50 protein-coding genes and 1 tRNA gene (1 of these 51 only partly in view) are annotated in these 57671 nt (G+C 33.2%); 36 read left to right on the top strand and 15 right to left on the bottom strand.

Annotation, left to right across the window (positions count from 1 at the left end; translation table 11 throughout):
* The first annotated feature begins 27 nt into the window (after positions 1-27).
* The 8 genes from Q1A01_RS02590 (at position 28) to Q1A01_RS02555 (ending at position 6981) form a co-directional block, all read left to right on the top strand.
* Positions 28-1170, top strand: coding sequence for a PAS domain-containing sensor histidine kinase (locus Q1A01_RS02590; protein ID WP_299675505.1), 1143 nt, complete (start codon positions 28-30; stop codon positions 1168-1170).
* A gap of 60 nt (positions 1171-1230) precedes the next feature.
* Positions 1231-1626 (top strand): response regulator, encoded by a 396-nt coding sequence (locus tag Q1A01_RS02585; protein WP_299675501.1) that lies wholly within the window; start codon positions 1231-1233, stop codon positions 1624-1626.
* Positions 1627-1815: 189 nt separating this feature from the next.
* Positions 1816-2292: a hypothetical protein gene (locus tag Q1A01_RS02580; RefSeq protein ID WP_299675498.1), complete on the top strand. Its 477-nt coding sequence runs from the start codon at positions 1816-1818 to the stop codon at positions 2290-2292.
* A 42-nt stretch (positions 2293-2334) separates the two neighbouring features.
* Complete coding sequence (gene rnpA / locus Q1A01_RS02575) at positions 2335-2724, top strand: ribonuclease P protein component (protein WP_299675496.1); 390 nt, start codon at positions 2335-2337, stop codon at positions 2722-2724.
* Positions 2696-3550, top strand: coding sequence for a DUF4349 domain-containing protein (locus tag Q1A01_RS02570; protein WP_299675493.1), 855 nt, complete (start codon positions 2696-2698; stop codon positions 3548-3550). Before rnpA ends, Q1A01_RS02570 begins: the two co-directional genes overlap by 29 nt.
* Positions 3551-3659: 109 nt before the next feature.
* Complete coding sequence (locus tag Q1A01_RS02565; protein WP_299675491.1) at positions 3660-5282, top strand: S41 family peptidase; 1623 nt, start codon at positions 3660-3662, stop codon at positions 5280-5282.
* A gap of 46 nt (positions 5283-5328) precedes the next feature.
* The gene (locus Q1A01_RS02560; RefSeq protein ID WP_299675488.1) at positions 5329-6162 is read left to right on the top strand and encodes an OmpA family protein; all 834 of its coding nucleotides are present in this window, start codon (positions 5329-5331) and stop codon (positions 6160-6162) included.
* Complete coding sequence (locus Q1A01_RS02555) at positions 6163-6981, top strand: sterol desaturase family protein (protein WP_299675485.1); 819 nt, start codon at positions 6163-6165, stop codon at positions 6979-6981. It abuts the gene before it with no gap.
* Between the two features lie 61 nt (positions 6982-7042).
* Here Q1A01_RS02555 and Q1A01_RS02550 read toward each other — a convergent pair whose 3' ends face one another.
* From Q1A01_RS02550 to Q1A01_RS02540, 3 genes are all read right to left on the bottom strand, one after another.
* Positions 7043-7501 carry a GNAT family N-acetyltransferase gene (locus tag Q1A01_RS02550; protein ID WP_299675483.1) on the bottom strand — a complete coding sequence of 153 codons (459 nt, stop codon included), beginning with the start codon at positions 7499-7501 and terminating at the stop codon, positions 7043-7045.
* A gap of 30 nt (positions 7502-7531) precedes the next feature.
* A complete protein-coding gene (gene rpiB / locus Q1A01_RS02545) occupies positions 7532-7963 on the bottom strand; it encodes a ribose 5-phosphate isomerase B (protein ID WP_299675481.1) in 432 nt (143 codons plus the stop codon).
* Positions 7964-8563: 600 nt separating this feature from the next.
* A complete protein-coding gene (locus Q1A01_RS02540) occupies positions 8564-8722 on the bottom strand; it encodes a hypothetical protein (RefSeq protein WP_299675478.1) in 159 nt (52 codons plus the stop codon).
* A 184-nt stretch (positions 8723-8906) separates the two neighbouring features.
* On the opposite strand from Q1A01_RS02540, the gene Q1A01_RS02535 reads away from it, so the two are divergent.
* From Q1A01_RS02535 to Q1A01_RS02515, 5 genes are all read left to right on the top strand, one after another.
* Entirely contained in the window at positions 8907-10373 is a 1467-nt protein-coding gene (locus tag Q1A01_RS02535) for a T9SS type A sorting domain-containing protein (protein WP_299675475.1), read from the top strand.
* Positions 10374-10464: 91 nt separating this feature from the next.
* Positions 10465-10926, top strand: a complete 462-nt coding sequence (locus Q1A01_RS02530) for a T9SS type A sorting domain-containing protein (RefSeq protein WP_299675471.1) — start codon at positions 10465-10467, stop codon at positions 10924-10926.
* Between the two features lie 350 nt (positions 10927-11276).
* Entirely contained in the window at positions 11277-13469 is a 2193-nt protein-coding gene (gene rnr, locus Q1A01_RS02525; protein ID WP_299675468.1) for a ribonuclease R, read from the top strand.
* Between the two features lie 118 nt (positions 13470-13587).
* A complete protein-coding gene (locus Q1A01_RS02520) occupies positions 13588-15039 on the top strand; it encodes a T9SS type A sorting domain-containing protein (RefSeq protein ID WP_299675465.1) in 1452 nt (483 codons plus the stop codon).
* 148 nt (positions 15040-15187) lie between these two features.
* Positions 15188-15490, top strand: coding sequence for a hypothetical protein (locus Q1A01_RS02515; RefSeq protein WP_299675462.1), 303 nt, complete (start codon positions 15188-15190; stop codon positions 15488-15490).
* Between the two features lie 99 nt (positions 15491-15589).
* Here Q1A01_RS02515 and Q1A01_RS02510 read toward each other — a convergent pair whose 3' ends face one another.
* Positions 15590-16444, bottom strand: coding sequence for a heme-binding protein (locus Q1A01_RS02510; protein ID WP_299675459.1), 855 nt, complete (start codon positions 16442-16444; stop codon positions 15590-15592).
* A 754-nt stretch (positions 16445-17198) separates the two neighbouring features.
* Here Q1A01_RS02510 and Q1A01_RS02505 point away from each other — a divergent pair.
* From Q1A01_RS02505 to Q1A01_RS02495, 3 genes are all read left to right on the top strand, one after another.
* On the top strand, positions 17199-19760 hold the full coding sequence (locus Q1A01_RS02505) for a M1 family aminopeptidase (RefSeq protein WP_299675456.1): 2562 nt from the start codon (positions 17199-17201) through the stop codon (positions 19758-19760).
* A 141-nt stretch (positions 19761-19901) separates the two neighbouring features.
* Positions 19902-20576, top strand: coding sequence for a head GIN domain-containing protein (locus Q1A01_RS02500; protein ID WP_299675453.1), 675 nt, complete (start codon positions 19902-19904; stop codon positions 20574-20576).
* Between the two features lie 322 nt (positions 20577-20898).
* Positions 20899-21579 carry a LysE family transporter gene (locus Q1A01_RS02495; RefSeq protein ID WP_299675450.1) on the top strand — a complete coding sequence of 227 codons (681 nt, stop codon included), beginning with the start codon at positions 20899-20901 and terminating at the stop codon, positions 21577-21579.
* An 8-nt stretch (positions 21580-21587) separates the two neighbouring features.
* On the opposite strand, the gene Q1A01_RS02490 is transcribed toward Q1A01_RS02495, so the two are convergent.
* The 4 genes from Q1A01_RS02490 to Q1A01_RS02475 form a co-directional block, all read right to left on the bottom strand.
* The gene (locus tag Q1A01_RS02490) at positions 21588-21986 is read right to left on the bottom strand and encodes a hypothetical protein (protein ID WP_299675448.1); all 399 of its coding nucleotides are present in this window, start codon (positions 21984-21986) and stop codon (positions 21588-21590) included.
* Positions 21987-22098: 112 nt separating this feature from the next.
* Positions 22099-22169 (bottom strand) — tRNA-Cys (locus Q1A01_RS02485).
* An 85-nt stretch (positions 22170-22254) separates the two neighbouring features.
* Positions 22255-22614: a dihydroneopterin aldolase gene (gene folB / locus Q1A01_RS02480; protein ID WP_299675446.1), complete on the bottom strand. Its 360-nt coding sequence runs from the start codon at positions 22612-22614 to the stop codon at positions 22255-22257.
* Position 22615: 1 nt separating this feature from the next.
* Complete coding sequence (locus tag Q1A01_RS02475) at positions 22616-23446, bottom strand: zinc-ribbon domain-containing protein (protein ID WP_299675444.1); 831 nt, start codon at positions 23444-23446, stop codon at positions 22616-22618.
* Positions 23447-23577: 131 nt separating this feature from the next.
* Between Q1A01_RS02475 and Q1A01_RS02470 the strand changes: the two genes are divergently transcribed.
* Positions 23578-25611, top strand: coding sequence for a glutamine--tRNA ligase/YqeY domain fusion protein (locus Q1A01_RS02470; RefSeq protein WP_299675441.1), 2034 nt, complete (start codon positions 23578-23580; stop codon positions 25609-25611).
* Between the two features lie 313 nt (positions 25612-25924).
* On the opposite strand, the gene Q1A01_RS02465 is transcribed toward Q1A01_RS02470, so the two are convergent.
* Positions 25925-26881 (bottom strand): SPFH domain-containing protein, encoded by a 957-nt coding sequence (locus Q1A01_RS02465; protein ID WP_299675438.1) that lies wholly within the window; start codon positions 26879-26881, stop codon positions 25925-25927.
* A 159-nt stretch (positions 26882-27040) separates the two neighbouring features.
* Between Q1A01_RS02465 and Q1A01_RS02460 the strand changes: the two genes are divergently transcribed.
* Entirely contained in the window at positions 27041-27715 is a 675-nt protein-coding gene (locus Q1A01_RS02460) for a hypothetical protein (protein WP_299675435.1), read from the top strand.
* Between the two features lie 79 nt (positions 27716-27794).
* On the opposite strand, the gene gltX is transcribed toward Q1A01_RS02460, so the two are convergent.
* Positions 27795-29312 carry a glutamate--tRNA ligase gene (gene gltX / locus Q1A01_RS02455; protein WP_299675432.1) on the bottom strand — a complete coding sequence of 506 codons (1518 nt, stop codon included), beginning with the start codon at positions 29310-29312 and terminating at the stop codon, positions 27795-27797.
* A gap of 264 nt (positions 29313-29576) precedes the next feature.
* Positions 29577-30629 carry an alkane 1-monooxygenase gene (locus tag Q1A01_RS02450; RefSeq protein WP_299675429.1) on the bottom strand — a complete coding sequence of 351 codons (1053 nt, stop codon included), beginning with the start codon at positions 30627-30629 and terminating at the stop codon, positions 29577-29579.
* 96 nt (positions 30630-30725) lie between these two features.
* On the opposite strand from Q1A01_RS02450, the gene Q1A01_RS02445 reads away from it, so the two are divergent.
* The 5 genes from Q1A01_RS02445 (at position 30726) to Q1A01_RS02425 (ending at position 38629) form a co-directional block, all read left to right on the top strand.
* Positions 30726-31832: an energy transducer TonB gene (locus tag Q1A01_RS02445; RefSeq protein ID WP_299675426.1), complete on the top strand. Its 1107-nt coding sequence runs from the start codon at positions 30726-30728 to the stop codon at positions 31830-31832.
* Positions 31829-35323 (top strand): hypothetical protein, encoded by a 3495-nt coding sequence (locus Q1A01_RS02440; RefSeq protein ID WP_299675423.1) that lies wholly within the window; start codon positions 31829-31831, stop codon positions 35321-35323. Before Q1A01_RS02445 ends, Q1A01_RS02440 begins: the two co-directional genes overlap by 4 nt.
* Complete coding sequence (gene ybeY / locus Q1A01_RS02435; protein ID WP_299675420.1) at positions 35316-35723, top strand: rRNA maturation RNase YbeY; 408 nt, start codon at positions 35316-35318, stop codon at positions 35721-35723. The genes Q1A01_RS02440 and ybeY overlap by 8 nt, the downstream gene beginning before the upstream one ends.
* Positions 35724-35863: 140 nt before the next feature.
* A complete protein-coding gene (gene mnmG, locus Q1A01_RS02430; protein WP_299675417.1) occupies positions 35864-37741 on the top strand; it encodes a tRNA uridine-5-carboxymethylaminomethyl(34) synthesis enzyme MnmG in 1878 nt (625 codons plus the stop codon).
* Between the two features lie 48 nt (positions 37742-37789).
* Positions 37790-38629 (top strand): class I SAM-dependent methyltransferase, encoded by an 840-nt coding sequence (locus Q1A01_RS02425; RefSeq protein ID WP_299675414.1) that lies wholly within the window; start codon positions 37790-37792, stop codon positions 38627-38629.
* Positions 38630-38684: 55 nt separating this feature from the next.
* Here the strand turns inward: Q1A01_RS02425 and Q1A01_RS02420 are convergent, their stop codons facing one another.
* Positions 38685-39146: a lipocalin family protein gene (locus tag Q1A01_RS02420; RefSeq protein ID WP_299675601.1), complete on the bottom strand. Its 462-nt coding sequence runs from the start codon at positions 39144-39146 to the stop codon at positions 38685-38687.
* Between the two features lie 424 nt (positions 39147-39570).
* Between Q1A01_RS02420 and Q1A01_RS02415 the strand changes: the two genes are divergently transcribed.
* On the top strand, positions 39571-40089 hold the full coding sequence (locus Q1A01_RS02415) for an OmpH family outer membrane protein (RefSeq protein ID WP_299675411.1): 519 nt from the start codon (positions 39571-39573) through the stop codon (positions 40087-40089).
* A 217-nt stretch (positions 40090-40306) separates the two neighbouring features.
* Here the strand turns inward: Q1A01_RS02415 and Q1A01_RS02410 are convergent, their stop codons facing one another.
* Together Q1A01_RS02410 and Q1A01_RS02405 are read right to left on the bottom strand one after the other, a co-directional pair.
* A complete protein-coding gene (locus Q1A01_RS02410) occupies positions 40307-40708 on the bottom strand; it encodes a DoxX family protein (protein ID WP_299675408.1) in 402 nt (133 codons plus the stop codon).
* Positions 40709-40776: 68 nt separating this feature from the next.
* A complete protein-coding gene (locus tag Q1A01_RS02405) occupies positions 40777-41925 on the bottom strand; it encodes a DNA polymerase III subunit delta' (protein WP_299675405.1) in 1149 nt (382 codons plus the stop codon).
* Positions 41926-42093: 168 nt separating this feature from the next.
* On the opposite strand from Q1A01_RS02405, the gene Q1A01_RS02400 reads away from it, so the two are divergent.
* The 3 genes from Q1A01_RS02400 (at position 42094) to Q1A01_RS02390 (ending at position 46042) form a co-directional block, all read left to right on the top strand.
* Positions 42094-43281 carry a phosphoglycerate kinase gene (locus tag Q1A01_RS02400; RefSeq protein ID WP_299675403.1) on the top strand — a complete coding sequence of 396 codons (1188 nt, stop codon included), beginning with the start codon at positions 42094-42096 and terminating at the stop codon, positions 43279-43281.
* A 162-nt stretch (positions 43282-43443) separates the two neighbouring features.
* Positions 43444-45039 carry a lytic transglycosylase domain-containing protein gene (locus Q1A01_RS02395; protein WP_299675400.1) on the top strand — a complete coding sequence of 532 codons (1596 nt, stop codon included), beginning with the start codon at positions 43444-43446 and terminating at the stop codon, positions 45037-45039.
* 25 nt (positions 45040-45064) lie between these two features.
* Positions 45065-46042: a DUF4837 family protein gene (locus tag Q1A01_RS02390; RefSeq protein WP_299675397.1), complete on the top strand. Its 978-nt coding sequence runs from the start codon at positions 45065-45067 to the stop codon at positions 46040-46042.
* Positions 46043-46115: 73 nt separating this feature from the next.
* Here the strand turns inward: Q1A01_RS02390 and tatA are convergent, their stop codons facing one another.
* Positions 46116-46307: a twin-arginine translocase TatA/TatE family subunit gene (gene tatA / locus Q1A01_RS02385; RefSeq protein ID WP_299675394.1), complete on the bottom strand. Its 192-nt coding sequence runs from the start codon at positions 46305-46307 to the stop codon at positions 46116-46118.
* A gap of 254 nt (positions 46308-46561) precedes the next feature.
* Between tatA and Q1A01_RS02380 the strand changes: the two genes are divergently transcribed.
* From Q1A01_RS02380 to wzy, 9 genes are all read left to right on the top strand, one after another.
* Positions 46562-47431 carry a M23 family metallopeptidase gene (locus Q1A01_RS02380; protein WP_299675392.1) on the top strand — a complete coding sequence of 290 codons (870 nt, stop codon included), beginning with the start codon at positions 46562-46564 and terminating at the stop codon, positions 47429-47431.
* Position 47432: 1 nt separating this feature from the next.
* On the top strand, positions 47433-48920 hold the full coding sequence (locus tag Q1A01_RS02375; protein ID WP_299675389.1) for a GH3 auxin-responsive promoter family protein: 1488 nt from the start codon (positions 47433-47435) through the stop codon (positions 48918-48920).
* Between the two features lie 18 nt (positions 48921-48938).
* Positions 48939-50627: a hypothetical protein gene (locus Q1A01_RS02370; protein ID WP_299675386.1), complete on the top strand. Its 1689-nt coding sequence runs from the start codon at positions 48939-48941 to the stop codon at positions 50625-50627.
* A 20-nt stretch (positions 50628-50647) separates the two neighbouring features.
* Positions 50648-51658, top strand: coding sequence for a hypothetical protein (locus tag Q1A01_RS02365; RefSeq protein ID WP_299675383.1), 1011 nt, complete (start codon positions 50648-50650; stop codon positions 51656-51658).
* A 26-nt stretch (positions 51659-51684) separates the two neighbouring features.
* Positions 51685-52800, top strand: coding sequence for a GDP-mannose 4,6-dehydratase (gene gmd, locus Q1A01_RS02360; protein WP_299675380.1), 1116 nt, complete (start codon positions 51685-51687; stop codon positions 52798-52800).
* 3 nt (positions 52801-52803) lie between these two features.
* A complete protein-coding gene (locus Q1A01_RS02355) occupies positions 52804-53847 on the top strand; it encodes a GDP-L-fucose synthase (RefSeq protein WP_299675377.1) in 1044 nt (347 codons plus the stop codon).
* A complete protein-coding gene (locus tag Q1A01_RS02350; protein WP_299675374.1) occupies positions 53848-55170 on the top strand; it encodes a flippase in 1323 nt (440 codons plus the stop codon). It abuts the gene before it with no gap.
* Entirely contained in the window at positions 55152-56576 is a 1425-nt protein-coding gene (locus Q1A01_RS02345; RefSeq protein WP_299675371.1) for a hypothetical protein, read from the top strand. Before Q1A01_RS02350 ends, Q1A01_RS02345 begins: the two co-directional genes overlap by 19 nt.
* Positions 56577-56652: 76 nt before the next feature.
* Positions 56653-57671, top strand: partial view of an O-antigen polysaccharide polymerase Wzy gene (gene wzy / locus Q1A01_RS02340; protein ID WP_299675368.1) — the 5' portion only. 427 nt of this gene lie beyond the right edge of the window; the window shows 1019 of its 1446 coding nt (coding positions 1-1019); the start codon lies at positions 56653-56655; its stop codon lies off the right edge, out of view.

The raw sequence follows: 57671 nt of genomic DNA, 5'->3' as shown, positions 1-57671 counted from the left end.
CCTTACCACATTGAACATTCAATTGTTATGGAGTTAAAATCTATAAAAAAACATTTACGCCCTTCCCTAAAACGCGTACCAGAAGAGAAAGAAAACTTTTTTGCTATGGATGATTTCTATTATGAAGAAATCTCTAATCTTACACAGGCCGGTGGTTGGAGTGTAGATTTTGTAAACAAAAAAAGTTATTTCGATAAGCAAGCGAGGAGAATACTTAAAGTTCCTGATACTTATATACCTACTTTAAATCAATCGTATTTATTTTACGCCGAAGAACACATGCAAAAAGCAACTAATTTGTTTTTTGCATGTGCACAAGGAGAATCTTTTTCGGCTGAAGTTAAAATGGTAACATATACCAAAGAAGTTTTTTGGGCAAAAGCACATGGAAAACCTTTAAAAAATGAAGACGGAGAAATTATAGGTATACGAGGTGTTTTTCAAAGTATAGACGATGAAAAGAAAAAAGAACTACAAATAGAAGCTTCTTTAGATATTATTGAAGGACACAATAAACGACTGTATAATTTTGCTCATATCGTCTCACATAATCTAAGATCTCATGTGAGTAACTTACAATTAACCACTGCTCTTTTTGATACTAAAAACCTAGATAAGGACCAAACAGAACTCTTTGATAATTTCTCTAAGATAGCCACTAACTTAGATGTTACTCTGAAACATCTTAACGAAATTGTCACACTACAAACCAATGTCAATAAAGAAAAAGAGACTGTAAACGTAGAAGAAGTATATAAAAGAGTTATAAGTTCTATACGGCAAATAAGTATTCAAAACAGAGTTGTTTATTATACTGAATTTTCTGAGGTAGAAGAGTTTCCATACGTATCTGCCTATTTAGAAAGTATATTGCATAACCTTATAACAAATGCCATTAAATACAAGCATCCAGATAGAGATCCAGAAATAAATATTTTTACATACGAAGAAGATAAAAAGAACTATCTTGTCGTAAAAGATAATGGATTAGGGATAGATCTTGAAAAATATGGAAGTCAGCTTTTTCAGATGTATAAAACTTTCCATAATCATGAAGATGCAACAGGATTAGGTTTATTTTTAACAAAAAGTCAAATAGAATCCTTAGGAGGAAAAATCACTGTAGAAAGTACCGTTGGAAAAGGTTCTAAATTTACAGTTCAATTATAAGAAAACAACTAACTAAACTATAAATTTCATTACCCCCTTACAATGAAATATCCAATTGAAATGGCATGCATTATTGATGATGATGACATGTATGTTAACCTCATCACCAAGGTATTAGATATGAAAAACCTTGTAAAAAACCTTCTCATTTTTAAAAATGGAAAAGAAGCTTTAGACTATTTTGTAGGTGCATTAAAAAAACTGGAAGAGCGTAAAATCCCTCAAGTTATTCTTTTAGATTTAAATATGCCAGTAATGAATGGTTGGCAATTCCTAAATAATTTAAGTGAATACGATTTTCCAGAATTGAAAAACTCTACGCTATATATTGTTAGCTCTTCTATTAATCCAGTAGATATTGAACGTTCAAAAACAATTAATTTAGTTACAGATTTTTTAATTAAACCCGTAACTATGGATCAATTATCAGAAATCTTTATGGATCAATCAGCATAATTCAGTTTAAGAATTATTTTTCGTTTATATCAAAACTTACTTATTTTTATGATCTTAGGTTATTAATCGTACGGATATAGTATATTAATTTTGTGTGGATATATAATTTCTATTAGCTTTATAAAGTTGAATACGCGATCTTCTTTATGGCATTACTATTGAATGTTATTAAGAGCAAAAACAAAACTTATGAAACTATTTATAGCGCCATTCATTATCATTACAATCATTGTGTCTAGTTGCGGAGGTCATAAAAATACTTCATTTGAAAAACAAGGTACACTCATCTTTAAAGAAGCAAGCTATTCAAAATGGGTAGCTGGTATTCGAGGTGGTGGTGCTGGATATAATATTAAATTAATACTTGACCCTTCTCATAATTCTATTACGTTAGATAGTATCTACTTTAAAGAATTTAGCGCCTCACTTATTAGTAATGAAGCTGGATTATATAATAGTTATATTGATAATGGACAGAATAAAGAAGTGCTAACTCCTGTTTATGGAGAGCGTCCAAAAGTAACAGAGACTTCAAGTCAAAAAAACCTACAAACACTATTTGAACTAACAGGAGACGAGGCTGTTGTTTCATATACACAGGAAGGTACTATAAAATATTATAAGCTAACTCTTACGCCTAATAGATCTATTAACTTACCTAGATAGTGTAACCGATAGAATGCATACTTTTGTACGCTAGATTTTAAAATGACACAACCGTACACATTTCCAAAAGAAGAAAAGCTAAAATCCAAAAAACTTATTGATGCCCTTTTTATAGAAGGTGCTTCTGTAAAAGCATTTCCATTGCGTATTGTTTTTTTGGAAACACCACTACCCTATCCTGATATAGTAATGCAAACAGGTGTTTCTGTATCTAAACGAAATCATAAACTCGCTGTCACTCGTAATCGTATTAAACGACTCATGAGAGAAGCCTATCGCACTCATAAGCATCTAGTAGATACAAAAGGCACAACTTTTGCATTGCTGATTATATACACTGGCCGTGATATAGCAACATATTCTGAAATGGAACGTGCTATGATCAAGGTATTAAAACGATTTAATGATGCGATTACTACTACTCATTCTTAGCTTTTTTGTTCTTTTATCTTGTGAAAGTACAGAATACGATAATGTTAAATATGCCGAAGGAACTACTTCCTTTGGTTATTCTGCACCTATTGGAAATCAAAATCTTGATTTAAATATTGAACCTGTAGAGGTCGCTTCTTTAAAAAGACCTCCTTCTCCTTCTCAAACCACATCTCAAAAAATTATCAAAACAGGAAATCTCCGTTTTGAAACACAAGACCTTGCAAAAACACACCAAAAAATACTAGATGCTGTACGTAATGCAAAAGGATATGTACAACGAGATAATACTGGAAAAAACTACAATTCTCATTATCAAAATTTAACCATACGAATTCCTTCCGAAAGTTTTGATACTGTAATTCAAACCATTTCTGATGGAGTTACTTATTTTGAAGAAAAAACAATTTCCCAACGTGATGTTACCGAAGAATTTGTAGATCTCAATGCGCGTCTTAAAGCAAAAAGGACGTTAGAAAAACGATATTTAGAACTACTGTCTAAGGCTAAAGATGTAAAAGAAATGCTAGAGATAGAACGCGAACTCTCAAAAATACGCGAAGAGATAGAAGCTCGTGAAGGCAGACTACAATACCTCCAAAATCAAGTTTCAGAAAGTACAATTACTATTTACTTTTATAAAACAACTTCAGAAAGAGGCGTTACGATTTCTTATGGAAGTAAAATGGTAAATGCACTTAAAAATGGATGGAATGGTATTTCAGAATTCTTCCTTGGGTTGCTACACGTCTGGCCTTTTATTATCTTAGTGGTCTTAGGTGTTTTTATGATTCGTCGTTGGATGAAGAAAAGAAAAAAGAAATAGTACGCTTTCGCGAAAGCGTAAACAATATAAATACCGATGTTGGGTTTTACATATACACTAGGTATAGTATGTTCTAAAACCCTAGTCATATCGAAGATAGTATGAGTTTATGAAAAAGAAAATTATCATTCCCGTTATTGCTGTTGTTATCCTTTTTACAACCGTAAGTTTTAAAAGCGATTTTTTTGAGATTGCAAAACAAATAGAAATTTTTACAACTCTTTTTAAAGAGTTAAACATGAATTATGTAGATGAAACTAATCCTGCAGAACTCATGGATGCAGCTATTGAGGGTATGCTAGATGATCTTGATCCATATACAAAGTATTGGACAGAGCAAGAGGTAGAAGATGCAAAAATCAATAGGAGTGGGGAATACTCTGGTATTGGATCTACCGTTCGTACTAAGGATAAAGTAATGACTATTATAGAACCTCGTAAAGGCTATCCGGCAGATAAAGCTGGTCTTAAGGCTGGAGATCAAATTATAAAAATAGGTGATATCACTGTAACTGACTTTGAGGGGGACGCGGGCGACTTATTAAAAGGAGCTCCTGGAAGTGATCTTAATATAACCTACTTACGACAAGGTAAAACGGCACAAACAACTATAAAAAGAGCAGAGGTAGATGTAGATGCTGTTCCTTTCTATAAACTTATCAATGATAATACAGGATATATTGTTTTAACGAAGTTTAATAAAAAAGCATCTGCTCAAGTAAAAGAAGCACTTATTAGTTTAAAAAATGATGGGGCAGAAAAAATCATACTTGACCTTAGAGGAAATGGAGGTGGATTACTTGTAGAGGCAATTCGTATTTGTAATTTATTTTTACCTAAAGGAGAAGTTATCACTACTACCAAATCTGTTGTAAAAAAATACAATAAGACCTATAAGACAAAAGAAGATCCAGTAGATACAGAGATTCCTTTAGCTATATTAATTAATGGCCGTAGTGCTTCGGCTAGTGAAATTGTAACAGGAGGATTACAAGATTACGATCGCGCTGTAGTAATAGGTGCTCGTAGCTTTGGAAAAGGTCTTGTACAACGTCCTAAGCCACTTACCTATGGTACACAACTTAAAGTAACGATCTCTCGTTATTTTACTCCTAGTGGTCGTTGTATACAAGCATTAGATTATTGGAATAGAGATGAAAAAGGAAATGCAGTACGTACAGATGCTCAAGATTATAAAGAATTTAAAACAAGAAACGGTCGTAAAGTATTTGACGGTGGTGGTGTTTTTCCAGATATAGAAATTACGTCTGCAAAAATGAGTCCTATCACAAAAGCATTAAGTAAAGACAATGCCATATTTGAATATGCAACAGAATACTATTACAAACATCAGTATGCAAATTTAGATGAGTTCAATTTTACAGATGCCGATTATGAAGAATTCAAAAAGTTCTTAAAAAAGACAAATTTTAAATATGAAACTGAGACTGAGATAGCTTTCGCGAAAGCGTTAGAACAAGCAGAAAAAGATGGTTTAAAAAAGGATGTTTCTTCTATATACAATCAATTAGAAAATAGTATAGAGCAAGCAAAAAATAAAGAACTTGATGATCGTCAGGAAGAAATTCAAAATTTACTTGTTGATGAAATTGTAAAACGTTATTTCTATCGTGATGGGTTATATGAGTATCAACTACTAAATAATAAAGAAATAGCAGAAGCAGTTAGTATTCTTAATGATACTGAACGTTATGAGAACACTTTAAAATAAACCTATTAAGCACTTTTATATACATATTGCCTTTTTACTATATACGGTGATCTCTGTTGCGCAAATAGATAGATCTCACGAGACTTTTTTTGATACAGATCAATATGATATAACTAAAATAGAAATTGCTAAACTTAATCGTTTTATAGCAAGCCTTCCTAAGGATAAAATAGAAGATATTTCTATCTATGGATATTGTGATGATCGAGGAAGTGATGCTTACAATAAAAAGCTTTCTCAACAACGAGCAGATGCGATCAAAGCTATTTTTTCTGCACAAGGTATTTCTGATACAATTATCAAAAACTCTGATGGAAAAGGAGAATTATTACTCACCCGACTTGATGATATTACTAATGAAATACAACGTAAACTCAATCGTAAAGTAGAAATTATTGTTTCTATTAAACAACCAAAAGTTGTAACTCCTGAAGAGAAAGAAACAGAAAAAGAAATCGTAAAAGCTGTTGAGGAAAAACGTTATAAATCTTTTACAGACACTATCGTAAAAGGAGATCGTATTTTATTAGACAATATCCTTTTTAAAATTAACTATAGTTATATTAAAGGAAGTTCTTATAAGAACTTAAGAACCCTTGCTAAATTTCTTAAAGAAAATGATAATATCATTTTTAAAATACAAGGTCATGTATGTTGTGTAGGGAAAGGCCGTGATGCGATTGATTTAAAAACAGGTAAACGAAACCTCTCGGTTTCTCGTGCAAAATTTGTGTATGATTATTTAGCTAAAAATGGTGTTTCAAAAAAACGAATGCGTTACGAAGGTTTTGGAAGTAAATATCCTTTGGGAGGAGACACCACATTAGATAGACGTGTTGAGATTCTTGTAACATACGTGAAAAAGAAGAAAAAGAAGTAAATGGAAGCATTTCTGTATTTTTTTGAAACTATGCCTATTTGGCAAAAATTGATTTGGCTTATTGCTGTTATCACTCTTTTTTGGGTATTGGAAGGTTATTATCCTTTTCGAAAAAATAGCTATAAAAAATGGAAACACGCTCGTACCAACCTCACACTTCTTTCTTTTACAATGATAATTAATACCATTTTTGGTATTGCCACAGCAGGTATTTTTTTATGGGGACAAGAAGCACAATTTGGACTATTACATTGGTTTGAAGCTCCTGTTTGGGTAGAACTTATTATATCATTATTGTTATTAGATCTTATTGCGCAATACGGAGTACATTACTTTTTGCATAAAAATAAATGGCTTTGGCATTTACATACGGTACATCATAGTGACACACATTTAGATGTTACTTCTGGAACTAGACATCATCCTGTAGATTTTATAATGAGAGAAGTGGCAGCACTGTTTGCAGTTCTTATTACTGGTATGCCTATTTCATTTTACCTGTTATATCGTATCATTACTATCTTTTTTACGTATTGGACGCATACACGTTTTGCAGTACCTGAAAAATTTGATAGAGCATTAAGTCTTATTATTGTAACACCAGGAATGCATCGTTTTCATCATCATAGAGAAATGCCGTGGACAGATACCAACTACGGAAATATTCTATCTATTTGGGATCGTTTATTTGGAACATTTTTATATGATGATCCTAGTAAAATTGAATTTGGGTTAGATATTGTTGATGAAACACAAACAGATGTACTCAGTTATCAATTAGGACTTCCTTTTGATAAAAGAGTAACCTATAAAAAATAGTTATTTATTGGAACTACCAAAGAGTTTAATACTCCGACACTTACCTTGAGGGTAGTTTATCCTAAGAAGTTTTTATCATTCCTATATGCGGAATTCCATCTTCTAAGTACCCCTCTCCTACTTCTTTAAATCCTAGATTGTTGTAAAATGATTTTAAATACGTTTGTGCTGAAATTTTAATGGTCGTCGTATTATAAGTATGTTCGACTGCCTCTATAGATTTTTTCATGAGATCATACCCATAAGCATGTTTACGTTCTGAAGCACGTACCACTACCCTACCAATACTAGCATATTCAAAGTATGTTTTTGGTGGGAAAATACGTGTATAAGCAACAAGTTCTTTTTCTTTATATCCTAATACGTGTAAAGCTATATCATCTTTACCATCGATATCTTGGTATACACAATCTTGCTCAACCACAAAAACCTCAGCTCGTAATTGAAGCATTGTATATAACTCATCTCTACTAAGATTTGTATATGATTTTACTTTAAAAAGAAGTGGCTTGGTTTGCATTATAATATTCGCAAAGCGATTTTTTTAACATTAACAATGTGATATTTTATCTACACGACGCTGGTGACGTCCTCCTTCAAAATCTGTAATTAAAAACGTTTTAACCATTTCTAAGGCTTGATTTTCTGATGTATATCTAGCAGGAATACTAATTACATTTGCATTATTATGTTGCCTTGCTAATTCAGCTATCTCTTTCATCCAACAAAGAGCTGCACGTACATTTTTATGTTTATTAACACTCATTGCAATACCGTTTCCACTACCACAAATTACTATACCAAAATCTACAACACCATTTTCTACATCTTTAGCTACTAAGTGTCCAAAATCTGGATAATCAACACTATCTGTCGTATCTGTTCCATAATTTGTTACTTTATGTCCTTCACTTTCTAAGTACTTTACAATAGTATGTTTGTAATCAGGTCCTGCGTGATCATTTCCAATAGCAATTTTCATGAGTCTCTTGTATTTGTTTTTGCAAATTTATATAAACTCTAACGTTTATAGTGTGCGCTTTCGCGAAAGCGTATACACTTTTAATAAACAATACAACACTGTTTTTGTTGAATACGTAATACCTGTTTATAAACTGTGAATAGCATTTGTCAATAACTTTTAAAATTTATTAATAACTGAAATTGGATACTATTATTTTTTTTACAATACAGGCTCTAAAATTATCTCACAACTTTTTATTTGATTAGTTTTTATCAATTCTATCCATCATTTTACATCCCATATTTAATAACTAACAGTATAAATTATCTTCAAAATGTTGTCAGTTTAGGTTTTCAACAATTGTGAATAGTTATTTGTAAAATACCTATTATCAAGAGATATAACTATTTTTTACTTTTCATAAGTAGTGAATAACTCATAGTAAGTAACAAATCAAAAAAAATGATCAAAAAGTTATACCGCTATTCACAACCTATTATAATCATCATATTTTTTTAAATTTTTAAAGAAAAAGAAATGATATATATATTATATGTTGATAAGTGAAATTATTAGAAATTGAAATAAAAAAATAAAAACTAAATAAATGAGTGATAGTTAACTTGCTATATTTTCTATTTGAGAAGCAGGAGTAGAAGTATGATTGCCATTTTCATTAAAAGAATTATTGACGTATAGTCCAATAACAACGAGTCCCAATACAAATATTAGGATAAAAAGAATCGTTGTTTTATTTAACTTTTTTATTGAAGTCATACGTAGTGTCTGAATTAAAGACGCAACTTTTTACTTATTGTTACAATAAATTTAAGTTTTTTTTAAGAATTATCCCATTTTTGTTTAATTAGCTTATATTATTTTATTGTTAAATAGATATTTACTTAAACATTTTTTTATTAATAGTAAATATTTCCGTTCTTTACAAAAACATAATGGTAAAATGAAATTTCCATTACTTTTTATTCTAATTCCTTTTGTAGCCTTTGGACAAGTCCAAATAGGTCAATCTATTGATGGAGAATCAATAGGTGATCTGTCTGGGACAAATGTTAGTATATCTTCAGATGGTAATATTGTAGCTATAGGTGCTTTTGATAATGATGGCAATGGAACCAATTCTGGTCATGTACGTGTGTATGAAAACCAAGGAGGAATTTGGAACCAAATAGGTCAGGATATAGATGGAGAAGCGATTGGAGATCTTTCAGGAACTAGTGTAAGCCTTTCTTGTGATGGTAGTATTGTAGCTATTGGGGCAAGTAATAATAATAATAATACAGGTCACGTGCGTGTATACGCATTGAATAATGGTACTTGGTCACAAATAGGTCAAGACATTGATGGAAATTCATCTCAACGATTTTTTGGAAGAAGTGTAAGTCTCTCATGTGATGGAAGAATAGTAGCTATAGGCTCAAATCTTAATAGTGCTAATAGTGCTGTTTCTGGTCAAGTTGGTATTTATAGAAATCAAGGTAACAATTGGGTTAGAATAGGTAATAATATTAATGATACTGTAGCAACTAATGTTTTAGGAACAACCGTAAGTCTCTCTAATAACGGTAATATTGTAGCTATAGGAACTCCTTTTGATACTGGTGATGGTGTTTTATCTGGTAATGTTAGAGTATTTAAAAATCAAGGAGATGCTTGGACTCAAATAGGAGAAGAGATTATTAGTAATATGACCGGAGATCAATTTGGTAGAGGTTTAAGTCTTTCTGGTGATGGTACAGTGTTAGCAGTATCTTCTATGGTAAATAATACCGTAGGAAATAATCAAACAGGTCATGTAAGTATTTATAAAGATGAAGGTGGTCAATGGGAACAAATAGGTAGTGATATCATAGGTGAAATGGCTGGAGATAAATTTGGTAGAGGATTAAGTTTATCTGATGATGGATCTATTGTAGCGATTGGAGCTAGACTTAATAACGGAAATGGATTTTCTTCAGGTCATGTTAGAGTATTTCAAAATGAAAGTAACCTTTGGAGACAAATAGGAGATGATATAGATGGCGAAATGCCAGGTGATCAATCTGGTATTAGTGTGAGTCTTTCTGCAAATGGTTTGATTGTAGCTATTGGATCAAATTTAAGTAATGGAGGCAAAGGAGAAGTACGTATGTTTGATCTTAGTGATACACTATTATCTGTAAAAGAAGAACAATCTATTACTACTCGAGTTAAGTTATTTCCAAACCCTGCTCCTTCTAATGTTACAATAGAATTACCAGAAGAACAAGCTGTAGTTATTCAAAATATCACAATGTATAATAGTTTAGGACAACGTGTATTCTCTACACAAGAAACTAACATCGATACAACACAATTTCCAAAAGGAATTTACTTTATTGAAATTCGAACTACTGAGGGAATTGCTTCTAAAAGACTGATTGTCGATTAATAATTTATTTTTCGATGATTAAGTATATTTTTATTAAATTTTATATTATTTCAACTTAAATAATATATACTATTTTTTTCAAAATATAATTATGAAAAGACTACTACTTATTTTTTTAATATTTCCATTAGTAAGTTTTGGACAAGTTCAAATAGGACAAGATATAGATGGAGAAGCACTTCAAGATACTTCAGGAGATAGTGTAAGTTTATCCTCAGACGGTACTACAGTTGCTATTGGTGCTCCTTCTAATGATGGAAATGGTGTTAATGCTGGTCATGTACGTGTATTTAATTTAAGTGATGTACTTTCTACAGAAGAAGTTTTACAATCTCAATTTTCTATTTATCCAAATCCAACAAGTACTTCTGTTACTATACAAATAGATCAAAATAATATCTTAGAAAAAGTCACTATTTATAACAATTTAGGACAACTCATAAAAACAAGTATAGAAACTACGATTGATACATCAAACTTATCAAAAGGAATGTATATTCTTGAATTGACTACAAATCAAGGAAAAGCTTCTAAAAAATTGATTATAGAATAATCTATAATATATATTTTAAATACGCTTTCAAGGAATTTATGACGAAATAAGAAAGCATATAAAACATAAAACACAAAAAAATAGAGACTTATTCAAGTCTCTATTTTTTTTATAAACCTTTATAAAACATTGATTTAATCTTAAAATAATACTATAAACATTCCATTTAATATTTAAACCGTAGCTTTGCGGTAATCTTAATGAATTTATTTTAAAGAATTCATTCTATTTTTATAGACTTCACGGTACACACGCATTTATCCTTCAAAATGCATCACAATACATTCATTAAGCAAAAAATAAATACATTTCTATAATAATAGAAATACAATATGATTACACAATTTTAAATGACTAGAAAGAAACGCAGACGCAGTTCTGCCAAGATAAATAACCTCACAGAAAGGATCATGCGTATCCTTAAAGAAGATCACCACCAAACGTTTAATTACAAACAAATATGTGCAAAACTCGATGTAAATGATACGAGTAGTCGCAATATGGTGATTAAAAGATTAGGACAACTAAGAGCTAAAGGTCAAATTATAGAACCTGAAAGAGGTAAATACCAACTCACACCTAACCGTAATTACCATACTGGAATCTTAGATGTTTCTGGTAAAGGAGGTGGTTATGTGATGGTAGAAGATATGGAACAAGATATTTATGTTCCCCCACATCACTTAAACAAAGCATTGCATGGTGATGAAGTAGAAGTATATGTATATAAACAACGCCGTAGTAAAAAACATGAAGGTGAAATTGTTAAGATTATACAACGTAAAACTGAAGAATTTGTTGGTGTTATAGAAATACAGAAAAAATTTGCATTTGTCCACACATCAGAAAGTAATAAGATGTATACAGATGTATTTGTACCTCTTAAAAAAATAGGAAAAGCTGAGCATGGTGATAAAGTAGTTGTCAAGCTAGAAGATTGGCCAGACAAAGCAGATTCTCCTTTTGGAAAAGTAACTAATGTATTAGGAAAACCAGGAGAACACAATACAGAAATTCATTCTATTTTAGCACAATATGGTCTTCCATATGAATTTCCTAAAGAGGTAGAAGATTATGCTAATAAGATAGATACCTCTATCAAAAAAGAAGAAATAGCAAAACGTCGTGATATGCGAGATATCCTCACATTTACGATAGATCCAAAAGATGCCAAAGATTTTGATGATGCCTTAAGTTTTCAAAAACTAGAAAATGGAAACTATGAAATAGGTATCCATATAGCCGATGTAAGTCACTATTTAGTACCTGGAACCATTTTAGATGATGAAGCTTATGAGCGTGCTACTTCTGTATATCTAGTAGATAGAGTAGTTCCGATGCTTCCTGAAATCTTAAGTAATGGCGCTTGTTCCTTACGACCACATGAAGAGAAATATACGTTTTCTGCAGTGTTTGAAATGGATCCCGCTTCCGCGAAAATACATAACCAATGGTTTGGACGTACTGTAACCTATAGTGATGCACGTTTTGCCTATGAAGAAGCACAAGCCATTATTGAATCAAGAACAAATGAAATTCCAGCCGAAGTATCCTTAACTGGAAAAACATACAAGGTAGATGATACATTGGTGGAAGCAACCTTAGAACTAGATAGACTTGCCAAACTAATGCGAAGACAACGTATGAAAGATGGTGCCATTTCTTTTGATAAAGTAGAAGTAAAATTCAACTTAGATGAAGATGCCAATCCAACGGGGGTTTTCTTTAAAACGTCAAAAGATGCTAATAAACTTATTGAAGAGTTTATGTTGTTAGCCAATCGTAAAGTATCTGAGTTTATAGGAAAGAAAACACCAAAGCATACTTTTGTATATCGTATTCATGACGAACCAGATGACGAGAAATTAGCAGCCTTAGAGAAGGTAGTAGGTAATTTTGGATACAAGCTTAACCTTAAAGACCGTAAGAGCATTACAAGCTCTTTAAATAACCTACTCGTTGATGTACAAGGAAAGAAAGAACAAAATATGGTAGATACCCTTGCCATACGTACCATGTCTAAAGCAGTATACTCAACAGAAAATATAGGTCACTACGGACTCGCATTTGATTATTACTCACATTTTACATCCCCTATACGTCGTTATCCAGATGTAATGGTACATCGTTTACTACAACACTATTTAGATGGTGGTAAATCAGCGAGTGAAGAAGCCTACGAAGAAAAATGTAAACATTCTAGTGCCATGGAACAGCTGGCAACCAACTCAGAACGTGATAGCATAAAATACATGCAAGTCAAGTTTATGCAAGATCATAAAGACGAAGAATTCTTAGGGGTGATTTCGGGTGTAACTGAGTGGGGAATTTATGTAGAAATAATTTCTAATAAATGTGAAGGAATGGTTCGTTTACGAGATATTAAAGACGATCATTATGAGTTTGATCAAGACACCTATTCTATTATTGGGCAACGTACCAAAAATCAAATCACTCTTGGTGATGAGGTGATTGTCAAAGTAAAAGAAGCAGATCTTGTCAAGAAGCATCTTGATTTCCATTTGATAGGCGTGAAGGAATAAAATATTTTAGGTTCTTTTTATATAATGTGTATTAAGTAAATTGTTATCGGTAATTACTTTCCAATACTGTACTTATAAATACATTTAATTTTATAGATCAACCTTAAACTATTTTATTTTGAAAAAATTACTACTTTTTATTTTATTTCCTATAATATCTTATGGACAAATCCAAATAGGGAACGATATAGATGGAGAAACATCAGGAGATCAATCAGGATTTTCTGTAAGTTTATCTTCAGATGGTACTATTATAGCCATAGGTGCTCCTAGTAATAATGGGAATGGAACTAGTTCTGGCCATGTACGTGTGTATGAGAATCAATCGGGTGTTTGGACTCAAATAGGAGATGATATAGATGGCGAAGGATCAAATGATGGATCAGGAATTGTAAGTTTATCTTCAGATGGTAGTATAGTAGCTATAGGTTCTTCTAATGGATCAAATTTTTCAGGTCACGTACGTGTATTTGAAAATATAAATGGAACGTGGACCCAAATAGGAGAAAATATAGACGGAGAAGCATCAAATGATCAATCAGGAAGATCTGTAGGTCTATCTTCAGACGGTACTGTAGTAGCTATTGGCGCAAATCTTAATAACGGTAATGGTACTTTCTCAGGTCATGTACGTGTGTATGAAAATCAATCGGATGTTTGGACTCAGATAGGAGATGATATAGATGGTGAAGGATCAAATGATTTTTCTGGAAGGTCTATAAGTTTATCTTCAGACGGTACTATTGTCGCTATTGGTGCTGAGGGAAATGATGATAACGGAAACGACTCAGGTCATGTACGTATTTATGAGAATCAATCGGGTAGTTGGACTCAAATAGGTGATGATATAGATGGTGAAGGATCAAATGATTTTTCAGGAATTGTAAGTTTATCTTCAGATGGTACTATTGTCGCTATTGGTGCTGAGGGAAATGATGATAACGGAAACGACTCAGGTCATGTACGTGTGTATGAGAATCAATCCGGTGTTTGGATCCAGATAGGAGATGATATAGATGGCGAAACATCAAATGATGGATCAGGAAGATCTATAAGTTTATCTTCAGATGGCAGTATTGTGGCTATAGGAGCAGATTTTAATGATGATAATGGAAATGACGCAGGTCACGTGCGCATTTATAGGAATCAATCCGGTGTTTGGACTCAAATAGGAGATGATATAGATGGCGAAGGATCAAATGATTTTTCAGGAATATCTGTAAGCTTATCTTCAGATGGCAGTATTGTGGCTATAGGAGCTTTAAATAATGATGGTAATGGAAACGATTCAGGTCATGTACGTGTATTTGATTTAAGTAGTGTACTCTCAATAGAAGAAGTATCACAATCTCAATTTTCTATCTATCCAAATCCAGCTTCTACTAGTGTTACTATTGGATTAAAACAAGAAAGCTCATTACAAAAAATAACTATATATAATAGTATAGGTCAGGCAGTAAAAACAAGTATACAAGAAACTATTGATGTATCAGACCTATCACAAGGAGTTTATATTATGGATGTAATGACTGATAAAGGAAGATCTTCTCAAAAATTAATTATAGAGTAATATGTTATTTTGCTTTCGCGAAAGCAATTCTTTAAGTTATTAATACTGCTTTAAGTAGAGAACAACAATTAGAAATAACAGGAGGAGTAGCTCCTGATTGTGAACCACTTGATAAAATAGATATAATTATATGTATAGCTGGAGAAGATTGTCCTTAATTTTAATAGTATTCCTGATAAGTGTATCCTGTTCAAATTCTAGAAATAGTACCCCTATTTCTATACATCAATTTGAAAAAGATATCAGTACTGAAAAAGTAGAAAGAATTATATTTCATTCAGATGGTGCTATAGAAATTAAATATCTAACGGGTGACGAATTGTATCAAATCACTACAGATACCATATTACCAGAAGGACTTAAACAACATATAGGTGATATTTTAAAAAAACATAATTCTCAAGGAATCATATTTGAAGAACAAATACGATTTATAGATAATTTCTTTTAAGATATAAATCGATATCAATTTATAAAGCCTCTGATATATTACTTCAGAGGCTTTTATTTTATAGTCTTACGCTTTCGCGAAAGCGTATACATTTTAAATTTATTGCTTTACCAATGTATTTACATTAAAATGGGGCCAGTGTATCGTTTCTCCTTTTGGAGTTCCTTTTACAGGAAAATTAATGGTGGTGTTTTGAGAATATTGTAATTGTTGAAAACACTGTCCTGTGTTTTTATCTTGAACCGTTTCTATCCAAAAAACACTTTCAAAAGCGGCTGCATCTGCATTTTTATTGATAGAAGGAATATTATTAATACCTCCATTGTTTGCGGTACTTACTATTAGATTAGTACTACTTGTAATTACTTTTCCTGCTTTCTCTTGTGCATCCAGATAATCTGTAAGATATGTATTAGGAGTTGCATTGGTAAATCCAGATACTACTTCTGGGTGATACACATCTGTATATCCTAACACAGGAGGTAAACCACCTGTAGGCATTGCACTTGCTGTTTTATCTATATTAGGTCTTCCATTGGTTACAGAAGATTTTCCTAATGCCATAATAGCGTCTCCATGTGGCACTGTAGAGATACGAGCAAGATTGTAGCCATCATTATCTTTTGAGCCATCTAGAAGTTCCCAAATACCATTTTCGGCATGCATTAAGCTATTGTCATTTGCATTATGTATACGTAAACTATACATTAAAGTAGGTATATTTTCGATGGTTTTTAAACCTCTATTGGGTGTCGTACTACTTAATGCAGTCACTTCAATAGTTTCATAATAAGGAGCAACTAGTAACGTAAAATCTCCTTTTTGGTCTGGAACAGCAATAAGATTAACACCTTTATTTCCTGTCCAAGTACCTATAAGTCCAGAAAGCGGACCGTATTTAATAGCCATTTCTTCATTAGAAAGACCTAGTCTTGAAAGTGAGTTTGAATCCATAGTATAAGTATTTATACCATTTCTTATTTGAAATTGCCGTAAAGAAAATTGAATATTTTTGTGAAAGGCGAACTATAAAATCAAAGCATAGCCATAGCTACGGTTTTATTTTATAAGGAAGCATAGCGCAAAAAGAACAATTTTAATAAAGTAATTTCAGATAAGAAATGGTGTTAGGTTGATTATCTTTCAAAACTATAGGAAAACACGTAAATATACCCCCGTATAAATACTCGAATTTTAAACAGCTTTCTAGTTGATATACGCTTTCGCGAAAATATACCAAGTATATCCCAAAAAGAATTAAAAAACCGGTAGCTGAGTGATTTCGAAGCATGAGAAATTGTATCGAAGCTACCTTACGCTATTTCACCCACGTCAACCTAAACGTGCCTGTGCTGAATTTGTTTCAATAGTTCAGGTTTTCACTAGTTAGAATATGTATAGAGTAAGGTTTTTTAAAATACACAAGCTACTTTTATCCAATAACCAGATCATTTCTCCCTCTGGGAGAAACAGGAATGAGGGTTTTAAAGAAAAAAGATTCAGACAAATATTAGGTACGGTAAGAAGATATAGTCTCTCTTATACGCTTTCGCGAAAGCGTATTAATTATATAACCTATCATACTGATTCCTGTTTCAAAAAGACATCAAGATTTCCTTATCTTTCTCTACAAAAATTAAATATTTAAAATAAGTCCTACGTCTTATTTCTTATAGCGAAGCGGTCTTCATTTCAAAATAAAAAATCTATGTTTAAATCTATTAGTAGCCTTACAATAGCACTCCTTTTGTGTCTATCCTGTAAACAAACAACTACCCCAGAAACAACCTCCTTAAATGATACAGGCGTGCCTTTAGATATGGCAACCTATAGACGCTCACAAGTAGCAGATGTAGTATATAACCTATCATTTGTCATTCCAGAAAAGAAGAACCTACCTATTACTTCCCGAGTAACCCTAGAACTAACAGTGAATGATCTATCAAACCCATTATATTTAGACTTTAAAGAAGATAAAAACCATATCAGTAGCGTTGCTGTAAATGAAAAGATCATTGAAATTACGCACGAAAAAGAACACCTCATCATTCCTACAGAAGCCTTACAACTAGGAAAAAACACCATTGATATTGGATTTATAGCGGGAGAATTATCCCTGAATCGTAATGACGATTATTTATATACACTATTAGTTCCAGATCGTGCAAGAACCGTTTTTCCTTGTTTTGATCAGCCAGATATCAAAGCCAATTATGTTGTAAAAATTAGTGCACCTTCTGCGTGGGAAGTACTCTGTGGTGCACCATTAGCATCTAAAGAAACAGAAGATATATTTACAACCTATCAGTTTGAACCTTCAGATAAGATGAGTACCTATCTGTTTTCGTTTGTTGCAGGACAATTTGAAAAAGTAACCTCTCAAGATACCAAGCGTACTATGAACATGCTGTACAGAGAAACCAATAAAGAAAAAATAGCAGCCAGTACCGATCGTATTTTTGAATTACACCAGTCTTCATTAGATTTTTTAGAAAACTATACGCAAGTTGATTTTCCATTTAAAAAGTTTGATTTTGCAACCATTCCAGGCTTTCAATATGGTGGTATGGAACATACAGGAGCCATTCAATACCGAGAGTCTAGTTTGTTTTTAGATACTAGCGCTACACGAACTCAAGAATTATCCAGAGCCAAACTCATTGCCCATGAAACTGCCCATATGTGGTTTGGAAACCTCGTTACCATGGAGTGGTTTAATGATGTCTGGATGAAAGAGGTGTTTGCCAATTTTATGGCAGATAAGATTGTAAATCCAGTCTTTACAGATATCAACCATGACTTACAGTTTTTAACATCACATTATCCAAGAGCCTATAGTGTAGATCGTACAAAAGGAACCAATCCTATTCGTCAGGAGCTAGATAATCTTAAAAATGCAGGTTCTCTATACGGAAGTATTATTTATAATAAGGCACCTATTATGATGCGCCAACTAGAACTTTCACTAGGCAAAGAGAAGTTTAAAGAAGGAATAGGAGAGTACATAGCCACCTATGCAAATGGAAATGCAGATTGGAACGGACTGGTAGAAATTCTTGATACGAAGACAACATTAAATTTAAAAAAATGGAGTGATGTCTGGGTGAATTCGGCAGGGAGACCTGTATTCTCTGGTGATGTTCAATATGATGACAACCATAAGATCAAACACTTTACAGTATCTCAAAAAGCAGAAGATGGCTCTGATAATATATGGCCACAATCTTTTGAAATTAGCTTAGTATATCCAGATAGAATGAAGAAAATATCTGTAGTAAGCAATGCTAAAACGATTGATGTATCTGAAGCGATAGGAGATGCAATGCCTTTATATATCATATATAATAGCAACGGCTTTGGATATGGTGTATTTCCTGTAGATGCCATATTACAAACCCCTTATATTCAAGAAGAAGTAGCAAGAGCACAGACGTATCTTAATCTCTATGAACAAGCATTACAAGGAACGGTAGCAACAGCAACAGTATTTGAAAATAGCATCAAAGGAGTAGGTACAGAAACAAACGAACTTATTTTACAATTAATTACAAGACAGCTTTCTAGTCTGTATTGGAATGCGTTTACAGAACAACAGCGAACAGCCTATCAGTCAAAAATAGAAACGGTTTTATATAAAAGATTACAACAATCGGAACCAAAGAACATAAAGAAAATACTCTTTAATGCCTATCGTTCTATAGCACATTCAGCAGAAGGAATGGCAACACTATATCGTATTTGGAATAAAGAAGAGACGATAGATAATTTGGTTTTAAATAAAGATAATTACACTAGTTTAGCACAACGATTAGCACTTTATGGACATCCGGAAGCTGAGGCAATTTTAGCGAAAGCGAAATCAGAATTGACCAATCCTGATAAAATAAAACGCTTTGAATTCTTAACACCAGCCTTAGATCAAGATACTGCTGTGAGAATGGCTTTCTTTGAATCATTTAAAGACGCTACAAACCGCGAAAAAGAAAATTGGGTACAAACAGCCTGTTCCTATATACATCACCCATTACATCAAAAAGAAAACGGCACTAGCGTTGCGTTAAGTTTAGAGTTACTAGAAGAGATTCAGCAGACAGGCGATATTTTTTTCCCATTAGGATGGTTAAATAATACCATAGGACAATATACCTCTGCCGAAGCATATACACTTGTAGAAAATTACCTAACCACACATCCTGATCTTGATAAAAATCTTAAACGAAAACTCCTTCAGGCTACAGATAATCTATATAGAAGACAAGGAAAAAGATAGTATTAAAAGAGAATCAAAGGTGGTTTAGTGATTTTCGTATTGAACGAAAATTGTACCGAAACCACGGCAAGTCCAATTCTTTTTTCTAAAAAACTGTAACACTTTCCAAACCGTCTGGTCTCTATAACAAATAAGAACAAAATGAAGAAGAGCATAATAACAGTAATTGCCATATGTATAGCAGCAATTACATTTGGACAAAACCCAATTACCAAAAACGTAGGAGATTTTGATACCGTAAAAGTATACGACCGAATTGTAGTAAACCTCGTAAAATCAGATGAAAACAAAGTGGTGGTATCTGGAGCAGATGCAAGTCAGGTTCAGGTGATTAATAAAGATGGAAAATTAAAAATCCGTATGGAATTTGATTTAATCTTTGATGGAAACAACACCTTTGTAAATGTATATTACAATAACCTAAAAACCATTGATGGAAATGAAGGCGCAGAGATTACTTCAAATGAATTGATAGAGCAGGATGAAATTGAGATTAAAATGCAAGAAGGTGCTCGTATAGAAGTAGGATTAAAAGTAAGAAATGCCAATATGCGTGCCGTTACAGGCGGTGTTATAGAAGCTACAGGATTGGCAAAAACCCAAGATGTTACTGTAAATACAGGAGGTATTTATGAAGGAAGAGATTTAGAAACAGAAGAGTCAAAAGTATTTGTACAGGCTGGGGGAGAAGTAGAAGTATATGCTTCTAAAAAAGCAGATATCACCATACGTGCTGGAGGCGATGTAGATGTATATGGAAAACCTGCAGAAGTAAAACGTAGAAGAACTTTTGGAGGAAGAATAAGGATTTTATAAGTGTTAAATAGTTCGATAATGGATAAAGGTGTATACGTTGTATATGCCTTTATTTTTTTAATATACGCTTTCGCGAAAGCATATATAACAAAGAGTTCTTTGGAGGTTAACTGGCATTCCCTAACTTTGTGTAAAAGGATACAACCCGAATTATGTAGTATAATTTCGTAATGAGGGTTAAAAGCATAATAAAATAAAGTGTTTTCTTAATTTTATCATAGCGATAGCTATGGTTATATTTAAAAAATACAGTAAAACGTTTTATTTTGCAGTGATTTTAAGACGTAATAGATGTTCTATTGCATAATACGGGTTTAACTATATGTTTCAAGATTTTCCTGCTGCACTTACCTCTGGTCTCGTACTGGCATTTATGATAGGTCCAGTATTTTTTGTGCTTCTTGAAACAGCCGCTACCAGAGGATTTAGAGCCGCAATTATCTTCAATTTAGGTGTCTTTACAGCCGATATCGTATTTATTGGAATAGCTTATTTAAGTAGTTATCAATTATTAGAAAACCTCAGTAATGCTCCGGGTCTTTATGTCTTTGGAGGTGTCATACTTATTGTATATGGTCTGATGATGTATCTAAAAAGACCTACACGAGAAATGCTAGATCCCACACGAGTAAAAGGAGGAAAACATGGATACTTACAGCTTTTTATAAAAGGCTTTTTACTTAATTTTATTAATATAGGTGTTCTTGTTATTTGGCTAGGTGTTATTATCGTAGTTGGACCTACAGTAGATAATGATCCTGTACGACTCTTTACCTTTTTAGGAATTATGCTTAGCACCTATTTTGTAGTAGACTTAGGTAAAATTGTATTAGCAAAGCAATTAAAAGGATATCTCACACCTAGACGTATCTTTAAAGTAAAAAAATTACTAGGCCTTATTCTTATTATTTGTGGACTCGTATTAACCGTAAAAGGCTTTTTACCGAAAGACAAAATGGATATTAAAAAAGGTCTTGAAAACTTTCGAGATAGTAGAGAGTAATACCATTTCTACTCATAGACCAATACAGCAGCTCCGTCTTCACAAATCACAGCTATCGGTTCGGCAGTAACATCACAAGTAGATCCAATACCATAAGTAGCATTATAGATAGATTCTTCTGTTGTATAGTTTTCTACCAATAGTAAAAATGTTTCTACATCTATAGTCGTAGGATAGGCAATATATCCTTGAGGACCACCACATGCTTTAGATCCATAGGGTACAAATTCCCATAGGGTTTCATCAGTACAAGACTGATCAGCTATTACTGTAATTTCAGCAAATAACTCTTGTAAGAGCTCTAAGTCTTCTTCTTGGTTTTCGGGACCAACATCATCATCTGGCAATGAACATCCAGAAAAAAGGATACATACAAAAAGAAGTAAGGTGTTTTTAAGAGTATTCATGAGCCTATTTTTTAATAAGATGCTATGAATACAAAAGGGTTGCGTTGCATTTTTTTTAAAGTTAAGTTTCACTAACAAAAAAAGAGCTTCACATATGAAGCTCTTTTTGTTGAGGTATCGAGCGGATTCGAACCGCTGTAGATGGTGTTGCAGACCACTGCCTAGCCACTCGGCCACGATACCTTTTTAAGGTGATTGCAAATGTAATATATTTTTTAAGAGTATAGAAAATAGAACAAAAAATATAGCATAAAAATATGCATATAATTTAGGATCTACTTTTACTACGCTCTACAGTGACCATTTCTACATCACCTCCAATAGGCGGATTTAATTTAGAAACCTGAACAGTAGCGTGTCTAATGAGGGGTTCTTGATCTATAAAACGTTGTAAAATACGTTCACAAACTGTTTCTAATAAATGAGAAGACATAGACATTTCTTCCTTTACAATATGATTGAGAAGTACATAATCTACTGTATCTCCTAATTGATCTGTTTGCGCACTCTTTGATAAATCGGCATCTACCTCAACATCTACTCGATAATCAGACCCTATCTTTTTTTCTTCTGTTAAGCACCCGTGATAGGCATATACTCTAATATTGGTTACTCTTATTTTTCCCATATTAATTTGAACTCTCTTCTTTAGTTGTTTCTATAACTGTTTCTTCTGCTCTTGAACTATAAAAAGGTAATAATAAACTTTCATCTGCAAACCTTCCTCCTAAATCTTTTTCATAAGGTGTTTTAACCATGAGCATATTATAATTTCCATCTACTGCAATATAAATTTCATTTGCTTTACCTGTATCAATATATTCTAAACATTCTTCAGCTGCATATACAAGTTCTTTTCTACTGGATGCTGCAATATTTTTCATATCACTTACTTTAAGAATAACGAGTAGTTTGGTATCATTTATTTTTGATAAGTATCTTATTTCATCTGTATCAATACCCTCTATAGATAAACTAATACAAGATTTTAATGTAGTAGAAATAGTGTCTTTTGCTCTCTCAGGGTAAGCAGTAGTATTATTAATATCACGTTCTAAATATTCTCTTCTAGTATCATTTAAGCTAGCATCAATTTCGTCTTTATTAAAAAGATAACCCATAATAGACGTAATAATAGTGATAAAAATAATTGCGACTATTAAAAGACATCCGCAGCCGTGCCAAATAGGTCTTTTGGTAGGATTTAACTCTTCATCACGTTGCAAACTTGTTTTTATAGATACTGGAACTTCGTTTTCAGTGTACGATTTTTTACAATGTGAACACTCAAGTATTGTAGTTTTTGATATGGGAATAAAGGGAATCCAAAAAATATGAAAATAACGACCAAAAGTAGTTGCAATAAAAGTGTTTTGCTGTTCACAGTAAGGACAAGAAGTATTTCCTGCGAGTTGTGTTTGTTTTATTCGTGATGCTCTTGTACCGAAAAAGAATAGCATAGATATGTCCTATTTTGGGGATTAAAGTGCCGAAAATACGTAATTTATTACCACACTAATAAACTTACTAGTTTATTGGTAAATTTCTCAACTTGATTTTCCGTAATTTTATGCCTTCAATTTTTAGGCAGATGAGTGATATACATAAATCATTGAATTTTTTAGAACAAATTGTAGAAGACGACTTAGCAAATGGCTATACAAAAGACCAATTGCGATTTCGATTTCCACCAGAACCTAATGGGTATTTACACATTGGGCACTGTAAAGCGATTTGTATCAGTTTTGGACTCGGGGAGACCTACAATGCTCCTGTAAACTTGCGTTTTGATGATACTAATCCTGCTAAAGAAGAGCAAGAATATGTAGATGCGATCAAGGAAGATGTAGCTTGGTTAGGCTACCAATGGGATAAAGAATGTTATTCTAGTGATTATTTCCAAAAATTATATGACTGGGCAATCCAACTAATTAAAGACGGAAAAGCCTATGTAGATAGTCAAACAAGTGAAGAAATTGCCGAACAAAAGGGAACCCCCACAGAGCCAGGTGTTGCAGGGCCTTATCGTGATCGTTCGGTAGCAGAAAACTTAGATCTTTTTACCCGTATGAAAGAGGGAGAGTTTGAAGCTGGAGCACACATTTTACGTGCAAAAATAGATATGGCTGATCCAAATATGTTGATGCGAGACCCTATGATGTATCGTATCATGTATAAAGAACACCACCGTACAGGAAACGATTGGTGTATCTACCCTATGTATGATTGGACCCACGGAGAAAGTGACTATATAGAACAAATCTCACATAGTTTATGTTCGCTTGAATTTAAGCCTCATAGAAAGCTATATGATTGGTTTCTAGACCAAGTATATACAGGAGAAGATGTACGTACAAAACAACGCGAATTTGCTCGTTTAAACTTGAGTTATACCATTATGAGTAAGCGCAAGCTACTACGTTTGGTAGAAGAAAATATCGTTTCTGGATGGGATGACCCACGTATGCCTACCATTTCTGGATTACGTAGACGAGGATATACACCAGCAGCTATTCGTAAATTTATTGATACAGTAGGAGTTGCAAAGCGTGAAAATGTAATTGATGTTTCTTTATTAGAATTTAATATAAGAGAAGATCTCAATAAAACGGCTACACGTGTGATGGGTGTTTTAGATCCTGTAAAGTTGGTGATTACCAATTATCCAGAAGGACAAGAAGAAGTACTCACTGCCGAAAATAATCCTGAAGACCCTAATGCAGGAGAACATCAAGTTCCTTTTAGTGGAGAATTATATATAGAACGAGAAGATTTTAAGGAAGCAGCAGGTAATAAATTTTTCCGATTAACACTCGGTAAAGAAGTACGTTTAAAAAATGCATACATCATCAAGGGGGAGAGTGTTGTCAAAGATGCAAACGGAACAATAACAGAAATTCATTGTACGTATGACCCAGAAAGTAGATCAGGAAGCGGTACAGAAGCCTCTAAACGTCATGTAAAAGGGACGTTGCATTGGGTGTCAATAGCACATGCCGTTCCTGCAGAAATACGTTTATACGATCGCTTATTTAACCATGAGGCACCCGATGGAGATAAGGATAAAGATTTTATGGAATACATCAATCCAAACTCTCTAAACGTAATTACAGGGTATTTAGAACCGTATTTAGCAGAGGCGAAGGTAGGAGACAGGTTTCAGTTTCAGCGTATGGGGTATTTTAATGTAGATACAGACAGTACATCAGAAAAATTGGTATTTAATCGTACAGTAGGATTGCGTGATTCTTGGGCAAAACAAAAACCAAAGCCACAACAAAATAAAGCACAGCAACAAAAAGCACAGCCTCAGCAAAAAGCTTCAGCGTTGAGTCAAATCAATAAGTTAGGTAAGAAACTGGCTAATCTTCCAGAAGAGAAACGTCTAGCAACTATGGAAACGATCCAAAAACTAGCGGTAGATTTGACAGAAGAAGAGGTAATAGGCTTTTTTAACACAGCCGCAAAAAAAGTGGGAACTCGTATGGCGGGTATTGAGAGTTTATACGCTTTCGCGAAAGCGCACTCAAAAGAAATTTCTAGTATTCCAGGCGCTGAAGAATTTGTTCAAAAAGCCAAGGAAGATTCCAATGAATTATTGAGTGAAGCTGCTACTAAATTTTAATTGAAATTGTAAAAGAAATAGACCGTTTTAGGTTTAAAAACATGTAATAAGTAAAACTAATAGTATAAAAATAAGTATAAGTTTTTCTTATTAAAAATAGCTTTACTAGAGCGGTTTTCATGTATTTCTTTTTTATAGAAATCTATTATATCTATTTTAAAAATAAAGTGGCTATATGAGCTTTAAAATGCTTTTTAGTGCAATTAGAAGTTAAGAAGTATTCTTTTTTAATTTTGTATCAATAGAATTTAAAATATATAAAAACGCCGAAGAAATCTCTTCGGCGTTTTTTGGTAATTGATCTAGAAAAAAATTACTCGTCTCCTCTAGATTTCTTTCTATTTACAATACCTTTTGCTTCATTTTCTTTTTTCATTTGTTCTCCTATTTGATTAGAAGCTACAAACGAAGTGATCATATCATTAAGCATATTACTTCCCGCTTGTGGAGAGTTAGGCATTAAGATTAAGTTAGAGTTGGTTTGCTCACCCATAGACTGTAGGGTATCATAATGTTGCGTTACTACAATAAGTGCAGATGCTTCTTGAGAATTAATTCCTACATTATTTAATACATCTACAGACTCTTCAAGACCACGAGCAATCTCACGACGTTGGTCTGCAATACCTTGTCCTTGTAGACGTTTAGACTCTGCTTCTGCACGTGCTTTTGCAACAATTTTGATACGCTCTGCTTCTGCTTCAAACTCAGCAGCTACTTTTTCACGCTCAGCTGCATTAATACGGTTCATTGCCTCCTTTACCTGTAAATCAGGATCAATATCAGTTACAAGTGTTTTAATAATATCAAAACCATAGTTAGACATCGCTTCATTAAGCTCTCCTTTTACAGCAATCGCAATATCATCTTTACGCTCAAATACATCATCCAATTTCATTTTTGGAACCTCTGCACGTACTACATCAAATACATAGGATGTAATCTGATCATGTGGGTTTTCTAATTTATAGAAAGCATCGTACACAGCATCTTTACGTACTTGGAATTGTACTGAGATTTTAAGCCGCACAAATACATCATCTTTTGTTTTTGTTTCTACAACAACATCTAATTGTTGAATACGTAAATTAACACGTCCCGCAATTTTATCAAAAATTGGAATTTTAAATTGAAGCCCTGAATTACGTACGCCTATAAATTTTCCAAATCGTTCTACAATAGCTGCTGTTTGTTGTTTTACCATAAATATTCCAGAAAGAATAATGATAATGGCAAAAAATAATAAAACAGGAATTAAGAATTTACCCATAATAATCTTTTTTAGTTAGTGAATTAAAGTGTTGAAGTTATTAAAATAACTACATATATGTCTACGTTATACCTAAAAAGTAACAAGTCTTTTAGTATTTACTACATTTGCGACCTTAACAAACGAACTATAACTCCAATCTTAATTCCCCAAATCTCTATGAAATTACACCTTTTTATTTTTATATTCTTAGCAAGTGTTGGTTGTACTTTTGCACAATCTCATCGTAATACAGGTAGTTATAATAGAATAGGATTACAAGGAAGAATTTTACTTACGGCTATAGATAGTGATAATCTTGATATAGATGGCAGTGAAGGATTTCAAGGAGGATTTACGACCCGAGGACGTCTCTATAACAATTGGGGTATTGTATATGGTATTGATTTTATGAGTGCCAATGTCTCTGTTCAAGGAGCAGGTGCAAGCCAGGCGATAGACAATCAAATAGATTATAATTTTATAGGAGCGCAACTTAATTTCTTAGTAAGTTATAATTTGATAGGACAAAATTTAGCGATAGATTTTGGACCTGCATTACTTGTGAATGGTAAAATGAACCTTAAAGATGATGGACAGGCTGATACAAGAATTGCTGGATTTTCAAATTTAACAGGAAGTGATATAGAAGAAATATCAAAAATTAATCCTTTTGCAGTTGTTGGACTAACAGGTGGTTTTGAAAATGTACGTCTTACTGTACAATATCAATATGGAGTTACCAATATTCTTAATGGATTAAATAAACAAGATTTAGAGCTTATAGACTCAGAAGCTAGAGATTTTAAAGGAACTGCTTCTTTCATCTCTGCTGGGGTTGTATTCTATTTATAAATAGTGTCCGTTCGAGCGCAGTCGAGAACTAGTTTGAAGAGCGATGATTCTCCACTGCGCTCGAATAGACATTCATAATTTATGATAAAGTCTCTATTGCTTTTTGAATACGAGCAATAGTTTCTTTTTTACCAATAGTTGCAGCAATAGCAAATACGTCAGGTCCTTGCATCGCACCAACAAGACTTAATCGAAATGGTTGCATTACTTTTCCGAAACCTAACTCATTACTTGTAATCCATCCTTTTACAGCATCTTGAAGGGTAGGAGCATCAAAAGTTGCTACGTTTTCTATAACGGTTACTACCTTTTCCATAAGCGCTCCTGTATCTTCTTTCCATCCTTTTTTAGCTGCTTTTTCATCATAAGATGTAGGAGCTTCAAAGAAATAACTTCCTAAATTCCATAAATCAGATACGAAAGTGGCACGTTCTTTTATAAGACCCGTAATGGTTGTTACATAGTCTAAAGAAGTCTCAACACCTTTATTTGTAAGAAGCTCTATAAATTGAGCAGATACTACATCATTAGAAGTATGTTGTAAATAATGTTGTTGGAACCACTTTGTTTTTTCTGGATCAAATTTAGCACCAGCTTTATTTACACGTGTAAGATCAAAAGCGGCTACTAGTTCTTCTAAAGAAAAAATCTCTTGCTCTGTTCCTGGATTCCATCCTAGGAAAGCAAGCATATTAACAACAGCTTCTGGAAAATATCCATCTTCTCTGTAGCCTGATGTAATCTCATTTGTTTCAGGATTTGTCCATTGTAATGGAAATACTGGAAACCCTAATTTATCACCATCTCGTTTGCCTAGTTTTCCTTTTCCTACAGGTTTAAGAATTAAAGGAAGGTGTGCAAACTTAGGAGCATCCCAACCAAAAGCACGATATAACAATATATGCAAAGCAAGCGATGGTAACCACTCTTCTCCACGTATTACGTGTGTGATTTCCATCAAATGGTCATCTACAATGTTTGCTAGGTGATAGGTAGGCATTCCATCAGATTTGAAAAGTACTTTATCATCCAGAATATTTGTATCTATTCTAATATCCCCACGAACCTCGTCTTGTAAATACAATGTTTCATCTTGTGGTGCTTTAAAACGAATAACGTAAGCTTCTCCTGCATCAATACGTTGCTGAACCTCTTCGGCAGAAAGTACCAAAGAGTTATCTAATTGCATACGATTATGCCAATTGTAAATAAAGGTTTTTCCTTCAGTTTCTAGTTGGCTTCTTTGTGCAGCAAGTTGCTCTGCAGTGTCAAAAGCATAGTATGCATTTCCTGAATCTAATAACGCTTTCGCGAAAGCGGAATACGTCTCTTTACGCTCACTCTGTCTATAAGGTCCGAAATCACCTTCACGACCTGGTCCTTCATCAAAAGGGATTCCACACCAGTGTAAACTTTCTTTAATATATTCTTCAGCACCAGGAACATACCTGTTTTGATCGGTATCTTCTATACGCAATACGAATGTACCGTTATGCTTCTTTGCAAAAAGATAATTGAAAAGTGCTGTACGAACACCTCCTATATGTAATGGTCCTGTTGGGCTAGGTGCAAAACGCACTCTTACTTGTTGAGACATAATGTATCATTTTAAGGGTGCAAAGATAAATGTTTGCTTTAGTAAAATCTTAAAAAAAACAAACTCCTTCTCCTAAAAGAAGAAGGTTGGGATGAGGGTTTTAAATTTCTTTTTTTAATGAGTTTAAGAAACGTTAGGCTTTTGATCTTCAGGAACTCGCTTATTTGAGTAATATGGTAACGCAAAATTTAAAATGAATTTGTATAAAAATTTACAAATCCTTTTAAATAACCACCAATGCTATTTGGTTTTATACATTGTAATTTAAGAAGTAGCAAGTACCTTTTGATCTTTAGGAACTCGCTTATTCATAATTTTAAACCAAATAGGAGGGAAGAGGGATAAGACCATACTAGTAGGATATCCATACGGTAATTGTGGACTGATCTCATGATAATCCAATAATTGGAATTTCTTATTAGCTCTGTAATGATGATCACTATGACGTGTTAATTCAAATAACATAATACGTCCAAAAACATGATTGCTATTCCAAGAGTGTACTTCTCGTACACGCTCATAACGACCACTTTCTTTCTTTTTACGACGCAAACCATAATGCTCTATATAGTTGATAGTTTCTAAAAGTAAAAATCCAGAAATAGCAGCAAATAGTAATACTTTAAACCCTAAAAACCCAAAGAAATGGTATCCAGCATATAGATATACTATCTGAAAAATAGTATACCAAAACATATCATTTTTATAAGATAGAAAAGAACGTTTTTCTCTTTTTAATAAATCTAGTTGGATGCGCCAAGAGCTTGTATATTGTCTTGTAATAGAGGTAACCCAGAAATGATATAATGACTGATTATATTTTGCAGTAGCAGGATCTTCAGGAGTCGCAGCCTTCAGGTGATGCCCAAAATTATGTTCTATAAAAAAGTGCATGTATAATGCGGGAAGCAATAATAATTTTCCTAAAAACTGCTCTATTTTACTATCACGATGCCCTAGCTCGTGGGCAACATTAATTCCATTTGAACCTATAACAATACCACAAGAAAAAATAAAACCTACAAGTTCGTAGGTAGCAATGTCTTGTGAGGTAATTGTAGTAATTGTAAAGTACAACAATCCAAAAACGACTACAACATTAAGATATAATAGAAAATCTGTCCAATGTAAGGAAGCTTTGGATTGCTTTTCTTCCTCAGAAATATTAGTGTCATTTACGGGAAAAAGAAGTTCTAAAATAGGAACCAAAGCAAAGGCATAAATAGGTGTCAAAAAAGACCAAAAACCTTGAAGAAAAACCCCTATAAATGCACATAATGGCACAAGATATGCTGATAAATATTTTAAATCTTTCATATAGTTATAAATTTTAACAAGGCGTTATAAAAGTATACTATTTAGAAAACATAATAAAATTGTAGTTTTAGGGGTTAACTTTATAAAGCTTTTAAATTGAAATATATTTTACTTAGTTTAATTAATGTATTGGTTTTTAATACTTTATCCTATGGGCAAGACATAGATACTACGTATTTTAGGTATGATCATAGTGTAGGAACTAAAGAATTATCCAATTATTATGAGATAAAATCTAAAGAAAACGATGATGAATACAGTATTGAGGAGTTTTTTAGGTTTACAAAACAACCAGAACTTAAAGCTTCTTATACAGAAGATCGCCAAGGAAAAAAGCAAGGTGCTTTTATAAGTTATGATAAAAAGGGTGTTGTAGAAAAACAAGGCAATTACCAAGATGATTTGAAAGAAGGTACTTGGATTTATTATCGTGAAGGAAAAATACAACGTAAAGTAGTTTATAAAAAAGATACTTTACAAGGAAAGGCATACTATTACGATGAAGGAAAAGAATTGTATGAATGGAATTGGAAAGATGGGGAATCTGATGGATATAATGAACGTATACACCCTAATGGAGAATTATACTTTAAAGGAAATTACATAGATGGAGAGTTAGAAGGCCTTTCTCAATATTTTTATGACAATGGACAAGTAAGTAGTTCTAAAAATTATAAAAATGGAAATCTACACGGAACGTATGAAACCTTTTATGAAAACGGACAAACATATGGAAAAGGTGAATATGTAGAAGGAAATCAAATAGGCGACTGGACTTGGTATAGAGAAAATGGAAAAATAGCGAGTAAAGAAGTATATAACAAAAAAGGAAAAATAAAATCGTTTACGTTATACAAGCAAAATGGAGAAGCCATTAAGTCTAATAAAAAAGATGTTTTCTTAGGCGTCATAGAAGAAAAGAAAAAACTCCACAAAATAATTGTAAAACATGTAAAGCAGAATTTTGAATTTCCTGATAGGATGTACAGAAAAGGTTTTGAATCAAAAGTATATGTAAGTTTTGTAATCAATACCTTAGGAGAAACAGATAAAATAAAAATGAGATCAGAAGGACCAGATGCCTTTGAAGAGGTAGCGGAAGAAATTATAGAAAGCGTACCTACTCAAAAACCAGCGATGGCACATAATCTGTTAATAAATGTCTCATTTAGTATACCATTAACTTTTAGAATAGAAGATTGAATAAATTTAAAAACATAGAACAGAAGCTGGAACGCTTCATCCGTAAATATTACACCAATGAGTTATTAAAAGGAGCTATTCTGTTTTTTGCTTTTGGTGTACTCTACTTTTTACTTACACTCTTAATAGAGTATTTTTTCTGGTTAAGTCCTACGGGAAGGACGGTCTTATTTTGGCTTTTTATAGGAGTGGAAGTTACACTGCTTGCTAAGTTTATCATCATACCGCTAGCAAGATTGTTTAAATTGTCTAAAGGAATAGATTATACAGATGCAGCACAAATGATTGGAAATTACTTTCCAGAAGTAAGTGATAAATTGATCAACACACTCCAATTACATCGTGTCTCACAAGATTCTGAATTGATGTTGGCTAGTGTAGAACAAAAAAGCCAAGAATTAGAGCCTATTCCTTTTCGTTTAGCCATTAATTTTAAAAAGAATATCAAGTACCTAAAATATGCTGCGATACCAGTTGTGGTTTTTTTAATTGCTAATTATACAGGTAAAGATGAGGTGTTTTCATCTAGTTATGAACGTGTTGTAAATTATAGTGAAGCCTATGAGCCACCTGCACCGTTTAGTTTCTTTATTGTAAATGAAGAGTTACAAGCGGTAGAGAATCGAAATTATAAACTAGAAGTACGTACGGTAGGAGATGTGGTACCTGACGAAGCATCGATACATTTCAATAATGAGACTTATTTTTTACAACAAATAGCTCCAGGTGAATATAGTTTCACATTTGAGCAACCTACAGACAACATTTCTTTTTACATACAAGCAAATAAAGTAACCTCTCAAGAATATAATCTAGAGGTTTTAAAGGTTCCGGTGCTCGTAAATTTTGAAATGGAGCTAAACTATCCTTTTCATACTAAAAAGGCAACAGAGCGCATTAAAAACACAGGAAATGCAATTGTTCCTGAAGGCACGAAAGTTACTTGGATGCTTGATACACGTGAAACAGAACAGGTGGAGTTGGTATTGAAGGATACTTTATACGCTTTCGCGAAAGCAAAAAAAGAAAACACCACAACAGCATATAGTCTATCACAACGTATCTATAAAAATACGCCCTATGAAGTAAGCACAAGTAATGAGGCGTTAAAGAATTTTGAGAATCTTGCCTATAATTTACAAACTATTAAAGATGAATTTCCACAAATGAATCTTGAGGTGAAGACAGATAGTGTGAGTAATCAACAAAATTATTTTTATGGAAAAGTAAGTGATGATTATGGACTTACCAAGTTACGTCTCGTATACTATCCATCTAAGTCGGAGGCTAAGCAATATAAAAATATAGCTATTTCAAAAGGAAATGTAGATCAGTTTATCTACGCATTTCCTGATACACTTCAATTGCAAGAAGGAGTAAATTATGAATATTACTTTGAAGTTTTTGACAATGATGCGATCCATAATTATAAAAGCACAAAGAGTACTGTGTTTAGTTTTGTAAAGTTTACAGAAAGCGAATTAGAACAACAACAATTAGAGCAGCAAAACAAAGCAATTTCAGGACTTGATAAATCACTAGAAAAATTAAAAGAAGGTGAGAAAGAGTTAGAAGAAATTTCGCGTACGCAAAAAGAAAAGAAAGAACTTAATTTTAATGATCAAAAGAAACTTGAGAACTTCTTAAAAAGACAAAAGCAGCAAGAAGAACTTATGAAAGATTTTTCTAAACAATTAAAGGAAAATTTAGAAGAGTTTCAAAAAGATGAAGAATTAACTGATGAAGAGAAAGAGCGATTAAAAGAACGTTTAGAACGACAGGAAAAGAAAGCAAAAGAAAACGAGAAGCTATTAGAAGAATTGGAGAAGCTTCGTGAAAAAATTAGCAAAGAAGAACTTTCTGAAAAACTAGAAAAGTTACAAAAGCAAAATAAAAATAATAAACGTAATCTAGAGCAAATGGTTGAACTAACTAAGCGTTATTACGTTCAGAAAAAAGCTGAGAAGATTGCACGTGATTTAGAAAAACTTGCAAACAAACAAGAGGAGCTTAGTAAAAAAGAAGGAGAAGAAAATACGAAAGAGGAACAGGAAAAATTAAATGAAGAGTTCAAGAAATTAGAAGAAGAGATCAAGGATCTTGAAAAAGAAAATGAAGGTTTAAAAAAACCTATGGATATTCCTTCTGATGAAAAAAAGCAAGAAGAAATTAAAGAAGAACAAGAAGGGGCTAGTGATGAACTAGAAAAACAAGAACAGCAAGAACAAGATGGAAAACCTTCTAGTAAATCTGAAGCGCAGAAAAAACAAAAAAAGGCTGCGCAAAAGATGAAGCAAATGAGTCAAGCTATGCAATCTCAAATGCAACAATCCGGGGAACAAGGAATGGAGGAAGATGCTGAAATGCTACGACAGATATTGGATAATTTACTTGTATTTTCTTTTGAAGAAGAAGGCGTCATGAAAGACTTCAGAGCGATGGATGATAAGAATCCAAACTTTGCAAATAAGTTGAGACGTCAAAATGTATTAAAGCAAAACTTCCAACATATAGATGATAGTTTATACGCACTTGCATTGCGTAGGCCAGAACTTGATGAGACAATAAATGAGTCTTTAACAGAGATTGATTTTAATATCAGCAAAGCATTGGAGCGTCTAGCAGATAATCAAATTATTCAGGGAGTAAGTAGTCAGCAATATGTGGTTACAGGCGCAAATGAATTAGCAGATTTTTTAAGTAGTTCTTTAGATCAAATGAATAACCAAATGAGTGGTCAAGGCCAAGGACAAGGCCAAGGACAAGGCCAGGGTCAAGGCCAAGGTCAGGGAAGAGGACAACAGTTACCAGATATTATTCAAAGTCAAGAAGAGTTGAATAAAAAAATGCAAGAAGGAAGTAAACCTGGAGAAGGTAAAGAAGGCGATAAGGGTGAAGATGGTGAGGGTGAAAATGGAGAAAGTGGAGAAGGACAAGAAGGTCAAGGAGAAGGAGAGGGACAAGGTGAAGGAGAAGGACAGGGAGAAGGACAAGGTCAAGGAGGTCAAAATGGAAAAGACGGTCGTGGAGAAGGAGAACAAAATGGGGAAGGAGAAAACCAAGGGGAAGGTGATGAATATGAACAAGGATTGTTATATGAAATCTATAAAGAACAACAAAAACTACGTCAACAATTAGAAGACGAGATTCGTAAAAGTGGTTTAGGTGATGATGCTGAGCAATTGGTGAAAGACATGAAAGATGTAGAACAGCAATTACTAGACAAAGGTTTTAATAATGAAACCTTAGAAAGAATGACACAATTAAAACATGAGTTATTAAAATTGAAAGAAGCTACTTTTCAACAGGGTGAAGAAGAGAAAAGAGAATCAAACACTAATTTAAAAAACTATGCAAATCCTGTAAATTCTTCTATTGAAAAAGCTAAGAAATATTTTAACACCACTGAAATTTTAAATAGAAAAACGCTTCCTTTAAAAGAAGAATACAAGAAGAAAGTACAAGACTATTTTCAAAAAGACAATGATTGAATTTAACAAAACAAACGATTTTGAAATTGTAAATCCAGATCGAGTTTCTACATGGTTACATAAAGTAATTCAACAAGAAGGCAAAGAATTAGGAGAGCTTAATTATATCTTTTGTGATGATGATTATTTGCATAAAATGAATGTTGAATTCCTAAATCATGACACGCTTACTGATGTAATAAGTTTTGATTACACAGAGGGAATTATAGTGAGTGGGGATGTGTATATTTCTACAGAAAGAGTAGCTGATAATGCAAAGGATTTTGAAGTGACTTTTGTAGATGAATTACACAGAGTAATGGTTCATGGATTATTGCATTATTGTGGTTATAAAGATAAGACCGATGTAGATCAGGACCTGATGACAGAAAAAGAAAATTACTATTTAAGCAAGCGATGATGTAGGTAATTGTTCCACGTGAAACAATTGAATAAACATCTTATAAAAACAATAACAGAAAGGGCGTATATTTGCAAGCTAATTTTTTGCTGATATTATGCCCTTTTGTAGTATCACAATTTAATGTTCCACGTGAAACAATGAGTCTATTTCAAGATGTATACGATGTGATTGTAGTTGGCGCTGGTCATGCTGGCTGTGAAGCCGCTGCTGCTGCTGCTAATATGGGAAGTAAAACGTTGCTTGTTACCATGAATCTCCAAACTATAGCGCAAATGTCCTGCAATCCTGCCATGGGAGGAATAGCAAAAGGACAAATTGTAAGAGAGATTGATGCTCTTGGAGGATATAGTGGCCTTGTATCAGATAAAACAGCGATACAGTTTAAGATGCTCAACAAATCAAAAGGACCTGCGATGTGGAGTCCAAGAGTTCAAAGTGACCGTATGCGCTTTGCAGAAGATTGGAGATTGCGTTTAGAGCATACACCTAACCTTGATTTTTATCAAGAAATGGTAAGTGGTCTTATTGTAGAAAAAGAACGTGTGGTTGGTGTGCGAACATCACTTGGAATTGAAGTAAAAGGAAAGAGTGTTGTACTTACAAATGGTACTTTTTTGAATGGATTAATTCATATAGGAGATAAACAATTTGGAGGGGGTAGAGCAGGAGAAAGAGCCGCTACTGGAATTACAGAACAACTCGTAAGTTTTGGTTTTGATACAGGGAGAATGAAAACAGGAACACCACCAAGAGTTGATGGCCGTTCATTAGATTTTTCTAAAATGATTATCCAACCTGGAGATGATATTCCTGAAAAATTCAGCTATTCTAAAGAGACAAGTCCGCTTACACATCAGCGACCATGTCATATGAGTTATACTTCTCCAGAAGTACATGAATTACTTAAAGAAGGCTTTGATAGATCTCCAATGTTTAATGGTAGAATTAAATCGATAGGGCCTCGATATTGTCCTTCTATAGAAGATAAGATTCATCGATTTGCAGATAAGGATAGACATCAGTTATTTGTAGAACCAGAAGGTTGGGATACTTGTGAGATTTATGTAAATGGATTCTCTACATCCTTACCAGAAGATGTCCAGTTTAAAGCATTACGTTCTGTAGTTGGTTTTGAAAATGTAAAGTTTTTTAGACCTGGTTATGCTATAGAATATGATTATTTCCCACCTACACAATTAACCCATACATTAGAAACTAAACTCATAGATGGGTTGTTTTTTGCAGGGCAAATTAATGGAACTACTGGATATGAAGAAGCCGCTTCTCAAGGATTAATGGCCGGTATGAATGCGCATTTAAAAGTTCATGAAAAAGATCCTTTTATGTTACAGCGTAATGAAGCATATATAGGCGTTTTAATAGATGATCTAATTACAAAAGGAACAGAAGAGCCTTATCGAATGTTTACTTCACGAGCAGAGTATCGTACATTATTAAGACAAGATAATGCAGATGAACGTCTCACGCCGCTATCTCATAAAGTTGGATTAGCATCTCAAGAGCGCTTAAAAGTAATGGAAGAAAAAAGGGAAGCTTCTGAAAGATTAGTGAAGTTTTTTGAGGACACGAGTATTCTTCCTGAAGAAGTAAATGACATTTTAGAAGAGCGAGGTTCTTCTCCCATGAAACAGTCTGATAAGATGTTTAAAGTGTTTTCTAGACCTCAAATTCATTTAGATGACATCAAGAAGTTTAAGAAAGTTGCTGCATATATTGAAGATAACCATATAGAAAAAGATGTCTTAGAGCAAGCAGAAATTAAAGTGAAGTATGCGGGTTACATTGCAAAGGAAAAAGCAAATGCAGACAAGTTAAATCGTTTAGAGAATATAAAAATACCTGCAAATTTTGATTACAGTAAATTGAAATCACTCTCTTACGAAGCAAAAGAAAAATTAGAAAAAATTAGACCTGCAACAATATCACAAGCATCTCGTATAAGTGGTGTTTCTCCTTCGGATATTAGTGTAATGTTGGTCTACATGGGTCGATAATTTTGATAATGTTTCACGTGGAACGTTAAAAACCCCTTATAAATAGTTATGAAAACTACCATTGAAGTTAAAGATCATTCGGTTTCTGGAGAATCATTTCGTCTAGAATATGATGAGCAACTTCATATGTATGTAACATCTCCAAAACCTTCACAAGAGAATTTACCATCGTATTATGCAAGTGAAGATTATATTTCTCATACAGATGGTAAACGATCTCTGTTTGAAAAAATGTATCAAGTTGTAAAAGGAATTACGCTTTCGCGAAAGCAAAAACTACTTGCATCATATATTCCAAACAAGGGATCTCTTTTAGATATTGGAGCTGGTACAGGAGATTTTTTAGAATATGTATCTGATAAAGGATGGAATGCTTCTGGTGTAGAACCTAGTGAAAAAGCGAGAACATTAGCAAAACAAAAAAATGTAGCTATTGTTGAAGCACTACCTGAAACTTCAAATGGATACGATGCCATCACTATGTGGCATGTACTAGAACATGTCTATAATTTAGAAGCACAACTTGTTTGGCTTAAAAATAACTTGAGTAGGGAAGGAGCTCTTTTTGTAGCAGTTCCTAATTTTGAATCGTATGACGCATCTTATTACAATACAGATTGGGCTGCATACGATGTGCCAAGGCATTTGTATCATTTTTCAAAAAAATCAATACAGTTATTATTTGAGGCTCAACATATGGAGGTTGTGGCAACTCATCCTATGAAGTTTGATGCATTTTATGTGAGTTTATTATCTGAGAAATATAAAACAGGCAGAATGAACTATTTAAAAGCATTTTGGTCTGGATGGCGTTCTAACCAGAAAGCAAAGAAAACAAAAACATATTCTTCACTTATTTATGTAATACAACATAAAGAGTCGTTATAAGACATAAAAAAAGCCGCTTTCATAAAGCGGCTTTTTGGTTTTGTAGATTTAAATCTTATTGTCTAGTAAGAACAATTTCACTAGTTAAATCAACTGAAACTGTAATTCCTTCTTCAGTAACTTCTTCATTAACGATTTGAACTAAACGTAAAGTAGTGTCTGTTAATTCAACGATAGTTGCTTCTCCCATTTCCATAGTATCACCAAGTGGAACATCAACGTCAATATCAATGATAGATCCGTCAAAAGTAAGAGTGTTACCATTACGTTCCCAAGTTCCTTCTCCTTCAAGATTGTCAACAGAAGTTGTTTCTGTTTCAGTCATTCCGTTTACTGTAAAGTCTAGAACAATGTCATAAGAACCTTCAGTAGTATATTCATTTGGATTTTCAGTAAAAGTAACGTCAAGGTCAAAATTTTGACCTACTCCATTAAAACTAGTATTTACAGTTTCTCCTAGAAAATCAAAACTAGTATTTCCTTCATAGTCTAATGAAGTTACAGCCCAAGTTCCAATTAAATCTGCAGATGTGTCATTACTTGAATCATCATCAGAACTACATGCTACTAAAGAAGTGACAAGAAATAATGTGATGCATAACTTTCCAATTGTTTTTTAGATTGTTTGAATTTTTGAAGCCGCAAATAAAGTGAATTTTTTTATACGAATATAGATTTCTCTCAGATTAGCGCAAATAATAGCTATTTGTTACTCAAAAACTTAAAATAAGCTGTTTTAAGAGCTTTTTATCTCTAAAGAGGTACAAATACATACCGTTTTTTAATTCTTTTATTAAAACACGCTAAATGGATATAAATATTAATAGATAAAAACTATTATTATTTATTAAATAATAGTTATTTAAAATAGTATAAGATTTCTCTAAATTTATATGCGAAGCACGTCAAACTTTTTATTTTTGCCGCAAAACACACATACCATGAAAAAAATAGGAATCTTAGTTGTCGTTGCCTTTTTATCTATTGCATGTCAAACTGAAAAAACAGCATTTGTAGATACAGAAACGCTATTTAAAGATTATGATGAACTGAACGATGTAAAAGAACGTTTTACAAAAGAAAACGATGCTATTATGAGTGATCTTGAAGTGAAAATTCAGGCATTTGAAATAAAGCAGAATTTATTTCAAAAAAATGGACCTTCAATGTCGCAAAAAAAGCAACAAGAAAAGTATAATGAGCTTGCCGCTGAAGCGCAACAATTACAGCAAGAACGTCAGTCACGTATAGGTAAATTACAGGTAGAAAGCCAGGGTGCGATAGATAGCTTACTTACTAAAGTAAAAGACAAAGTAAAAGAGTATGGGAATACAAATGGCTATACATATATATATGGTAGTAATGACGCTGGAAGTGTTATGTATGGTAAAGAGGAACTTGATATAACAGATAATGTTTTAAAATATCTTAATGACGCTTATAAAGCTTCTAAAGAGTAGTTAATAGCTATTATAAAATAGTAAAGCGATGAAGAAATTCATCGCTTTTTTTATGCTTCTCTTTTAAATTTTACAAGTATAAAATTAATCACATCATACAAGCCTACTATGAAGCACTTATATGAAATTGAATTTTAACGCAAGCCTTTGAATATCAAACTCTTTGGTCTTTTAATTAAAAGAGAGTAGTTTATATACCCATATTTATAGACAATCTTTAATGATTAGATAATAACCAAACACCAAAGATTACTACGATAAAATAGCCTACAATAGTAAATGCGCCTGGATAATCTTTTGCAACGCGTTGTCCAAATAAGAGCATTAATAAGGTAATTGCAGCAGTGATAGATCCATATAATCCCATCATTGGATTGTTGTTTATAACAAGCTGATAAATACCTATTCCGGCAAGTACAGAAGCAAGCAAATCTAAGACCACTAGAACACCTACTAAAAGAGGAACGATACTCCCTAAAAAAGTGTCTTTAAAATGACCATTTAGCCATGCTATTTGACCCTTCCAATCAAAGATTTTATCTAGACCAGATTGTAAAAAAGTGATGATGATAAATACTAGGATTAAAACCTCTGTAATATTAGATAATAAAAAGTCCATATATTATATTTTGTAATTCTAAAAATTATTTTAGCAATATCTAAAAAAAGTATAACTAATTGATTAGATCATTGTTTACGATGTAATAATCGTGTTAACTTTATAGAAAGGTCTGATAAAATAATACGAGCATTACCATTACGTTCTATATGATAAGAGGCATCTTGTAATTCTGAAACAATGTCCATAATGTTATTTCCATGCACAAAAGGTGCAAACTTACGAAGCTCAAAATTGGTCTTTGGTTCTAAGTATACAAGTGCATCCGTTTTATAATTTAAGAGCATCGCTTGACGAAAAAATTGCACACAATAATTAAGGAAATTCTTCTGTGTTTCTCGTCCAGTTTTAGCAATGGTTTCACTCCAATTTAATAACTCAATAACAGATTCTTTTCTGCCTTTTGCCATAAAAGCTGTACGAACCCATGTGATAAACCATTTTTCAAACTGTACATCATCACCATCTTTACGTAAAATATGCAATGCATTATTATAATCTCCTTGTGCTTGGTGTGCTATTTTATGTGCCTCACTAGTCTCACAGTTTTGTTTTGTAACAAGTGCATTTGCAAGTTGAGCTTCACTAATAGCTGGAAAATGTAATACCTGACATCTGGATTTAATCGTATCTATAATTTTATCTTCATTTTCAGTAATGAGAATAAATAACGTTTTTGAAGGAGGCTCCTCTATAAGCTTTAGAAGCTTATTTGCAGCAGCAGTATTCATTTTTTCGGCCATCCATATGATCATAACTTTGTATCCTCCTTCATAGGATTTTAGAGCTAATGATTTATTAATATCTATCGCTTCATCTACGCCTATTTGACCTTGTTTTTTCTCTATATCCAAGTGTTTATGCCACTCAAAGAGATCTTGATATGGATTTTCCTTTATAAAAGAGCGCCATTCTGCAGCAAAATGACTGGATACAGGATGACTTTTTACAGAACTAGTCGTTGCTACTGGATATGCAAAATGCAAATCTGGATGTGCTAATTGTTCAAATTTGAGATTACAGGAAGCATTTCCTCCTGTATTTTCGCTATTACTATTCACACATAAAATATATTGTGCATAAGCAATAGCCATAGGTAAAGTCCCAGAACCTGCTTTACCCACAAAGAGTTGAGCATGAGCAATTCTACCTGCATCCACACTTGTGGTAAGGTGACTTTTAATAAAATCTTGACCGATAACGTTTTCGAAAAGCATAGTATGTCAAATATAAAAGAAATGTAACGTATATAAACGCTCTAACTGCTATATTTGCTAGTAAAATACCTTGGGGCTAGTCCATGAGGTATTAAAAGGAACACACTTAGATTTTGAGGCAAACCTCAGAGTATTTAAATCTCGATGATCGAGTAAAATTAATGAGTAATGAAGACAGTAGACCACTTTAATTTTGAAAACAAAAAAGCATTAATACGTGTAGACTTTAATGTCCCACTAGATGACCAACTTCAAGTAACTGATACTACAAGGATTGAAGCGGCAAAACCTACTATTTTAAAAATTTTAGAAGATGGAGGAGCAGCGATTCTAATGTCGCATTTAGGAAGACCTAAAGCACAAGAGGATGAGTTTTCTATGAGACATATTTGTAGTAAGGTGTCTGAAATTATAGGGGTAGAAGTTACGTATGTAGCAAATTGTATTGGAGACGAAGCTATCCAAGCAGCTCAAAACCTTGGAATGGGTCAAATCTTACTCCTTGAGAATCTTAGATATCATGATGAAGAGAAAAAAGGAGATGTTGCTTTTGCGAAAGCGTTATCAGAACTAGGAGATATCTATGTAAATGACGCCTTTGGTACAGCACATAGAGCACATGCATCTACCACAATTATTGCTCAATTTTTCCCAGAAAATAAATGTTTCGGAAATTTACTTTCTAAAGAAATAGAAAGCTTAGATCGTGTATTAAATAATAGCGAAAAACCAGTATTGGCGATTTTAGGAGGAGCAAAAGTATCTTCAAAAATCACAGTAATTGAAAACATTTTAGATAAAGTAGATGCCATGATCATTGGAGGAGGTATGGCGTATACATTTATCAAAGCGCAAGGAGGATCTATAGGAGATTCTATCTGTGAAGATGATAAAATGCCGTTGGCTTTAGAAATACTTAAAAAAGCGGAAGAAAAAAATGTGACAATTCATTTACCTATAGATGTATTAGCGGCCGATGATTTTTCTGAAACAGCAAATACAAAAGTGGTAGCTATTAACGATATTCCTGATGGATGGCAAGGACTTGATGCCGGACCTGGTTCTGTTCAAGTATTTGATGCGGTGGTACAGCAGTCTAAAACTATTTTATGGAACGGCCCTTTAGGTGTGTTTGAATTGGCGCCTTTTTCAGGAGCCACTATTGCACTTGGAAACAGTATAGCACAAGCTACTAAAAACGAAGCATTTTCCCTTGTAGGAGGAGGTGATAGTGTTGCGGCGGTAAAGCAATTTGGCTTTGATAGTAAGGTAAGCTATGTATCTACAGGAGGAGGAGCGATGTTAGAAATGTTAGAAGGAAAAACATTACCAGGTATTGCTGCTATTTTAGATTAATAAGAACACGTGATTTTATATAAAATTAAAAAGAAAGCTACCAAAATTAGGTAGCTTTTTTCTGTCTTTGCAGTTATATTTTAAGATCACTTATGAATAAACACCTATATTTGAAAAACGCACAATTCATACGAATTCTGTAATACCCTCGTTGTAAAAACTATGAGATTACTTCATATATATAGCCTTGTTGGATGTTTGTTGGTTTCCGCTTTCGCGAAAGCACAAGATACCATACCCTATGAATCTTTTAAGAAAAACAATAAAGAGCGTGTAGCTATAGAAAGAGACACCATCACGATTATAGATTCTATTACGACTACTTCTTTTGTAAACGAAATAGATAAAATGGAGCTTAAAACCCTCTCAAGAGACTCTATTGTCTTTAAGTTAGAAGATGAGCCATTTGCTGCTCGCCTTGACTCTTTATGGCGCCATGAGTTGGCTCGTATGGATTTATATGACTCTATTACTAATATGGTGCAGGGCTTAGATTATAAAGAAGAGGTCTATCTGGATTTACCTACCGATACCTTAAAAAAACGACTGGCACGTATTAACGAAAGAACACCTTTTAATGTAGGATATACAGCTTCTCTAGAAAGTGTTATAAAACGCTATTTAAAGCGCCATAAACCCAGTATGGAGCGTCTTATGGAAGTGAGTCAGTTTTACTTCCCGATGTTTGAAGAAACCTTAGATAAGTATGATATCCCGTTGGAGATGAAATATCTGGCCATTGTAGAATCTGCATTAAGGCCTCGCGCAAAATCTAGAGTAGGAGCTACGGGCTTGTGGCAATTTATGTTTAGTACAGGAAAAATGTATGACCTTGATGTAAATTCTTATGTAGATGAGCGTATGGACCCTATCATGGCTACCGAAGCTGCTTGTCAATACCTTTCAAAGCTCTATGAGCTTTTCGGAGATTGGGATCTTGCTTTAGCATCTTATAATTCAGGTCCAGGGAATGTTTCAAAGGCGATTAGACGTAGTGGAGGCTACCAGAATTATTGGAATATACGTAACAATCTTCCACGTGAAACAGCAGGCTATGTACCTGCTTTTTTAGCAACAATGTATCTTTTTGAATATGCAGATGAACACGGATATCAACCTGAAAAAGCACCTGTTAATTATTTTGAGACTGATACCGTACATGTAAAACAATTAATTACGCTAGATCAAGTAGCAAAAATCACGGGAGAACCTTTAGAGGTAATTCAGTTTTTAAATCCTGCCTATAAATTGGATATTATTCCGTTTTTAAAGGACGAGAAGTATTACCTAAGGCTGCCTGTAGAGAAAATAGGTCCGTTTGTACAGAATGAGGAGGAGATATACGCTTTCGCGAAAGCGGAAATAGAAAAAAGAGAAAAGCCACTCCCAAAATTTACAACAGCCAGTAGTCAAGTACGTTATCGCGTGAGAAGTGGTGACTATTTAGGGAAAATAGCTAATAAATATGGTGTAAGAGTCAGTCAAATAAAAAAATGGAATAACCTTCGATCTAATAATTTAAGAGTAGGACAACGCCTAACAATATACCCTCGTAAACCTGTTACTTCTTCAAGCAGCTCCAGTAGTGCAAAAACAGTAGTAAATAATGGAAAAAAAGTATATACCGTAAAAGAAGGAGATTCTTTGTGGAAGATCGCAAACAAATTTCCTGGTGTTAGTGTAAGTAATATTAAAGTTTGGAACGATATTAGCGGTACTAAATTAAAACCGGGAATGAAACTTATTGTTTCTAAATAAATACCCTATAAAAACGTATACTATCATGAAAAAATTACTCGTAGCCATCCTCTTTTTAGGAGTTCTTATTTCTTGTGAAAAAACTTCAAAAAAACGATCTTTAGAAGGTTCTGTAGGAGATACTAATACTATAAAAATGGTCATAGACAAAGAGCTATGGCAAGGCCGTGTAGGAGATACTATGCGTAGTATTCTTGCTGTTCCTGTAGATGGATTGCCTAGAGAAGAGCCTCTTTTTACCTTAGATCAAGTGAGCCCAGATAAGTTTAAAGGTTTTGTATCTAAAAATAGGATCTTTCTTTCTGCAACATTAGGAGAACCTTCAAGTTTTTCTATAAAAGAAGATGTAAAGGCTAGAAGACAAACGGCTGTTATAATTTCTGGAGAAGATGAAGATGCTATTATAGAAATCTTTAAAACAAATAAAGACAAAATTATTAAAGCTTTTAAAGACAGAGAGCTTAAAAATACACAAGCACGTATAAGAAACTCTTTAAAAAAGACAGATTCTTTAAAGGCTACTTTCGGTATACATATGCGTTTCCCAACGATTTATCAATATGCTAAGAAAGAAAAAAACTTCTTTTGGATACGTAAAGATTTAAAAAGAAGTGGTAATATGAATATCACTGTATATGAGGTGCCGCTTCATACAATAGATAGGGATACTTTTACAGTAGCACGTATTGTCCGAATGAGAGATTCAGTTTCAGGTGCTAATATAGACTTAAATAAAGGTCGTTTTCTAACAGAGGCTTCGTTATCTCCTCAATTATTTGAGACGGAGATTGACGGTCATTTTGCCTGGGAAATGAAAGGTACATGGGAAGTAAGAGATGGTAGATATATGGCAGGTCCCTTTATAAATTATGCTATAAAAGATGAAAAAAACAATAGATATGTTGTTGTAGAAGGCTTTATTTTTTCTCCTTCATTAGACCAACGAGATACGATGTTTGAACTTGAAGCGATCTTAAAGTCCACACGATTTTTAGATAAATAACATCGATAAACTTATATACTTAAAAAGCCCAATGTGATACACATTGGGCTTTTTAAGTATATAATAATTAAAATTAATTTTTCTCTTCTAATTGAGAGTCTCCATCTTCATCTTTAGAAGCTTTTTTAAACTCTTTAATACCGCCCCCAAGACCTCGCATCATTTCTGGTATTTTTTTACCTCCAAAAAGTAATAAAACGACCAAAACAATAAGACCTATTTGCCAAGGCCCAATCATACCTAAAAATATTCCTAAAAAATTCATGTCTTTAATTTTAGAACTGCAAAGATACTAAAGAAATATGATGAGGCGGTAGTATCACGGTACTTTTAACCCTTATTATATATTAGAGCGCTATAAAGAAGATATAATCATGTTAAATGTAACGTTCAGATAGTATTGTGATGATCCTCATAAAAGATCTAGTTAAGGCTAGTGTTTGCAGTAGGTTTATGATATGCTAGATTTTCTAATACAGAGTAAGGGGTTACGACTTTAGATAGTATATTTGCAAGCATATGTCACGTAAAAAAGGCGAAAAAAAAGCAATAGCAAAAAAGCTTCTACACAAGTATAGGCTTGTTATCTTAAACGAAGATACGTTTGAAGAACGTATATCTTTCAAGTTAACAAGGCTTAACGTGTTTATTTTAGCAGGAGTTTCTGCTATTGTACTTATAGTTCTTACGACGTTACTTATTGCTTTTACTCCTTTACGAGAATATATTCCTGGATATTCTAGCACAAAGCTTAAGCAGCAAGCACAGGAATTACTAGTTAGAACAGATTCCTTAAAAACAGTAATTGCTATTAATGAACAGCAGTATGCTTCTATACGTAAAGTATTAACTGGTGATTTGAAAACAATAGAATTTGATAAAGATTCGATAGAAGGAATTGTAGCATCTGGTAATGATGATATTACCATCCAACCGTCAAAAGAAGATTCTTTACTAAGGGCAACAGTAGAAGAGCAGGATAAATATAATCTTTTTGAAACAGCGACTCGGCCAGCAGATTTTGCACTTTTCCCTCCAGTGAAAGGAATTATTACATCTGGATTTGATCCTGCCTCAAAACATTATGCAATAGATGTAGTAACAGATAAGGATGAACCTGTAAAAGCGGCTGCAGATGGCATTGTAATATTTGCTTCTTGGACTCCAGATACAGGTCATATTATTATTATTGATCATCAAAACAATCTAATTACTGCGTATAAGCACAATGCCTCCTTATCTAAAAAGCAAGGAGATCTTGTAAAAGCAGGAGAAGTAATAGCTATTGTTGGTAATACAGGAGAATTAACAACTGGCCCACATTTACACTTTGAGTTATGGAATAATGGATATCCAATAAATCCAACAAACTATATAGATTTTAAATAAAATGTCTCTAAAATCGTTTGCAGCAAAAATATTCGCAAAGCGTATTAAACGTAAAATAGATGCTTGGGCTTCTAACCCTGTTGTAACACAAGAAAAAGTTTTTAAACACCTTATAGACGCTGCTCAGTATACAGATTTTGGAAATGATCATCATTTTGATAAGATTCATTCACATGAAGATTTTGTGCGTGAAGTACCCATCAGAGATTATGAAGCACTTCGCCCATATATAGACAGAGTCGTGGCAGGAGAGTCTGATATTGTATGGCCAGGAAAACCTCTCTACTTTGCAAAAACGTCAGGAACCACCTCTGGGGCAAAATATATACCGCTTACAAAAGATAGTATGCGTACGCACCCAGATACAGCGCGTAATGCTATTTTATGTTACATAGCAGAAACAGGAAACACGAGCTTTGTAGATGGTAAAATGATTTTTTTACAGGGGAGCCCAGAAGTAGAAGAAAAAAACGGAATCAAACTTGGAAGACTTTCTGGAATTGTAGCACATTATGTTCCTAACTATCTTCAAAAAAATAGACTTCCCAGCTGGGAAACCAATTGTATTGATGATTGGGAAAAAAAAGTAGACACTATTGTTGAAGAAACAATAGATAAAGACATGACAATTATAAGCGGTATCCCTTCCTGGGTACAAATGTACTTTGAGAAGCTTATAGAGAAGTCAAATAAGCCCGTAGGAGAACTTTTCAAAAACTTTAACCTCTTTATATATGGAGGCGTAAATTATGAACCCTACCGTGCGAAATTTGAAAATCTAATAGGACGTCGTGTAGATAGTATAGAATTATATCCTGCTAGCGAAGGCTTTTTTGCATTTCAAGATAAACAAGGCGAAAAAGGAATGCTTTTACAGTTAGATAACGGTATCTTCTATGAATTTATAAAAGCTGATGCCTTTTTTGAAGAAAATCCAAAAAGAATTACCATTAAGGATGTTGAGGTAGGAGTCAATTATGTAATCATTATTTCTACAAGCGCAGGTCTATGGGGGTACAATATTGGAGATACTGTGATCTTTACAGCTACAAATCCATATAGAATTATTGTTTCTGGTAGAATAAAACATTTTATTTCTGCATTTGGAGAGCATGTTATAGGAAAAGAAGTAGAGCAAGCATTACAAGAAGCGATTGAAGGAACAGCGATTCGTATCAATGAATTTACAGTAGCACCACAAATAACACCAGAAGAAGGACTGCCTTATCACGAGTGGCTTATTGAGTTTGAAAATGAAGATGGAGATATGTTCGCTTTCGCGAAAGCAATAGACGCCTCCTTACAATCTCAAAACTCATATTACTATGATCTCATTGTTGGAAACATACTTCAACCTTTAAAAATCTCAAAAGTAAAAGCAGGAGGGTTTAATGAGTATATGAAATCTATAGGTAAACTAGGAGGACAAAATAAAATCCCAAGACTTTCTAATGATCGTAAAATCGCAGATAGATTACCGATTATTTAAGTATCTTTGAACTTTAATATGAGTATATTAAAAAAACAAGGGCGTACAAGAGCACAAGAGAGTAGCAGCGCCATCGAACGCATGTATATAACCATGCGACACCTTTTTAACCGTGGTTTCTACAAACCCATGGGAGTTTCTGGAGAAACATTACGAGAAGCATTATTAATCTTACGTCCTGAAATTTATGGCTCTATCGCAGAAGAAAAAGTAGAGTTAGACGGTTTATTGTATGTAATAGATAGGCTTCCAGAAAGAATAGAAGAGTGTAGATTTATTAACCTCACAAGTGATGAGGGGTATAAAAACAGTCTTTTTGAACCCATTATTCCTCGTAAGCGTAGACGTAATTGCTACCGAATTGATGAGGAACAAATGAATATTGAAGTTACACGAGGACGCTCTGAAATTTATGACATCCTTACCCATCTTACATTTTTATTTATAGAATCTCATAAAATCATGAATCGTGTTTTGATAAATGATAGAGGAGACCTTACTAGAGATTGGGAAAAACTAGAGAAAGCAGTCCTTTCTGATGATGAGTTTACTCAAAAAGAACGAGAAGTTGCCATTACCCATACCGCAAATATTCTTGGGAGAACTTTTGAAGAAGTGAGTGAAGTTGCTCCACTATTCAATACAAAAAATAACACAAGACGTTTTCTTGAAATTATCTATTGGTTAGGTAAACTAGCTATTGCAGAAATGACACAAGACAAAAAACGTACAGTTACGTTTAGTCCTGTGCTTAGAGAACGATTAGGGCATCATATACATGGAGAAATATGGGCGCAAAACATTAAAAAAACACTTAAGGAAAACGAACTTATACACAGGCCTATACATATTATAAGTGCAAATATGCATAGTGTGATGAATACTATATATGCTCCAGTAGCGTTAAAAAATGAACTTAAAAAAGGATCTAAACTAGATGTTTATGAACTTTTAAGTGATGAAAAAAGTGGTAAATTAAGAAGCAAGGTTGAAAAAGTGGCAACGCAAAACGGTATGATTTACGTAGCTGATGAGAGTGGAACAAATATCAATGTGCAAATTTTTGATATGTGTAAACTTGCGATAGAAGAAAACGAATTTTGTGATCAAATGACGCAACCAAACGATAATCCTGTCATCTTAGTAATGGACTATGCTTTTGGAGAGCAGGCATATGAAACCATGGAAGAGTTGTTAAAACCTTTTAATGAAGATGATAACACGACTTACCTTGATGTGCAATCAGTATCTATAATGGGTAAAGCAGGTATACTAGAAGGAGGCAAGGGAGATATTATGATTCCTTCTGCGCACCTTTTTGAAGGAACAGCAGATAATTATCCTTTTAAAAATGCACTCAAGAAAGAAGATTTAGAAAACCAAGGATTACGAGTATTTGAAGGAGCAATGGTAACTGTATTAGGGACATCATTGCAAAATCGAGATATTTTAAAATTTTTCCATGATAGTACGTGGAATGTGATAGGACTAGAGATGGAAGGGGCTCATTACCAAAAAGCAATTCAAGCCGCGTCTAAATTAAGAGGAAATATACAGGAAGATGTTGAGGTTCTTTATGCATATTACGCATCAGATAATCCATTAGAAACAGGAAGTACATTGGCTTCTGGAGGATTAGGAACAACAGGTGTAAAACCTACCTATTTGATCACAGAAAAAATTCTGTATCATATTTATAAACAATAATAACCAAAAACCAAAAATACATGAGTGCATCGCAACCAGCCTCTAATGCTGATCAGGAAATGGATCTCACAGATGTTTTTGCGCTTTTTCAGCGTATATTCTATAAGTGTTTAGCATTGTGCTTTAAAGCTATAGACTTTATATTTAAATTCTGGTGGATTATTCTACTACTCATTATTGCAGGAGCCACATTAGGGTACTTTACAAAAGGAGAACCTAAATATGAATCTTCTATCATTATTCAGACAAATTTTGATAGTCAATCATATGTGTATAATGCGATTAAACAATTTGATGATAATCTTTCTGAAAAAGATGCCGAGTTTATTACAGCTACTGGTTTAGATATTGAAAACCCTACAATTATGGGATTAGAAATCTCGCCTGTAATAGATGTCATGGGATTGGTAGGAGAATTGAAAGTGTCAGACAGAAACTTTACCGCAATTTTGAAAGAACTGGATGTAGATGAAGACACAGAGCTATTTGCAAGTAACCGTTTCTATTCTAACTACAAATACCATACGCTCACCGTTTCTTTGAGTAATGAAAATGCTAAAAAAGATATTAATAAAATAATAGCGTACATCAATAACCAACCTTATATAGCGAAGATTAAGTCGGGAATGATTAACAATATGAAAGATCGTATTGATAAGAATGAAAAAATAATAGAACAATCAGATTTACTAATAAGTAGCTATGCCAAGAGTGCAGATGTTTCAAGTGAGATTGCAAGTGATGAACTTTCGTTTTTTAACAATCAAAATAACTTAAACTTAAATGGTGTTTTAGCCTTTAAGAATACAATCATTACCGAAACAGAAGAACTTAAAAATAATTTTATTACAGCTTCAGAGGCTGTTGTTGTTGCAAGTGATATTCAAACGGCAAAAGTAAGCTCATTAAAAGATAAAAAAGAGATTTTATATCCGATATTTTTCGTGTTTATATTTTTATTCTTAGCAGGAATTAGATTTACCTATACTTCTTTAAGAAAAGAAGTGGAAGCACAAAACTTACTCGATTAGGAAATACGCTTTTTAAAAAAACTAACATGACCAAAACAGCATTAATAACAGGAGTTACAGGACAAGACGGTGCTTATCTAAGCGAATTCCTATTAAAAAAGGGATATATTGTACATGGTATTAAAAGGAGATCTTCTCTTTTCAATACAGACCGTATAGATCATTTATATCAGGACCCTCATGTAGATCATCGAAACTTCTTTTTACACTATGGAGATCTCACAGATAGTTCAAATCTGCTCCGAATTATTCAAGAAGTACAACCTGATGAAATCTATAATTTAGGGGCTATGAGTCATGTACAGGTTTCTTTTGAGATGCCTGAATATACTGCTAATGTAGATGGACTAGGTGCCTTAAGGCTTCTAGAATCTATAAGGGCATTAGGTCTAGAGAAAAAGACAAAAATTTATCAAGCCTCTACCTCAGAACTTTATGGAAAAGTTCAAGAAGTTCCTCAAACAGAAAACACACCTTTTTACCCTAGAAGTCCTTATGCAGTAGCAAAAATGTATGCATATTGGGCTACTGTAAATTATCGTGAGGCGTATGATATTTTTGCGTGTAATGGGATTCTTTTTAATCACGAATCTCCTATACGAGGAGAGACTTTTGTAACACGTAAAATTACTCGTGCAACCTCTAGAATAGGACTAGGTCTTCAAGAAAAAATGTATTTAGGAAACTTAGATGCAAAACGAGATTGGGGACATGCAAAAGATTATGTCAAAATGATGTGGATGATCCTTCAGGCAGATGAAGCAGAAGATTGGGTGATTGCAACAGGAACTACCACTACCGTTAGAGACTTTATAAGAATGGCTTTTAAACATATAGGAGTCACGCTTGAGTTTAAAGGAGAAGGCATTGATGAAAAAGGAATTGTTACAGCTTCAGAAGATCCAGCATACCCAGTAAAAATAGGACAAGAAGTTATTGCTGTAGATGAAAAATATTTTAGACCTACTGAAGTAGATTTACTGATAGGCGATGCTTCAAAAGCATACAATAAATTAGGATGGAAGCCAGCATATGAATTACAAGATCTTGTAAATGATATGATGAAGAGTGATCTTAATTTAATGAAGAAGGATAGCTATTTAAAAAAAGGAGGATATACCACCTTAAACTACTTTGAATAGTCTATGAAGAAAGATGCAAAAATATACATTGCTGGACATCGAGGACTAGTAGGTAGCGCCATAAAAGATGACCTAGAAAAAAAAGGGTATACAAATCTTGTTTACAGAACACATAAAGAACTAGATTTAACTAATACAGTAGATGTTGCTACTTTTTTTGAAAAAGAGCAACCTGAATATGTGTTTTTAGCTGCCGCTAAAGTAGGTGGAATTATAGCAAATAACACCTATAGAGCAGATTTTATACATGCTAATCTGATGATTCAGAATAATGTGATTCATCAGAGTTATAAAAGCGGTATAAAGAAATTATTATTCTTGGGAAGTACGTGTATTTATCCAAAAGCGGCACCTCAACCTATGCCAGAAAATAGTTTGCTTACAGGACCTCTAGAATACACAAATGAACCCTATGCAATTGCAAAAATTGCAGGAATTAAAATGTGTGAAAGTTACAACATACAGTATGGAACCAATTTTCTATCTGTAATGCCTACAAACCTGTATGGCTATAACGATAATTTTGACCTTGAAAAATCACATGTATTACCAGCTTTAATTAGAAAGATGCATTTGGCAAAACTACTTTCTGAAGGAAAGAAAGATGCTGTGATAAAAGACCTTGGTGTTTCCGCTTTCGCGAAAGCGGAAGAAACTCTAAAAAAATATGGGGTTTCAGATATATCAGTTGAAATATGGGGAACAGGCGCTCCGCGTAGGGAATTCTTATGGAGTCAAGATATGGCAAATGCTTGTGTGTTTATTATGGAACGTACAGACTTTAAGGATGTACAGCCTACAGGGGATATTAGAAATACGCACATCAATATAGGTACAGGAGAAGACATCTCTATTAAAGAGTTGGCACAAACTATTCAGAAGATTGTTGGGTTTACAGGAGCACTTACCTTTAATACTTCAAAGCCAGATGGTACATTGCGTAAACTTACAGATGTTTCCAAGTTACATGGTTTAGGATGGAAGCACAACGTTCAATTAGAAGAAGGCATAGAAAAACTCTACGCTTGGTATCTAGAAAAACAGTAAATGATTAAAGGAAAGCAACTTTTTTCTAATCAAGGCATAGGCAAGTATTTTTCTAATACAGTATGGCTTCTTGCAGAAAAAGGATTACGTATAATAGATGCTTTTTTTATAGGAATTTGGATAGCAAGATACTTGGGCCCTGATGATTTTGGAATCTTTAGTTATGCAGAATCTTTTGTGTACCTGTTTGCTGCTTTTGCGGGATTAGGTTTAGATCAAATTGTTGTTAGAGAACTAGTAAAAGACCCATCTAAAAGAGATGAAATTTTAGGAACAACATTTCTCTTAAGACTTTTTGGGTTTTTAGTAATGTTTCTAGGAATGTTTCTTGTGACACAGCTATTAGACAATAGAGCCATTAAGAATACGATGGTAATGGTTATTGGAGTTACTATATTTTTTCAAAGTATTAGAGGTGTTGATTTTTATTTTCAGAGCAAAGTACTTAGTAAATATACCGCAATAAGTAACCTTATTGCAGTAAGTGTATTAAGTATTGTAAAAGTGGCTCTTATCCTTTCTGAAGCGCCTCTTATTTATTTTGCATATGCGTTAGTTTTAGAATGGATATTAATATCAACAGGATATATTATTTCTTATATACATCATAAACTTTCTATTTTAAAGTGGCGTTTTAAATGGTCTGTTGCTAAAAGCTTACTTAAAAAAAGCTGGGTTTTAATTATTGGATCTGTTGCTGCAGCATTATATATGAAGATAGATCAAGTAATGATTGATGAAATACTTGATGAACGTTCTGTAGGATTGTATAGTGTCGCTGTAAAAATGACAAGTATATGGATTTTTGTAACTGTTGCTGTCACACAATCTGTTTTTCCATCGTTAGTAAGTATGCGTAAAAAAGACAGAGCATTGTTTTTAAAAAGACTCCAACAATTGTATGATGTTTTGATTAAAATTGCGATAGTTGTTTCTGTTTTTTATACCATTTTTGCAAGCTATTTTATACCACTTTTATTTGGGAGTGAATATACAGAGAGTAGTTATATATTAGTACTTTATATCTGGTCTATAGTTTTTGTGTTTTTAAGTAATGGTTCCTGGGGATTTTACTTAAATGAAAACTTAGAGCGATTTTCTAGTATAAGGCTTGTGATAGGGGCTATTGTCAATATATCATTAAATATATTTTTTATTGAGTGGTATGGGCTTATTGGCGCTGCATATGCAACATTGATATCATATGCTATTTCGGGATACTTTGTAAACGTATTATTTACAAAGACAAGAACAAATTTTTATTTACAAACCAGAGCGTTTTTAAATATCTTTAAAATAAACACGTGGATACATCCATTATGAGTGAAGAATTAAAAGTAAAAGACTTAGGTACTATTGAGTTTTCAATAGATAAAGTATGTACACTGTATTTCCATGAAGATAGAGTATTAAGAGGTATTCATAGTGATTATATTACTCAAGTGAAAGAAATGTTTGATAGTGGAATGATGCAAGAATTAGTTGAGAAACAACTTTTTGTAGACACTTGGATTTCTGATATAAAGATTGAAGGATATGAATTAGTGATAGAGCATAAGCGTATTCCTTATTGGAACTATCCATATGAGTGGTCTTTTACAATGCTTCAAAGAGCAGCAACAGTAGTATTAGATGCTAATGAAGTTGCAAATAAATATGGGTATGAGTTTTTTGATGTACATGCATATAATGTTGTGTACGATATGGCAAGACCTACATATGTAGATTTTGGAAGTATTTTAAAAAGGGACCCTAAAAATGGTAAAAGTTGGTCTGGATACCTTAATTTTTACAATTCATTTTATATGCCTTTGTATTTGTATAATAAAGGTTTTTCAGATCTTTCTAATAGTATCTTTTTATATAATGGCTTTTTTAGTGACCAAGATCTTTTTCAATTAAGACATAAGTATGCTAGTTTCTTAGGAAGCAAAGTAGGAACTCTTTTATTTAAAGCACATAACAATACAAGAAGACTTTCTGTAGCTAGATATAGCCGTGTTATTGATAAATATGGGCGTCATAAACACATTGATAAAATACTTAAGTTTAAAAAGGCGTTCCAAAATAGATATACTATTAATAAAGCTCGAAAGTTAATTAAGCGTGTAAATAAAAGTAAGATAGATTCATACTGGAAAGACTATCATAATGATAAAAACCCTGCTAATGATTCGCGTTTTTTGCGTATTACTGAACTTATTAAAACACAATTGAAAGATGCGACTTCTTTAATTGAGTTGGCATCAAACCAAGGAAAATTTGCAAATTATGTTTTAGAAAGCACGCAAATAGAGAAAATCATTGCCACAGATTATGATAAAAATGCACTTAATCACATTTTTGTTAATAATGAGAATAAGGAAGATGTATTACCATTAGTATATGATTTTGTAAGACCCAACAATAGGAGTAATACGCTTAAAATTGATCAAAGGATCAATGCAGATATTGTGATGGCTTTAGCAGTGACACACCACTTGCTATTAACACAAGATGTGAGCTTAGCACATATTTTTAAAGTACTTGAATCACTTACTCAAAAGTATGTTGTTGTTGAGTTTATGCCATTGGGTCTTTACTTTGGAGATCTGGATAACATTCCACCTGTTCCAAAATATTATACACTAGATTGGTTTAGAGATGCATTTTCAGAGAAGTTTGACCATATATTAGATGAAGAAGTGGCCATTAATAGACATTTGTTTATTGGAAAGTTAAAAGGGTAAGCTTTCGCGAAAGCGTACAAAGAAGCTTTTGAAAAAGAGATATTAAGAGTATTTAAAAATTATAAATAAACCCACTATGGGACTCAAGGTTATATTACTTTTTGTCTATGCACTTATATCTGTCGCGTTATTTGTAACGTTTGACGGAGATATAGACGTGTGGTTTTCTTTTTTATTGAGCGCCTTAGTTCTTGCAGGAATTACAGTGTATCACATATTTGTAGAGCGCGTATACTCTCCTTTTATGTCGGCATTTATAGTGTTTACATTTCTGTTTTTTATTGTAGCACCTATGGTTCAAATTAATTCATTTGAAGGAATGAACCCTACGTTTAAAAATAAATTTATTTATGATAAAGACTTGGCCATATTTTCTAATGGACTAATTGTTTTATTTAATGTTATTTTCTTTTTTGCCTACTTGTTTTTTAAGAAGAGTAAACGTATGGCATATGTGCCAGTATTTAAAGAAAGTTCAAAAAAGACAACACCCGTACTAATTGTTGTTATTGCTATAGTTACGATTCTTGTGTTTTTAGGGAGTTATTCTTTTGTAATAGACGAATTAGGACGTCCAGCATGGAGGCCATCTGCATTTTCGGTAGTTACATTTTTAATATGGAAAAAAGTGTTCTTTTTATTACCATTTGCGGGGATCATATTGTGTTTTCAATACTTTAGAAAAAAGAATAAAAAAGCGGTAAATCTTGTGACAATTTGTGCCGTATTTCTTTTTTTAGGATTGCTACTTCTTTGGTTTAAAAACCCACTTGTAGAAAAAAGAAATGCATTAGGGCCCTTATATATCAGTCTGCTTTTTTTAGCTATACCAAAGCTTTTTAATACAAATATTAAGAGCTTATTCTTTCTGTTTTTTACAATGATTGTAGCTTTTCCGCTCTCTGCAATACTGACACATTCTGAGGCTTCATTTAAAGAAATACTAGAACAGCCTTCTATTATTTTTGATCATATGAAAGGAGGTGGTATCGCATCAGCATTTAATACGCTAAATTATGATGCCTTTTCAAACATTATGGCAACCATGGATTATGTAAAAGAGTATGGTTTTTCTATGGGGCATCAATTATTAAG

The sequence above is a fragment of the uncultured Dokdonia sp. genome, assembly GCF_947492815.1.
Taxonomy (GTDB): Bacteria; Bacteroidota; Bacteroidia; order Flavobacteriales; family Flavobacteriaceae; genus Dokdonia.
Note: the sequence above shows the minus strand (reverse complement) of the source record. Positions and strands in the feature narration are given on the sequence as shown.

Bases quoted from the DNA above. Each gene is read 5' to 3' on its own strand.
- ybeY (WP_299675420.1), top strand. From the start codon at position 35,316: ATGATTGAATTTAACAAAACAAACGATTTTGAAATTGTAAATCCAGAT.
- Q1A01_RS02535 (WP_299675475.1), top strand. From the start codon at position 8,907: ATGAAATTTCCATTACTTTTTATTCTAATTCCTTTTGTAGCCTTTGGA.
- Q1A01_RS02410 (WP_299675408.1), bottom strand. From the start codon at position 40,708: ATGGACTTTTTATTATCTAATATTACAGAGGTTTTAATCCTAGTATTT.
- gmd (WP_299675380.1), top strand. From the start codon at position 51,685: ATGACCAAAACAGCATTAATAACAGGAGTTACAGGACAAGACGGTGCT.
- Q1A01_RS02490 (WP_299675448.1), bottom strand. From the start codon at position 21,986: ATGAATACTCTTAAAAACACCTTACTTCTTTTTGTATGTATCCTTTTT.
- Q1A01_RS02365 (WP_299675383.1), top strand. From the start codon at position 50,648: ATGAGTGCATCGCAACCAGCCTCTAATGCTGATCAGGAAATGGATCTC.
- Q1A01_RS02530 (WP_299675471.1), top strand. From the start codon at position 10,465: ATGAAAAGACTACTACTTATTTTTTTAATATTTCCATTAGTAAGTTTT.
- Q1A01_RS02510 (WP_299675459.1), bottom strand. From the start codon at position 16,444: ATGGATTCAAACTCACTTTCAAGACTAGGTCTTTCTAATGAAGAAATG.
- Q1A01_RS02390 (WP_299675397.1), top strand. From the start codon at position 45,065: ATGAAAAAATTACTCGTAGCCATCCTCTTTTTAGGAGTTCTTATTTCT.
- Q1A01_RS02460 (WP_299675435.1), top strand. From the start codon at position 27,041: ATGAAATTACACCTTTTTATTTTTATATTCTTAGCAAGTGTTGGTTGT.
- Q1A01_RS02375 (WP_299675389.1), top strand. From the start codon at position 47,433: ATGTCTCTAAAATCGTTTGCAGCAAAAATATTCGCAAAGCGTATTAAA.
- Q1A01_RS02380 (WP_299675392.1), top strand. From the start codon at position 46,562: ATGTCACGTAAAAAAGGCGAAAAAAAAGCAATAGCAAAAAAGCTTCTA.
- rnpA (WP_299675496.1), top strand. From the start codon at position 2,335: ATGACACAACCGTACACATTTCCAAAAGAAGAAAAGCTAAAATCCAAA.
- mnmG (WP_299675417.1), top strand. From the start codon at position 35,864: ATGAGTCTATTTCAAGATGTATACGATGTGATTGTAGTTGGCGCTGGT.
- Q1A01_RS02415 (WP_299675411.1), top strand. From the start codon at position 39,571: ATGAAAAAAATAGGAATCTTAGTTGTCGTTGCCTTTTTATCTATTGCA.
- Q1A01_RS02585 (WP_299675501.1), top strand. From the start codon at position 1,231: ATGGCATGCATTATTGATGATGATGACATGTATGTTAACCTCATCACC.
- Q1A01_RS02495 (WP_299675450.1), top strand. From the start codon at position 20,899: ATGTTTCAAGATTTTCCTGCTGCACTTACCTCTGGTCTCGTACTGGCA.
- Q1A01_RS02370 (WP_299675386.1), top strand. From the start codon at position 48,939: ATGAGTATATTAAAAAAACAAGGGCGTACAAGAGCACAAGAGAGTAGC.
- Q1A01_RS02500 (WP_299675453.1), top strand. From the start codon at position 19,902: ATGAAGAAGAGCATAATAACAGTAATTGCCATATGTATAGCAGCAATT.
- Q1A01_RS02590 (WP_299675505.1), top strand. From the start codon at position 28: ATGGAGTTAAAATCTATAAAAAAACATTTACGCCCTTCCCTAAAACGC.
- Q1A01_RS02505 (WP_299675456.1), top strand. From the start codon at position 17,199: ATGTTTAAATCTATTAGTAGCCTTACAATAGCACTCCTTTTGTGTCTA.
- rpiB (WP_299675481.1), bottom strand. From the start codon at position 7,963: ATGAAAATTGCTATTGGAAATGATCACGCAGGACCTGATTACAAACAT.
- Q1A01_RS02450 (WP_299675429.1), bottom strand. From the start codon at position 30,629: ATGAAAGATTTAAAATATTTATCAGCATATCTTGTGCCATTATGTGCA.
- Q1A01_RS02580 (WP_299675498.1), top strand. From the start codon at position 1,816: ATGAAACTATTTATAGCGCCATTCATTATCATTACAATCATTGTGTCT.
- Q1A01_RS02350 (WP_299675374.1), top strand. From the start codon at position 53,848: ATGATTAAAGGAAAGCAACTTTTTTCTAATCAAGGCATAGGCAAGTAT.
- Q1A01_RS02470 (WP_299675441.1), top strand. From the start codon at position 23,578: ATGAGTGATATACATAAATCATTGAATTTTTTAGAACAAATTGTAGAA.
- Q1A01_RS02400 (WP_299675403.1), top strand. From the start codon at position 42,094: ATGAAGACAGTAGACCACTTTAATTTTGAAAACAAAAAAGCATTAATA.
- tatA (WP_299675394.1), bottom strand. From the start codon at position 46,307: ATGAATTTTTTAGGAATATTTTTAGGTATGATTGGGCCTTGGCAAATA.
- folB (WP_299675446.1), bottom strand. From the start codon at position 22,614: ATGGGAAAAATAAGAGTAACCAATATTAGAGTATATGCCTATCACGGG.
- rnr (WP_299675468.1), top strand. From the start codon at position 11,277: ATGACTAGAAAGAAACGCAGACGCAGTTCTGCCAAGATAAATAACCTC.
- Q1A01_RS02405 (WP_299675405.1), bottom strand. From the start codon at position 41,925: ATGCTTTTCGAAAACGTTATCGGTCAAGATTTTATTAAAAGTCACCTT.
- Q1A01_RS02425 (WP_299675414.1), top strand. From the start codon at position 37,790: ATGAAAACTACCATTGAAGTTAAAGATCATTCGGTTTCTGGAGAATCA.
- Q1A01_RS02465 (WP_299675438.1), bottom strand. From the start codon at position 26,881: ATGGGTAAATTCTTAATTCCTGTTTTATTATTTTTTGCCATTATCATT.
- gltX (WP_299675432.1), bottom strand. From the start codon at position 29,312: ATGTCTCAACAAGTAAGAGTGCGTTTTGCACCTAGCCCAACAGGACCA.
- Q1A01_RS02540 (WP_299675478.1), bottom strand. From the start codon at position 8,722: ATGACTTCAATAAAAAAGTTAAATAAAACAACGATTCTTTTTATCCTA.
- Q1A01_RS02475 (WP_299675444.1), bottom strand. From the start codon at position 23,446: ATGCTATTCTTTTTCGGTACAAGAGCATCACGAATAAAACAAACACAA.
- Q1A01_RS02550 (WP_299675483.1), bottom strand. From the start codon at position 7,501: ATGCAAACCAAGCCACTTCTTTTTAAAGTAAAATCATATACAAATCTT.
- Q1A01_RS02570 (WP_299675493.1), top strand. From the start codon at position 2,696: ATGATGCGATTACTACTACTCATTCTTAGCTTTTTTGTTCTTTTATCT.
- Q1A01_RS02355 (WP_299675377.1), top strand. From the start codon at position 52,804: ATGAAGAAAGATGCAAAAATATACATTGCTGGACATCGAGGACTAGTA.
- Q1A01_RS02565 (WP_299675491.1), top strand. From the start codon at position 3,660: ATGAAAAAGAAAATTATCATTCCCGTTATTGCTGTTGTTATCCTTTTT.
- Q1A01_RS02555 (WP_299675485.1), top strand. From the start codon at position 6,163: ATGGAAGCATTTCTGTATTTTTTTGAAACTATGCCTATTTGGCAAAAA.
- Q1A01_RS02395 (WP_299675400.1), top strand. From the start codon at position 43,444: ATGAGATTACTTCATATATATAGCCTTGTTGGATGTTTGTTGGTTTCC.